We start from the raw sequence: 57671 nt of genomic DNA, 5'->3' as shown, positions 1-57671 counted from the left end.
TCCACCAATTGGGGAAAATAAATATCATTTTGTCAGATTTTTTTATCGCTTGCTGATATCTAAGAATTAATGGATCAAGTACTTTTCCTTTGTTATATACAGACAATTCATCTTCTGTAAACACCGGATTAAAGCTATCTTTATGAAGATCTAATACCTCATAAGCCACATTATTATTATCATACTCGTCAATAATTGCATCCAATATTGCTTTATTAAAACTACCATGCCAAGGATGAGCAAAAACGATTGTTACCATATCTTTTTATTTATATAATTCAAATTTATGCCGTAACCAAAACTTCAATACCAAGACCAAGCCCCTCCACACGGTCTCCTATCTTTCTTAAATCTTCCACAGGCACTTTTTCAAGGTTTTTTTCAGGGGTTTCTCTATCGATAGTATAAATCATTACCTCACGAGGCTTTGTGGCTCTAACAGCCTCTAACCAAGCCGAAACTTCATCTTCCGTCGTATTATCCACCACCCTACCCTTATGACTACCTCTTACAAACATTGTTTGTATAATAAAATTGCCTTCGAAGCGTTTAAAAAGCTCTATCTGCTTTTCTATACTATACTCAGGCGAATTAGGACGATCTATCAACCGCACTGTATCAATACATGCCGAGTCAAGCTTAAGTATGTTATTATCTACCTTCTTGAGTGCATTAAATACCTTCTCCTTTCCGGCATGCATAGCATTCGAAAGGACACTGATTTTAGTTTGAGGGTAATACTTGTCCCGAAGTTCGATTGTATCATCAATAATTTCAGCAAATTGAGGATGTATCGTTGGTTCTCCATTTCCGGCAAAAGTGATTACGTCCAATGCTATTCCATCTTTTTGGAGATGCACCAATTTGTCTTCCAGAGCAGCTTTAACATTCTCACGACTAGGCAATTTAGTCTTTGTCCTGAAATTTTCATTATACCCACATTCACAATAGATACAATCGAATGAGCACAACTTACCATCGTACGGAAGTAAATTCATACCCAAAGATGATCCCAAACGGCGGCTATGTATAGGACCAAACACTATTTCATGAAACAGTATAGTTGACATATTATTATATTTCTAAACTCTAATTTTTAATAATATACAAAGTTACTGCTTTATCACTTTCTGCAATATAAACACATCTATTTTCGGTTCTACAATCTCAGAGTTTTAACAGAAATAGAATATACAGCGAGAATAAAGACCTAAAAATTAACAAATTCCATTTTTTGTTCCACATGAAACGAAGCACAACAATATTTTACTTCAAAAGGTGACAAACAGAAACATACATAACAAACAGATTTAATAGATATTAAATATAAAAAGGTGACAAAAGTGACACTTATTTGGCTATTTTATTTTGTCACTTTACATTCTCCTTCATATAATTTATAATAATTGATCTCTCCTTCGTCAGCATGACAAGAAGATCGAGATAAATAGATAATTTTTTGAGAATAAAACAGAAGAGAAACTTTGTTTTACTTAGCGGGGCATTTTATTCAACATGAAAAAACAGGAATCTACAGAATTAGATAATCCAATTTACGCCATACATTATCAGTACATAGCGCACAAACTTACCGGCAAACATGGTTGCATTTACGATATAGACATTGGCACGCATAAAGCCTAAGGCAAGGGCTATAATATCACCTACAACGGGCAGAAAACTAAAAAATGCCATTGCTGCACCTTTCCCTTCCAACCATCGCTGCATTTTATCTATTTTATCTTTCTTTACTTTCAGGTATTTCTCTATCCATTCTACCTTTCCGAGATGTCCTAAATAGTAATTAGTCATTCCTCCTAACCAGTTTCCCACAGAGGCGATAAGAACGCACGACCAACCGTTAAGACCGGCTGCAATCAGACCAACAAAAACGACTTCGGAACCGAAAGGTAATATAGTAGCCGCAAGAAAGGATGCTAAAAGCAGACCTATGTAGCCATACTCTACAAATCCGTCAAGCATATTTCAACTTATAGAATATGTATATTCCAAAACCAACAGCAAATACACACAGTCCTATCCCGAGTTTTTTTACCCACGACTCAGTTTTGAGGCTTTCTTCGTCGTATTTTGCTTTACGCATCAAAGAGCGTGGGCTCGATATCATTATAATACCGAAAATAAACATAAAGACAGGATATAAGAGATCTAGATAAATAAAATTACGCATATTCGTTATTATTTAAGATGTTTGTCCTTTCTTCTTTGAAGAAAAATATATGAACACAGCACAAATATACTTAGAATAGTAATATAAAAACTTAGTTTTTGTACCAAAGTTCCTTTATAGTAAGCCTCTACCCTACCCGACCGATCGATAGGGATCTGTACAAGACCTTGGCTACTTTCTGTAACAGGAATACTTACTCCGTCGAGAGACACAGCATATCCTTTATAGTAAATGAGAGGTAATTCGATACTATCTTTTACATTGGTTTTTATATCAAACCGGGTAATATAATCAAATCGTTCAAAGTTATATACTTCTATTTCCTTTAGCTGAGACGTCACGCTATCTCCACGTTGTAGGATAAATGGATCAGGATACGGCATTCTTGAAGGATAATATTCCATTCCCGCCATTGTATAATGAGTGGTTTCGTTCAAATAATCTTTATCGGATAAACGAGCCTCTACCTTTATTTCTTTATACGTTGAAGCATCAATTACAATAACAACCGAAGTTAAAACGACCAATAATGAAAACGCCACAAGCTGAATATTCTTTTTTTTACACAGCAAGTATATGTAATAAGCTCCTGCCACAGAAAAGAAGAAAACAACAAACTCGTATAGCCTCCACGGGAACTGTATCAGACTCAGATAAGACAAAGGGAAGCGTGTCCAGGGTGTTAAAGTGGATGTGAGAACAATATAAAACAACCCGATAAGAACCCCTATATCGATACTTCTTATATATTTATTTTGTTCCTTATTTACTCTCACAAAAAAGCGCAAGCATAACGGAGCAAGGAGCAACAACCCTATCCCTGTAGATTTCTGACCGAGCGTAAAACCTTCAAGTGAACCTTTCAAGATCGTCAACCAATCGAGCCTGCTCTGAGCTGTAGTGTAAGGCGAGTATTTAAACTTCTGAAAGTAAAACGTATCGGATAAGAGTTGTTCAAAAAACGGAAACAAATAATAGCTCGTCAAAACGATTGTAACCACGCCTGCCAAAATCAAATAGTATATACGCTTGGGCTCTTTTATCATATCTCTATAATAAACAACAAGTATGATACTTACTGTAATAAACAACAGCAAAGAGGAAAGGACATGCGTAAAAATCATCAGAGAAAATCCAATGGTAATAACGTACCACTTCCGATAATCACCCTTAATGATATAAAAAAGTCCTAGAAAAACAATCGGCAGAAAAGTAAATGAAAAGGCTTCGCCCCATGCTCCTCTATAATATAAATCGAGCAAACGATATAAGCAAAAAGTATACAGTATCGAGCTCACAGATGCCACATACACACCCTTATAAACTCTAAGAACAAAAATGTACATAAAAGTTCCGCACATCATTGTCATAGAAAAATAAAGGAACCAATAGGCAAAATCCTTACTCGTCAAATTAGCTAATAGAGCGTATGGAATGAGAATAAAATCGGAATAAAATGTTTTTACAAGGTAGCCATAGCCATAAAGCCCCTGATAGTCTATATAGGAAGGAAATGTTCCATCTTTCAATCCTTGCATTAAGGCCTCGAAGCGAGCATTGTGAAAGTAATAGTCATCACCACCCAAAAACTGAGTTCCGTATGCAAAAGAACAGAAAACAGAAAGAAATAATAAAACAGAGAAGAAAATCCAAAAGTGATATTTCTTATCTGCTATAAGGCTATCCAGCTTCATTTTCTCTTCTTTTCTGTAAAAATATAAAAATACACAAGCTCAATATGCTCAAAACTGTTATACACAGGCTTATTCTCTGTATAATAGTTCCCCCATAATATACTTCTACCCTACCCGATTGATTACCCGATAATTGAACTAATCCATTATCACTTTCCGAAACAGGAATAGCCTTCCCATCAAAGCTGGCGGTATAACCTTTATAGTAAATCAAAGGCAATTCCAGAGCTTCACCATTGGTTGCATTCAGGTTAAAAGCCGTTACTCTTCCTAACCGTTTAAAGTCAGATATCTGCATCCCTCCATAATCTGACTTCACACTGTCCCCTCTCTGATAAAGATATTCTACAGAAGGTACTCTATCGGGAATATATTCCAGTCCTCCTAGATGATAATCATTCGAAATATCTGCACTCTGAGTAACAGGTCGCCCACAACGGTAGTTTTTGTATGATTGCGCATCGTTTACAAGCACCAAAGCTATTCCGGCGACAACCATTATCCCCCCAGCCAAAAATCGCTTATTCGTCTTTAAAATTCGCGACAAGTAATATCCCCCTGCCACTGCAAAAAAGAAACACGAAAACTCAAGCAAACGCCATGGCAGCTGAATAAAGTTCAACAAGCTGAAAGGAAATACCGACCATGGAAATATCGGCAGACAAGCGATAATATAGATAAAGCCTACAATAACGCCGATATCAAGACTCCTTAATTCTTTCGATTTTTCATATACAAACAACCGCAAAATGATACCAAATGTAAGCAAGAGACCTACACCGGGAATAAGAGCTTGCTCCGGGATAATAATCCCGACAAACATTCCCCAAATAATCCAATGCAGTCCGAGTGCAGAATCCTGAGCTTTAGACATCAATCCCCTGCTCTCATAATAAAACGTATTGGAAAGCATTTGCTCCATCATCGGGAAAATATAGTAAGCGGTTACAATCAAAGTTGCAACACCAGCCAAAACAAGATATTTTATACGTTTAGGCTCTCTTAGCAATGATTTATAGTAAATCCCTAAAAAGATAAGTATAGTCACAAACATCAGAACCGATGATATAAGGTGCGTAAATATCATCAGGCTAAAACCTATAGCCAAAACGTACCATTTCTTATAATCACCCCTGATAATATGATACAATCCCAAAAAGACAATAGGCACAAAAGTAAAAGACAAGGCCTCTCCTATTGCAGCCCTGTGATATATATCAAGCAACCTATAAGCAGCAAACGTGTACAACAGTCCTGCTATTGCAGCAGCGTACGAACTTTTATAAATGGTATTGACTGTTATGTAAGTGAATACACCACACAAAATAGTCATGGTAAATATCATAAACTGATATGCAAACGCAGCATCGGTAAGATTACCAATCAAAGCAAAAGGTATAAGTATAAAGTCGGGGTAGAAAGCCTTTGTAAGATAGCCATAACCATCGATGGCACTATAGTCGAGATAAATAAGCCACGGACTATCTTTCAGACCATCCATCAATGCCTGTAGCCTTCTGTAGTGAAAAAAGAAATCCTGCCCCGGACATAAGGGCTGATAAAAATACATCATCAACAAAGACAGAAAAACCAACAAAGCAAAAAATACCAAAAACTGATACCTTTTGCTTTGTATTATTTTGTCTAAAAGATTATTCATAAACCAAGTAAATTTGGGTAAAGATAATCAGAAAGATTTATTTCACTATTTTATATATCTAAATTGTCATTGTGAGTAAAAACGAAGAACCTCTTTATTCTTAAACTTTAATGTGCCTCCAACCAGTTCTTCCCTTTTCCGCAATCGGCTCTTAGTGGAACAGCCAGTTTATATGCATTTTCCATTTCTTCAATTACTATCTTCTGAACTTTATCAAGTTCATTTTCAAGAACATTAAAATTCAACTCGTCATGTACTTGAAGAATCATCTTCGATTTGATATTCTCTTTTTCGAAACGCTTAAAAATATTATTCATCGCCACTTTTATGATGTCAGCCGCACTTCCCTGTATGGGTGCATTTATAGCATTTCGCTCGGCATAACCACGTACAGTAGCATTACGAGAGTTGATATCAGGCAAGTATCTTTTTCGTCCAAAAACAGTTTCTACATAAGTTTTCTCACGTGCATCGGTTATACATTTATCCATATATTCTTTCACCTTCGGATAGGTCTCAAAATAACCGTCAATAAGTTCTTTGGCTTCTCCTCTTGGAATAGTAAGACGTTCGGCCAATCCAAAAACAGAAATACCGTATATGATACCAAAGTTGGCTGTCTTTGCCTTGCGACGCATGTCGCTTGTCACTTCATCTATCTTCAATTTATAAATCTTAGCGGCTGTAGCAGCGTGTATGTCTTCCCCACTATTGAAAGCTTCTACCATCGATGGGTCTTGGCTAAGATGTGCCATAATACGAAGCTCGATCTGAGAGTAGTCGGCAGAGAAAAACAAGCATCCCTCGTCGGCAATAAATGATTTTCGAATCTCTCTTCCCTGTGCATCGCGTATAGGAATATTCTGAAGATTGGGATTCGTAGAGCTCAGTCTTCCGGTAGCTGTAACTGTCTGGTTAAATGATGTGTGTATCTTTCCATCTTTGGGGTCAACAAGCAGCGGAAGTGCATCAATATAAGTACTCAGAAGTTTTTTAAGACCTCTGTATTCTAATATTTTATTTACAATCGGATGCGTATCTTTGATACTCTCCAATGTTTCTTCACTAGTTACATATTGTCCCGTTTTAGTCTTTTTGGGCTTGTCTACAATCTTTAATTTGTCGAAAAGCACCTCTCCTACCTGCTTAGCCGAATTTATATTAAATTCTGTTTCTCCAAGCTTATATATCTCCGATTCGATATTCTGCAATTCTATGGTAAGAGTCTTTGAATACTCTCCTAAAGCAACCGTATCCAGTCTTACACCGATAAATTCCATGTCTGCAAGAACATAGATAAGAGGTAACTCTATTTCGTAAAATAATTTACTTAAATCCTGTTTCTCAATCGCCTTTTCGAGTATGCTTTTCAGTTTCAATGTAACATCCGCATCCTCACATGCATAATCACTAATCTGATTAGGACGTAGAGAACGCATATTCAACTGATTTTTACCCTTAGCCCCTATCAGCTCATCAATATGTATTGTTCTGTATTTCAGATATGTTTCTGCCATATAATCCATATTGTGTCTCAACTCAGGATTGATAAGGTAATGAGCAATCATTGTATCAAACAATTTGCCTCGTACATGAATATCATATTTTTTGAGAACAATAATATCGTATTTTATATTCTGTCCTATTTTCAGTATCTTCTCATTTTCAAAAAACGGACGGAATTTATCTATCAGTTTCTTCGCTTCGTCAAAGTCGGCAGGAACGGGAACATAATAAGCTTCTCCCTCTTTGAAGGCAAAGGACATCCCTACCAGTTCGCTCACTATAGGGTCGAGACCTGTAGTCTCGGTATCGAAACAGCAAGATTCTTGATTAGAAAGAGTACTTATCAGTTCTAAAATCTCTTTCTCTTCCTCCACAAGATGATAAGAGTGAGGTATATCTTTCAGCTCCTGTAAGGCGGAGTAGTTAACGGTTGCATTATCTGAAGAAGAGTCTACAGGCGGCAATAATTCGGCAAATAAATCGCCCTGTATAGCTTCATGCGTTGTAGTATTCCTCACAGGGTGTGATGGGATACCATCAGTCTTTAGAACCCTGCTGATAAGTGTTCTGAACTCAAGCTCTTCAAAAATAGCACTTATTTTTTCAGCGTTTATTTCTCTACGAGCAAATTCATCTTTGTTGAAATCGACAGGTACATCGGTCTTGATAGTAGCCAGAAATTTTGAAAATATAATTTGCTCTTTATTATCTTCCAATCGTTGTTTTAATGCTCCTTTAATCTCCGATGTATGTTCAAGGAGGTTTTCGATAGTTCCGTATTCCTCTAACAGCTTCTGAGCAGTTTTAGGACCTACACCGGGACATCCGGGTATATTATCGGAAGCATCACCCATAAGACCGAGTAAATCGATCATCTGGTCGGGAGAAGATAGCTCATATTTCTCCATGATGGCTTTAGCATCTAACACATCAAATCCCGATCCTGCAAACTTTGGTTTGTACATGAATATATGATCGGATGTAAGCTGACCATAATCCTTATCGGGAGTCATCATATAAACATCTATATTCTCCTTTTCTGCTTTCTTCGCAATAGTACCAATTACATCATCAGCCTCATAATAAGGAACTTCCAACTCTTTGATATTATAAGCTGCAATAATCTCCTTGATAATAGGAACAGCTGCCCTTATATCTTCAGGAGTCTCCTGACGCTGCGCTTTATATTTCTCATAAGCATCATGACGGAACGTTCCTCCCGGAGGATCGAATGCGACGGCAATATGTGTCGGGTTTTCTTTGCGAAGAAGTTCCTCTAATGTATTTACAAAACCAAACACAGCAGATGTGTTCTGACCCTTAGAGTTAACCCTCGGATTCTTTATAAATGCATAGTAAGAACGGTATATGAGCGCATATGCGTCTAATAGGAATAATTTCATTGGGGAATATATTTATATTATAAAACAGTGGAAAGTTAAGGAAAAACTGATGAACTACAAAAGAGACAAATTAAAATAGATAATCAATCTTCACCGTAAGATCCTCTATCCGTAACCGAGCGGAAAGAAAAAAATAAACAGCTTTACTTATTCATATTCTTATTTACAAAAAAGTAAAAAAACAGAGTAATAGAACCAAATATCAAGGACTATTTGAGGATACTAACTATTAAAAAAGAATTCAAAAACATTAAAATGCAATTATTCTTTAAAAAATTCCTTATATGTATGTAAAGTTACGCATATATAATGCTTAAAGCCGAAATATTCTTAAATTTGCAACTCAACAAAACAAGATATGGATAAAAAGCTTTTAATAGCTAAACCTGTAGCGGAGGAATTAAAAATATTCAATACTTATTACAAAGATTCTGTTTTTTGCAATAATGTAAGGATTCAGGAAATTATAGATCACATTATGAAATCGGATGGTAAAAGAATCCGTCCCATTTTACTGCTTTTGGCTGCTAAAGCCTGTGGCGAGATCAATAATATTACTTACAATGCTGCTATCACTGTAGAACTTTTGCATACAGCTTCGCTTATACACGATGATGTTGTAGATGAATCAAAAATAAGAAGGGGAAAGGCTTCATTGAACGCTATTTATGATAATAAAATGGCTGTTCTGGCAGGTGATTACTTCTTGTCTACTGCTCTTATCAAGAGTGTGTTGACAGGAAACATAGAAATCATATCCAACATATCTGATTTAGGGCGCGATTTGGCCGAAGGAGAACTTAATCAGCTTTCGCTGGTGAAAGAACTGATCATTGACGAAGATGAGTATTTTCAGGTAATAAAGAAAAAGACCGCCTCTCTGATGTCGGTATGCATGCGTATAGGCACAATATCTGTAAGTGCTTCGGAAGAAGAAATAGAAAAATTTACCCGCTTGGGAGAATTATTTGGATTGTGTTTTCAATTACGTGATGATATTTTCGATTATTTTACCGATGCTATTGGCAAGCCAACAGGAAATGATATCCGTGAAGGGAAAATAACTTTACCTCTTCTGTATGCTATTAAAAATGCTTCGGAAGAAGAAAAAAAGGAAATACTATCTATCGTATATTCTTATAACTATACGGACGAAAATATTCAGCATCTGATCAACTATGCCAAAGAGCATGGAGGAATAGATTATGCATACAGGAAGATAGAAGAGTTTAAGGAACAAGCCGAGAAAATTATAGAAACTATTCCTGATTCTGATGTGCGTGAAGCACTCGAAGCTACAGTAGATTATATTATAAAAAGAGTATATTAATAAAAGAGCAACTTTAAGGAAGTTGCTCTTTTACTTATTGGATAGGAATATAAATCTCCGTTTTCAATTTATCCGGAGTTGTACGATCCGGATTATTTAAATATTTCTCAAACCCCTGATCGATCCGTAGTTCATATCCATTATCAGGAACCCATCTAAATATAGTGTCAAACACAGAGGACAAATTATTATAAGGTCCAATATAAGTAAAGACTAAAAATTTACCCCCTAAAACGTTTTTTACGCCTATTTCTCCTTTTGGTGACACTTCCTTATGGATTACAAGACAAACGTCTGTTATGAGCTTATCCGAATCCGTTACATGAGGGTCGTCATGAGACATAGTAAGATGTTCGATGCCTGCGGTAAACAGTTTATTTTCTTTTACAAAAGACCATAGTTTACTATATGCACTTCCGTAATCAAGAGTACGATAATCACCCTGAAGACGCACGTATATAGCTTTTTTGGAGTCAAGCTCTACTCTTTTTGGATTTTTGAGTTGTATATCAGAAGATACTTGCAATGGTTTCATAATTTTATAACTTTTGTTATTTCTATAATCTGATGGTGAAATATTATAGTACTGGCGAAAAACTTTTGTAAGAGAAGAAGGGGTATTATATCCTACATTATATGCAATATCTTGTACCGAAAGATTGGAATATCTTAATAAACGAGCTGCAGTCTCGATGCGCATTCTTACAACAAATGCTCCTACAGATTCTCCAATTATAGCTTTAAAAATACGATGAAAATGAAATTCCGAAAAATTTGATATCTCTGCTAATTCTTTCAAATCCATTTCATCATTCAAATGATTGCCTATGTATTCGATAATGATATTAATACGTTTCGCATAATCTTCTCTGGTTGATATTTTCTGCTTCATACTTATAACTTTCTGTTACAAAATTATATATAGTGCAATATAGTTACTTTTCCAAACTTGCTATTTATTGAAAACTAACAAAAAGAGAGCATCATTCAGATGCTCTCTCTTCTTTATTATATTTTTATAGACTATTTAAGCCATTAAACTTTTTAGCTTTTCTGTATCAGTAAAATCAGCTATCACACCGTATGTATAGTCTTTCAGGAAATCGACAGATAAGGTTGTGGATACACCTATTACACGCATAAATGCATAAGTAGCAGCTTTGATACCGGTAAATGCATCTTCGAATACGATACACTCCCCCGATTGTACTCCAAGATTTGTCTTAGCCAATACATATCCCATCGGGTCTGGTTTCCCTTTCTTTATACTATCTGATGTAATTATTGTATCGAAAGTATCGCCTAAAGACAACTGGTCTAATACAACCTTTACTTTACTGGAAGGAGAACTGGTAACAAGACCTATTTTATAACCTTCATCTTTAAGGTATTTGATAAAATCAAGAACGCCTGGAATAACCGTTTCTTTATAATCGATGGCTTGTTCCATTTTCGAACATGCATCTCTTATAGCTTGTTTTTCTTCGAGAGTTGAAATCGTAAAATAAAGTTCAATGATAGAACTCAATGTCATTCCCTTTATTACGTCGGAAAAGTTATTAATTTTCAACTCATTCTCTTGTGCTATCTTACTCCAAAACTCATCATAAGCGTGCTCTGTGTCTACGACAACACCATCTAAACCAAACAGTACGGTTGTTATTTTACTTTTTGCCATTTTATTTTATTAATACTATTAGCTAATAATAAAAACTGAACAAAGTAAGATAATTTTATTGGGAATCCTGCTATATATCATCATAAAATAAAAACGGAAACATGATGATGTCCCCGTTTTTAAGATATCGTAGCCTATAATTTCTTATTTATATTCCTTCTTATATTTGGCTTCAAGTTTGTCTGCTCTTTTGCCACTTTCGGGATGAGTAGAAAACAATTGTTTAGCCTTGCTTTTGTCTACACCTGCATCGTCAGACAATTTTTGAATAATGCGTAAAGCTGTTACCATTCCCATCGGATCTTTACCACTCTTTTTCAAGAATTCATAACCATAATCGTCAGCGGCATACTCTGCCTTTTGAGAAAATTGAGCACCGGCAAGAGCTTCTCCAAGTTCTCCCAACTGAGAATCGGTCAGTGCAGCTGCTACATCGCCAGTAGATCCTACTGCATCTTTGAGTGCAGAAGTAAGTAATGCTTTTTTGAATGCTTCCTTAGAATCCTTATTAACGATATGACCTACTTCATGACCTATTATTCCCAATATTTCGTCATCTGTCATCAATTCCATTAAGCCCGCAAATACACGTATACTTCCGTTTGCACAAGCAAAAGCATTCTGATCTACAACATAATAAGCCTGAATATCAAGCTTTACATCTGAAGGCATTGTTGCTTTTATTTTTTCGAGACGGTCTGCTACAGCTTTCATCCCGGGATCAGAATCGGTTGTTTTACAAACCGGGTTATGAGCATCCATCCAGTCAATATATTCCTGGCAATAGGTAGCTATTTGTTCGTCGGTAAGTGTTAATGCCTTTGCTGTTTTAGTAGCTGCGTCAAGATGCTTTTTATTAATCTTTAGTCCTCCCAGCTGCGCATTTGCAGTATGAGAACATATTAAAATTAGTGTTAAGGCAATTAGTAGTTTTTTCATAAAAATAAATGTTAATGATTAGTATTTTAAAATATTAGCTTTTCTCTAAATGTAATATGGGATAACCTTTTCCCTCTCCATCATATTCGTCTCTGCCCACTTCTTTAAATCCTAAATGATAATAAAAATCCAAGGCTTGTGTATTTTGTTCGTTTACATCCACTTTTCGTGCATTCAATGTGTTTACAGCATAATCCATCAAGATTTTGCCTATACCCTCTCCCCTACTTTCATTCTCTACAAAAAGCATTTCTATGCTATTATCACTTATACCTAAAAATCCTTTTATAATGCCCTTCTGATTTCTATAAACATATAGAGAAACATGATGAAAATAGATAGGAATATGAGTTTTATAAAATTCAAAATCTTCGTCTGATAAAAAATCATGAGTAGCCTTTACAGCACTCTCCCAAATATCTATTAATACAGGGTAATCTTTTTTGTCAGCTGAACTAATCATAGTGTAAATTATTTAGGTTAAACTTTAGTCTATATCAAGAATATTTCCGTTTTCAAAGGTATTAAAAGATATGATTCTAGAAAAATCAGAAAGTTTTAATTCTTTATTTTCACACATCATATAACACACCGGTACTTTTCCATAAAATGAAGCCCATTGCGAGAATGAACTTGGAGGACCTATTATATAATCACTTTTAGACAAAGCATATAGATCTTTTTCTGAGGATGATTGGGGTATGACAAAACAATCTAATTCCGGAAAATTATGAAGGTTTATCTTTTCATTAGAACAAATCAAAAATTTAACCTTCTCTCCTTTCTCTAAAAGCTGTTTTTCTAAATTTCTCATCGCTTGAGAATAAGCTTCGTCAGAGAAATAGTATATCCCATCGAGCCACTCTTTATAATCTCCTCTACGTATATGTACGCCAACTATGGTAGCTTTTTCTTGAGAAGATAGAAAGTCGTTTACAGCAATCACTACATCTTTTTTGAAATCAAATAAAGGACGTATATTATCCGACTGCTCTATTACTATTTCTCTATTTCCAAGACGATTAGACCAGCCCTCTATCAAATTAAGATTAAATAATTTTCTGAATATATTAGATCTTCCGTTTTGTATATATCCTCTTGCTTTAAGCGAAAGGAATACTCTTTGTAGAAGTTTTTTGGACTTAAAACGTATAAGTTTATTTCTGTTCAGATTGGAAAAAGCAGGTAAATATTCATCGAAATTTATAACCAATACTTTCTCTTCGTACTTCAATCCATAAGCTATAGATGGAATAAGAGACCATATTCTGTTACACAACTGACCCGGAGAATCGTAGTTAATAATCATAAGAATATTAGTGAGAATTTGTAAAGTTATAAATTAAAGAAATATAGAGGCGATTATAAAATAAAATTGTTGCTAATATCAATCATGACACTATATCACATAAGTAGTATAATAGCATGAATATTAGCAACAATGATAAAAATATTATAAATGCCTAAGATTTATACATTAAATCTGAAATGCATTATATCACCATCCTGAACGATGTATTCTTTTCCTTCTACATTCATTTTACCGGCTTCCTTCACGGCAGCTTCCGAACCCAATGTTATAAAATCATTGTATTTTATAACTTCGGCACGAATAAATCCTTTTTCAAAGTCGGTATGTATAACGCCTGCACACTGAGGAGCTTTCCATCCTGAAGTGAATGTCCAAGCACGTACTTCCTGAACTCCGGCTGTAAAATATGTTTGTAATCCGAGAAGCTTGTAAGCCGATTTAATCAGTCTTGCTACTCCCGATTCTTTAAGTCCAATTTCTTCAAGAAACATTTGACGCTCTTCGTAAGATTCAAATTCAGCTATTTCAGACTCTATTTTCGCAGCTACAATAAGAATTTCAGCATCTTCATCCTTTACAGATTCACGTATTTGCTCTACATAGTTGTTTCCCGAAACAGCACTGGCTTCATCTACATTGCATACATAAAGCACAGGTTTGTATGTAAGAAGATAAAGCTCTTTCGCTATTTTTTCATCCTCTTTATTATCAAATTTAACAGTACGGGCCGACTTACCTTGCTCAAGCGCTTCTTTGAACTGAACCAAGATATCATAAGCACGTTTAGCTTCTTTATCCCCTCCTGTTTTCGCTTGTTTCTCTACTTTCTGAATACGGGATTGTACTGTTTCCAAATCTTTGAGTTGGAGCTCTATATCTATAATTTCTTTATCTCTCACAGGATTTATACTTCCATCCACATGAGTGATATTATCATCATCGAAACAACGAAGCACATGAATAATAGCATCTGTTTCACGTATATTAGCAAGGAATTTATTACCAAGCCCCTCCCCTTTGCTAGCTCCTTTAACGAGCCCGGCTATATCTACTATTTCTACTGTTGTAGGCAAAATACGATTGGGTTTAACCAATTCCGCTAATTTATTTAATCTTTCGTCCGGAACGGTTATTACTCCTACATTTGGTTCTATTGTACAAAAAGGAAAATTTGCCGATTGTGCTTTTGCGTTCGATAAACAGTTGAAAAGAGTAGACTTACCCACATTAGGAAGTCCTACAATACCACATTGTAATGCCATTATTTTATATAAATTATTTTTTCAGGGTACAAAGGTAGTGAAAAATCAATGACATACAGTTTTTTGATTTTACGAAGTAAAGATCTCCGTAAATAATTATATAAATAACATATGATAAGGATCTTTATCCAATATTTTCTTATAATAATTCCTGAGATTATTTATCTGGGTATCATTGGCCGATTCAGTTACATTTATATCCCTAAGTCGGATTCTATTTTTAAATTTAATAGGTAGATAGTGTGACGAATATTCAGTTTTAACATATTTGGTTCCTTTCAGATGTGCCATAACATTCAACCAAACATCATCTGCATAAAAACATAATTCTCTTAATAAATCAATATTAAAGACATCCTTATGCAAAGAATGAGGAGGATAAAGTACTCCTCCTACACCTGTAGGGAATATATCAATAGAAGGTGACTTCGCATCATTTATCATTTTCCATTCATTATACTTTGCCAGATTTCTATCATTAATCTTTACTTCCCATCCGCGACAACAACAAATAGTTTGAGGATATTTTTCAGATAACTCGATGAGATGTTGTGTTATATATGAATTATATAAAATGTCATCATCAACAGTTATAATAATATCATCAGGAAATTCCTGCATAGCATAATAATATTTTGTATGTGCCTTCAGGTTTTCATCACAAAACCTTATTTCGAGTCCTCTATCCTGTAGACGAAGTAAGTTTTTTGGTAATTCTGATAACGAGGAAAACTGTTCTTTAGATAACCATAATAAAATTTTGTCAGGTTTTAATTCCTGTCTCATGATAGATTCTATCACAAGCCATACTCTATTTATACGTGGAGGAAAAGAAGTCAACGAAACTATAATACGATTACTTGCTTTATCCGATTTTTTCAATTTATATTCATCCTTATTTGCTGTTATTCTGAAATAGATTGGGACAAACAAATTGACAAAATAGAGGGTCGGAATACGTAGAAACGGATATAAGAAATATCTGGATAAAGGATTATGTTTTATATGTATAAATGTATATAAAGTATCAAAGAAATTAATCATTTTTGGTTTCCTTTTATTTTTAAAAACCAAGTTTATAATAATTGTACTGATCATTAAAACAATATCTACATATAGGCATATTTAATCGATAAATACTTCTATACAAACAAAAAAGAGCATCCTTTATAGGGATACTCTCCAGATAATTAAGAATAAAAATACCTTATTTTATTACTCTATCTATTACCTTTTTAGCTGTAGCTTCCATTATCTTATAACCTTCTTCATTAGGATGTACTCCATCAGTACCTAAATTGCTTTTCAAAGCATTATTTTCGTCACACATCACCGAAAAATAATCTATATATGAAAATCCTTTTTCCTTAGCATAAGCTTTTATTTTCGCATTAAGAGACATTATTTTTTGAGGCACATCTTTTATCTCTTTTCTCCAAGGATATTCGCCTGCAGGTGTTACAGATGATAATATCACTTTTATGCCGTTAGCATCAGCCAGTTCAGCCATCGACATGATATTTCCTAAAGTAAATTCTTCATTATATGGTCCTGTATTTTGAGCAACATCATTTGTACCTATATTTATCAATACTGCAACCGGCTTAAGATTAAGTACATCCTGACGAAAACGGGATAACAATTGCGGGCTGGTTTGTCCACTTATTCCACGACCTACATAATTGTTTGATTTAAAAAAATCAGGGTGTGCATTANNTTCACCTTTGGCAGGTGCAGGCAATGCAGCATTCGCTTCGGCATACCTATCGAGATTTATAAGTTTATTAAATTCCTGTGCGCGAGAGAATAATCCAAAAAAGGAAAAAAAGGACATAATTAAAATTACTTTTTTCATGATAAATAAGTATTTATATTTCAAAAATTGAATGAATATCCTATGCTATAGAAAAGATTATTACCATAAGGTGAATACTCGTCCTGTACTACATCGTATTGTATCATGGCTATCATATTCATGTACCGCAAACCTCCTCCTATAAGAACAGACGTCACAAATTTATTAGTTTTATATTTATTTCCACTATTTTCTATAGTTTCCCATACACGGCTGGCTTCAGGCTGAAGGCTTATCACAAGAAAATCAACAGGATAAAAACGTCCAAAAACATTAAAACTTACATAATGCCTGCTCCATTTAACATCGTAATTTTTCTCTCTGAAATAGTTATATCCTAATCCTACCCCGGCAGTAAAATATTTAGAAAAATTATAACCAACCTGAGGAGAAATACCCACAGCTGTATAATTCCCGAATTGTAAATTCATATTACCTCCGAAAGTAAGTTTAGAAGGATCAAAACCGGAACCGGATTTATAACTTCCTCCATATTGCGAATAAGCAAGACCGGTACTTAATATTAAAGACAGAATCAAAATTAATTTTTTCATATCATTCGTTTTTATCATTTTTATTCAGAATATTATCAATAGCCTTTTGTACCAAAGGTTCCATTATTTTTTTATACCCTTCTTCGTTAGGATGCAATCCATCAAGCGAATAACTATTTATCATTCCGTTTTCACTATCGCGCATAGGAGTATTCAAATCTAAATAGTAATAACCTTTCTCTGCAGCATAAATTTTTATATGTTCATTCAGTTTATCTATTTTCTCTGGTACATCTTTAATTGGTTCCCATCCATGACCTTTGCATGGCAGAAGAGAAACCAATATTACTTTTATGCCATTCATATCAGCTAATTCGACCATCGATTTTATATTATCCATCGTAAACACAGGATCGTACTCACCTGTTTTCTCGGCTATATCATTTATACCTGCATTTATAACAACAACTTTAGGATACAATTCTATAACATCTTGCCTAAAACGTAAAAGCATCAATGAACTTGTTTGTCCACCCTTTCCCCTGCATACATAATTATTATCTACAAAGAATTTGTATCGTAGATGTACCCAATTTTCGGTGATAGAATTCCCTATAAACACGACCCTATTTTCATTAACTTCAGGTATTTTCAATTGACTATTAGCCCACGCATAAGCATTTAGTTTAAAAATATCGTTATTCAATCTGTCTTTGTATAAGCGATATCCTACGTATGGTATCAATATCAAATTTAGTAATACAGATATTACAAAAATGGTATAAATAAATTTCTTTTTCATATCAATTATAAATGATCTGATTATTTTCCCGATTGCACCAATTGGAGGAGGTAACAAAACAACATGCTATTATAAAAAGGATATATTTAAAAACTAAAAGGAGTTTATTAAACATTATATATATTATTAATTTTTAATTTAAACTTAACAAAAAATCATTGTGTTTGTAATAGACTGTTAATTGTGTTTATTCTTTTTTTGAAGAATACTTGTAAATATCGATATTAAAAGTTCATTCACGTATAAAAGTGAGTTATTAAACAGAGTAAAATTATACAAATTATTTATATAAAGCGTATTATGAACTTTATTAAAACAATGTTAATAACTATGATTGTTGATAAATTTTCATTTTTTAATCTATTAATAATTGTTGATAAACCTTTCATAGCAGAATGATAAAAGCCTGTGATTTTTAATTGTTATCTGCGACTTATTTCATATATGTTGTTTAGTTTCATAAAACAATTGATTTTGTTTTAAAAATCTATTAACAGTTATCAACAGTTTATCAACAATCTTTTTTGATAATCTAAATATGTAAATAAAGAATAGGAAACAATTGATAAGAAATACTAATTTAAGTAGCATATTCACAGATAAATATATAATTTTGTTATTCATTAATATAATAATGTAAAAGATGAAAGGTTTTCTTAAGAGTTTATTAGCCTCTATAGTAGGCTGTTCTATCGTTATAGGTATTTTTATTTTTATATTTATTCTTATAATAGCCGCTATGTCTTTCGGCTCATCTGATAAATATAATTTGAAAGATAATACTGTATTGACATTGAAACTTGAAGGTACTCTGTCTGAAAGAGTAGAACCAAATTCGTTTTTAGACTTGATAGGTCAAAATACGGATTTAGAAATAGGATTGGATGATATTCTTTCATCTATAAAGAAAGCAAAGGAGAATGATAATATAAAGGGAATTTATATTAATGCCGGTGCATTTGCTGCTTCTAATGCTTCGTTGAAAGAAATACGCGATCAGTTAGCAGACTTTAAAGAAAGCGGAAAGTTTATTATTGCTTACGCCGATGTTTATTCACAAGGATGCTATTACTTATCGTCAGTAGCAGACAAAGTAATAATGAACCCTCAGGGTAATCTCGATTTGCATGGACTTTCATCTTCACCTACTTTCTACAAAGGGCTACTTGATAAAATAGGTATCGAGATGCAGATATTTAAAGTAGGTACATTCAAATCTGCGGTTGAGCCTTTTATGCTTGATAAAATGAGTGATGCAAATAGAGAGCAGGTTACAGCATATATAAACGATATATGGTCTACTATTACATCCGAAATATCAGACTCCAGAAAAATATCGGTAGATAAAATAAACCAACTGACAGATTCTTTGCAAACATTCAAATTAGCCAATGTTTCAGTTAGTGATGGGCTTGTAGATACGTTGATGTATGAGACAGAAGTAAAAGAATATCTGAAAGATTTGCTCAAAGTAGAAAAAGCAAAAGATGTGAGAATGGCATCCATCAAGGATATGACTTCCGTACCATTTGTAAAAGAAAGTAATTCTAAAGATGTTATTGCCATACTTTATGCCGAAGGATCTATCAACAATGGATCCGGTAAAGATGGTATAACTGATAAGAGATATGTGAAGGAAATTGAAAAACTGAAAGATAACGATAAAGTAAAAGCTGTAGTTTTCCGTGTCAATTCGCCCGGAGGAAGTGCTTATGCTTCGGAACAAATATGGAAAGCCATTACCGACCTGAAAGCAAAGAAACCGGTGGTGGTATCTATGGGAGACTATGCGGCATCGGGAGGCTATTATATTGCATGTAATGCCTCTAAAATTATTGCTCAACCAAATACATTGACAGGATCAATAGGTATTTTTGGTATGTTCCCAAATTTTGAGGGATTGACTAAAAAAGTAGGATTATCGTTTGATAATGTGAAAACAAATAAATTTGCTGATTTTGGTGACGCTACCCGTCCGATGAGACCTGAGGAAAAAGTAATATTGCAGCAATATATTGAACATGGTTACGATCTGTTTTTAACTCGTTGTTCAGAAGGACGTAATATCCCAAAAGATTCGCTGGATCATATTGCTCAGGGTAGGGTATGGACAGGTAATCAAGCCTTGAAGATAGGATTGGTAGATGCTCTTGGAAATATAGATACTGCGATACAAGAAGCAGCGAAACTTGCCAAACTTGATGATTATTCTTTGCAGGATTATCCTAAAAAAGTTGACTTTTTAGAAAGTTTATTATCCAACCAGAAAGAAGAATTTGCGACAAAGGCAATGAAAGAATATCTTGGTAAGGATTATGAATTATTCAAGACTATAAAAGAGATAAAGGAACAAGATTTTGTTCAAGCTCGCATGCCTTATGACATAAGCATAAGATAAAGATTCTAACTATATAATGATAAAACAACAGCCCGTGCATATCAACAAATGGCTGCTACCATTTTCATGGTTGTACGGGATGATTGTATTTTTTAGAAATAAGTTTTTCGATTGGGGAATACTCAAACAGGAAGAGTTCGATATCCCTGTTATCTGTATAGGAAATATCACTGTAGGAGGTACGGGAAAAACTCCGCATACCGAGTACGTTATCCGTTTGTTGAAGGATAAATATAGGGTAGGGGTACTAAGCAGGGGGTATAAGCGTAGAACAAAAGGATTTATTCTTGCAGATGACAACACGACCAGTAAAGACATTGGGGACGAATCGTTCCAAATAAAAAACAAATTTCCGGATGTTATCGTTGCTGTGGATGGAGACAGGCGTAGAGGTATAAAAAAGCTTTTATCGCTAAAGAACCCACCTCAAATAATCTTATTGGATGATGCCTTTCAGCATCGTTATGTAAAACCATCTTTTACAATTATCCTCTCTGATTTTAATCGTCCTATATATGCAGATACCTTGCTTCCTGCAGGACGTTTGCGCGAACCTTTTTCAAAGATAGATGATGCAAATATGATAATCGTAACTAAATGTCCTTTGGACTTGCAGCCTATCGATTATCGCATTATTTTGCATGATGTGAATCCTTTCCCATATCAAAGTCTCTATTTTACTACTTTCGATTATTTAGAATTAAAACCTGTATTTCGCAATAGCGGAGAAAGCAGGTCGTTAGAATTCTTACGAAACAAAACTGTTCTATTGGCTACAGGTATAGCTTCACCTAAAGTGATAATAAAAAAACTATCGGAGTATACCCGTAAGATAGATACAATAACATATCCTGACCATTATAATTTTAAGACAAAGGACATAAAGTATATTTCCGATAAGTTTAGAAATATAAGTTCAGAGAAAAAAATAATTATGGTAACAGAAAAAGATGCAAGCCGATTAGTTTTGAAAGATATAGATGAAGAAATAAGAAAGTATCTCTATTATCTTCCTATCGAAGTTGCATTTATGGACAAAGGAGACGATTTTGAAGATAAAATATTAAAGCACGTAGAAGACAGTAGATTTAAACTTAACTAAACTGTTTTAAGAGTAACAAATAGAATATATGCTAGAAAAAATATACGAAACAGCATCGTTTATAAAAAATGTTGTGGGCACTGTACCCAATATAGCTATTATTTTGGGCACAGGTTTGGGAGAATTAGTACACGAAATAAGCGATAAGAAAGAAATGCCATACGAAAAAATTCCTAATTTTCCACTTTCTACAGTAGAAGGACATAGCGGAAAACTTATTTTTGGAAAGCTTGGCGGAAAGCCCGTATTGGCTATGCAAGGAAGATTTCACTACTACGAAGGCTATACTATGCAGGAGGTAACATTCCCTATTCGTGTTTTTCAGGCATTGGGTATTCAGTACTTGTTTGTATCAAATGCAGCGGGAGGAATGAATGGAAGCTTCGATATAGGCGATATCATGCTTATCGATGATCATATAAATTTATTTCCCGAACATCCATTAAGGGGTAAGAATTACAAAGAGCTTGGCACTCGCTTTCCGGATATGAGCGAAGCGTATAACAAAGAACTTCGCCTGATGGCTATGAATATTGCTAAAGAAAATAATATTAAGTTGCAGCACGGAGTTTATATAGGTACACAAGGCCCTACATTCGAAACTCCAGCTGAATATAATTGGTTTAAGATTATCGGTGGCGATGCCGTTGGTATGTCTACAGTACCTGAAGTAATTGTTGGCAATCATGCAAAAATGAAAGTACTGGCATTTTCTATAATCACTGATATAGGTATCATTGGAAAGATTGTAGAGGTGACGCACGAAGATGTGCAGGAAGCCGCTAAAATAGCACAGCCCAAGATGGCCTATATTATGCAGGAGGTGATAAAGAGACTGAATTAACAAATTGAAAATATTAGAAATATAAAGGATGCTGATTTTCTGTATCCTTTTTTATTTATCTTTATAGATAGGTTTTATTCAAATCCATTTCTTATGAAAGCATACATTCTATCTATTATCATCCTATATTTTTGTGTTTCCTCTGTATCTTATGCGCAGCAGCAAGTAACAATCAATCAGATAAATGCTGAGATATCGAAGGGAAATTTCGATAAATCGAAAAAAATGATAGACCTGTACATTGCTCAAAACAGTTTATCGTCGGAGGAAATTTATAATCTGAATTTTAAGAAAGATGTGCTTGATAGAATAGCGATAGATTTTTCGAAAAACAAATCAGATGTTGTTGAGTTCATTAAAAAATATTATCCCGATGTAAATGACAAGATGCTCTCCGAGTGGGAAAATGAGAAATCTCTCGAATCGATGATTATCAATGGAGAAAAAAAGTATATGAGCAGAGCTGCTCCAAATCTATTCAGAATAAATAAACAAGCGATAAAACGCAAATTGGAAGTAGAGGGAAACCAAAAAGATGAATTACAGAATGTACTGAAAACACATTTACCATCTGTTGTAGATGGTTTGAAAAATACAGGAAGCACTCAAATGCCTCCTGTGAAAATGAAAGTAAAATATACTGTAACCCTTAAGCCGAATGTTGTTCCAGCCGGAGAAATGGTACGATGTTGGCTGCCTTATCCGCGCGAAGATAATCGTCGTCAGACAGACGTAAAGTTACTTTCTGTAAATGATAATAATTATGTTATATCCCCATCCGATTATGCTCAGCGGACATTGTATATGCAAAAAATAGCAGAAAAAGATAAGCCGTTAACTTTTTCATTCGAGTTTTCTTATGCTTCGGCTGCCGAATGGTTCAATATAAAACCTGAAAGTATAAAGGATTATGATACGAATTCAGATTTGTATAAAGAATATACTGCGGAGAGGGAGGCTCATATAATTTTTACTGATCAGATAAAACGATTGTCTGACCGGATCATAGGGAATGAAAAGAATCCATACCTGAAGGTCAGGAAGATATTCGACTTCATCAGTGATAACTATCCTTGGGCAGGTGCTCGTGAATATTCGACGATACCAAATATACCTGAGTATGTGATTGAAAATCATCATGGCGATTGTGGACAAGTATCCTTACTTTTCATTACGCTTGCCCGTTATAATGGTATTCCGGCAAAATGGCAAAGCGGATTTATGATGCATCCCAATGAGCTCAATTTACATGACTGGGCGGAGGTTTATTTTGAGGGTGTAGGCTGGGTGCCTGTCGACCAGTCTTTTGGTAGAAGAGACTTAGAAATGAGTGACGATATCAAATATTTCTATGCCAATGGTATCGATGCATATCGTTGGATCGTAAATGATGATTATTCACAGCCTCTTTTCCCTGAAAAAATATATCCTCGAAGTGAAACTGTCGATTTTCAGCGAGGTGAACTCGAATGGCGGGGAGGAAATATTTATTTCAACCAATGGAATTGGGATATTGATGTAGAATATTTGAACTAAGCTTTTTCCTTCTTCGTATTGGGTAAAAATGCTGCTACCAATCCGATTAGTGGCAAATAAGCACAAATATCATATACATGCTGTATGCTGGTTTCGTCCGCTATTTTTCCCAGTATGGCAGATGCTATACCGGCTATGCCAAATGCCAGTCCGAAAAATAAACCGCCAATCAACCCTACTTTTCCGGGAACAAGTTCTTGTGCATATACCAGGATTGCTGAAAAGGCGGAAGAAAGTATAAATCCTATAAAGATGCTCAAGACGCATGTCCATACAAGCCCTACATGAGGCATGATGAGAGCGAATGGAGCCGTACCCAATATAGATACCCAAATCACATACTTTCGTCCGATACGGTCTCCTATAGGACCTCCTATAATTGTACCAAGTGCCACAGCAAATAAGAATGCAAACAAAAATAGCTGTGCATCTTTTACCGAAACACCAAACTTATCGATCAAATAAAACATGTAATAACTATTCAGGCTCGCCATATATACATATTTTGAAAATATGAGTATAAGCAGAATCGTGATGGCAAAAGCTACTTTACCCGAAGAATATACAGACTGTTTTTCTATAGAACTATCATCTTTTTTGGTAGGTTTGAGTCTATACAGATTGCTCTTATACCATTTGCTTATAACAAGCATAATACCAATACATACAAGAGCTATAAGCGACAGCCACTTTATATTCTGTTGACCGTATGGCGTAATTATCCATAAGGCCAATAACGGACCAACGGATGATCCGAAATTTCCCCCTACCTGAAAGATAGATTGTGCCAATCCTGTTTTTCCTCCCGAAGCCATATAGGCCAAGCGGGATGCTTCAGGATGGAAGATGGATGATCCAAGTCCCGTAAGAAATACGGCGATCAACACATGAATGAAATTTCCTGCAAAAGAAAGAGAAAGGATCCCTATCATCGAAAATGCCATTCCTATCGGCAAAGAATAGGGTTGAGGTCGTTTATCTGTGATAAGCCCCACTACAGGCTGGAATATGGACGAAGATAACTGAAAGACGAGTGTGATAAGCCCTATTTGGGTAAAGTTGAGCAATAACGAATCTTTCAGCAAGGGATATACCGCCGAAATGATCGATTGCAGCATATCGTTCAACATATGGCATGCGGCCAACATGGAGAGTATGGCGAAAGCTGTTCCTGTTTGACTAGTTGTTTTCATTGTGAATGAAGAAATAAAAAGTCTGCAAATGTAGACTTAAATATTGATATATAAAAAAGGGAGGTTTGTTTTACTGCCATTGTAGGATAGAATCACTATTTTTGTATTCAATTAATTTTTAGATAAATGAAAAGAACAGAAATTGCCAGTCTAGGAGAATTTGGTCTAATAGATCATCTGACAAAAAATATAGAACTAAAAAATTCAAGTTCAGAAAAAGGAGTAGGGGACGACGCTGCTGTTTTGTCGTATGGAAATAAGAAGACACTTGTAACAACCGATCTGCTGCTCGAAGGTATTCACTTCGATCTGATGTATGTTCCCCTGAAACACTTGGGATATAAATCGGCGATAGTAAATTTTTCAGACATCTATGCAATGAACGGACAACCAAAGCAAGTGACCGTATCGTTGGGTATTTCAAAGCGATTTTCTGTTGAAGATTTAGAATTATTTTATGATGGTCTTGCCCTTGCCTGTCAGGAATATGGCGTAGATCTTGTTGGTGGCGATACTTCGGCTTCGCTTACCGGCTTGGCTATCAGTATTACTTGCCTTGGCGAAGGAGAAGAAGGTAAAATCGTATATCGTAAAGGAGCAAAAGAAACAGATCTTGTTTGTGTTTCAGGAGATTTGGGTGCTGCATTTATGGGGCTTCAATTATTAGAACGCGAAAAGGCCATATACGACAGGAAAAGCGATTTTCAACCCGATTTTACAGGAAAAGAGTATCTTTTAGAACGCCAATTGAAACCCGAAGCCCGGAAAGATATTGTGAAATTTCTTGCTGAAGAAGGGATTGTACCAACTTCGATGATCGATATTTCAGACGGATTATCTTCCGAGCTGAAACATATCTGCAAACAAAGTAATGTAGGATGTCATATCTATGAAGAAAGACTACCTATCGATTATCAGACAGCCATGATGGCCGAACAGTTCAATATGAATGTAACTACTGTGGCAATGAATGGGGGAGAGGATTATGAATTGTTGTTTACTGTTCCTCTGTTTATGCACGACAAAGTATCGAAGATAAAGGGAGTACATATTATCGGTCATATCACCAAAGATGGGAATGGCTTTATTCTTGAAACCCGAGATGGGGCAGAAATAGAAATAAAAGCGCAAGGCTGGGATTCGATAGGAGAGAAATAAGCTCATAATTTTTGTAGGACGCAACAAATCATGCATGTTATTCATCTATCTTATTAGATGATTAACTTTAATTACAATATTATGAAAAAGATATTTTTTCTTTCTTCTTTTTTCCTGATATTTTTTGCAGGATGTGATACTTCTGAGCCTATAGAAAGTGATAATAGTTTATTGCCAAAAACAATAAAAACAGAGCAGTCTTATGATGCCGAGCCTCAGTATGATTATACGCATATTACAACTTTTGAATATGATAATTCTGACCGTCCGGTAAATATACTAAAGGAAACTTATCGTAGATTGAATAACGAAAAAGCAGATAAAAATGTATTAGTATACAGCATCTCCCGAAAATTGGAATATTCTGTGTATTCTAAATCGGAGAAGTCTCTTAGCTCAAGAGATCTAGTAGGTGTTACGCAAACAGATGTGATAAAAAGCTGGATTAAGGATAATGACTATTCTACACATACCGAAACTCGAGTATATGATCTAAAAAGCGAAAAAAATAATCTTATTGAAATTACCCTGAACGGAAAATTCAAAGAAACTATCGAGTTATCCAAGGGCTTAGCCGTAAAATATAATAAAGTGAGGTTTTCTAACCCTCCTGAAGAAAATACGATTAATTATACAGAGGAATATAAGTATAATAGTAAAGGCGATGTTTCGCAGTACAACTATATCTCACTATTGGATGATAGGTATGCCAGTGAAGAAAAATATTTATATGATAGCTTTAATGGAGTATATAAGCATATGAATATCCCTCAATGGTTGTTTATCGCTCTTTTCGGAAACGAAGGACGTATTCATAATATAAGAGAAATATATGTTGTGCATGGTGGCAAAGAAACACCTTTCGCAGAAAATATATATAGATACAACTCCGAATACTATCCTAAAGAGTCTGTATATCGTCCCAATTCTGAACTGGTTGGCATATGGGGCAGTAAAACAACTTATGACTATGTAAAAGCAAAAGTATCACAGATGAGACCATATTAATTATAACTTTTCTACATTTACAGTTCGCCTCAGGTATTCATCTTCGATTATCTGAGGCTTTTTATAAAAAGGAAAATACAAATATATAAGCAACTATTTTGTATTTTTGTATCTCAAAATATATATTAACCACATAATATGGAAATTGCAAGTAAGTATAATCCTGCCGAAGTAGAGGATAAATGGTATAAATACTGGTTAGAGAATAAGTTCTTTCATTCAGAACCTGATAGTCGCGAACCTTATACAATCGTTATTCCTCCACCAAACGTCACAGGTGTCCTTCATATGGGGCATATGCTGAATAATACGATACAGGATATACTTGTACGCCGTGCCCGTATGATGGGTAAGAATGCCTGCTGGGTACCGGGAACAGACCATGCATCTATCGCTACAGAAGCAAAGGTAGTGGGTAAACTTGCTGCCGAAGGAATAAGCAAAAACGACCTGAGCCGTGAAGCATTCCTTGAACATGCTTGGGAGTGGACTCACAAGCACGGGGGTATTATCCTCGAACAGTTGAAAAAACTAGGAGCGTCTTGCGACTGGGATCGTACCTGTTTTACGATGGATGAGAAACGCTCCGAAAGCGTATTGAAAGTTTTTGTAGATTTATATAATAAGGGTCTTATCTATCGTGGAATACGTATGGTAAACTGGGATCCGTCAGCTAAAACTGCTGTTTCGGATGAGGAAGTTATACATCACGAAGTAAATGGTAAATTATATTATTTAAGATATAAAGTGGAAGGTGAAGATGGCTATGCGGTAATAGCTACCACTCGTCCCGAAACAATATTTGGAGATATTGCGGTATGTATCAATCCGAATGATCCGAAGACTGCACACATGAAAGGCAAGAAAGTGATCGTGCCGATTGCTAATCGTGTAGTACCAATTATCGAAGACGAATATGTGGATATGGAATTCGGTACAGGATTCTTGAAAGTAACACCTGCCCATGATGTAAATGACTATATGCTGGGCGAAAAATATAATCTTGAGGTTATTGATATCTTCAACGATAATGGAACGTTAAATTCTCATGGACTTCAATACGAAGGGATGGATCGTTTCGATGTACGTAAGAAAATCGAAAAAGATCTTGAAGAATTGGGCTTGATGGAAAAAACAGAGGCTTATACAAATAGTGTGGGTTATTCTGAACGTACAAATGTACCTATCGAGCCGAAGCTTTCTATGCAATGGTTCCTCAAGATGGAGGATCTGGCAAAGCCTGCATTGGAAGCTGTGGAAAATGACACAATCAAATTCCACCCTGCGAAGTTTAAGAATACTTACCGTCACTGGATGGAAAATATAAAGGACTGGAATATCAGCCGCCAGTTGTGGTGGGGACATCAGATTCCGGCTTACTATCTGCCCGAAGGTGGATTTGTAGTAGGAGAGACCCCTGAGAAAGCCTTGGCGGAGGCTCAAAAGCAAAATCCAAACCTCAAGATGGAAGATCTGCGTCAGGATGAAGATTGTCTCGACACATGGTTCTCTTCATGGTTGTGGCCTATTTCGGTATTCGATGGTATAAATAATCCGGACAATAAGGATATTAAATATTATTATCCAACGAATGATCTTGTTACTGGCCCGGATATTATTTTCTTCTGGGTGGCACGTATGATCATGTCAGGATACGAGTATCGTGGCAAAGCATGCTTTAACAATGTATACTTTACGGGTATCGTTCGCGACAAATTGGGGCGCAAGATGTCTAAACAACTTGGCAACTCGCCCGATCCTATCGAACTGATGGAAAAATACGGAGCTGACGGTGTTCGTATGGGCTTGTTACTTACAGCTCCGGCGGGTAACGACTTGCCATTTGACGAAAGTCTTTGCGAACAGGGACGTAATTTCAATAACAAAATATGGAATGCTTTCCGCCTGGTAAAAGGGTGGGAGGTAAGCGACTCTATCGAACAGCCTGAGTCGTCGAGAATAGCAATAGAATGGTTCCAGAATGTGCTGGCTAAGACTGCTTCGGAGCTTGATGATTTGTTTGGAAAATATCGCCTTTCTGAGGCTTTAATGTCTCTCTATAAGCTTTTCTGGGACGAGTTCTCTTCTTGGTATCTTGAGATGGCAAAACCGGCTTATCAGCAACCTATCGATAAGAAGACTTATGAAGCAACGTTAGGCTTCTTCGATTCCCTGCTTCGTTTGCTTCATCCATTTATGCCGTTTATTACAGAGGAACTATGGCAGGCTCTTGCCGAACGCAAAGCGGGTGAGAGTATCATGGTATCTGAAATGCCGAAAGAGGTTTCTTTCAGCAATGATCTGATTGATACTTTCGAGAAAGTGAAAGAGGTGATTGCAGGTGTGCGTACTATCCGCTTACAAAAGAACATTCCGAATAAAGAGGAATTATCGCTAGAAGTAATAGGACAATATAATACAGATTTCGACAGTGTGATCTCTAAGATGGGTAACCTTACTTCGATCAATACTGTTGCCGAAAAAGATCCTACTTCGGTTTCTTTCCTTGTTGGCACTACAGAGTTTTCTGTTCCACTTGGGAATAATATAGATATAGAAGCCGAATTGAAAAGACTGAATGATGAGCTTAAGTATCTTGAAGGCTTCTTAAAATCAGTTGCAGCGAAACTAAGCAACGAGAAGTTTGTTGCTAATGCTAAGCCCGAAATTGTGGAAAACGAGCGTAAAAAGCAAGCGGATGCCGAAAGCAAGATAAAGACGATTAAGGAAAGTATTGCAAATCTAAAAAAATGATATTAAGTAGGAGAGGAGCTATGTTCAGATAGCTCCTTTTTACACAGAATATAGTTTCAAATAAAATTATTCAAATTTAAACGAATGCTAAAGATTCTCTACCTCTTATACCAATGGATCATATTTGTTCCGCTATTAATATTAGCTACCATTTGGTGTACCCTTACTATTATTATCGGATCGACCTTAGGAAACAATAAGTTTTGGGGATACTATCCAGGAGTGATATGGGGGCGTTTTGTTTGTATGGCTGCTCTGTTGAAGATCAAAGTGAATAGAAATTCAAAATTGGATAAAAACCAATCGTATGTGTTTGTCGCTAATCATCAGGGAGCGTTCGATATATTTCTTATATATGGTTATCTCGATCACAACTTTAAGTGGCTGATGAAACAGGCTCTCAAAAAAATGCCTTTAGTAGGCTTTGCGTCAGCAAAAGCGGGACATGTTTTTGTAGATTCTACTACAAGAAAGGGGATTGTAGATACAATGAGAAATACGAAGAATACACTCAAAGACGGAATGTCTACCGTAGTTTTCCCCGAAGGGCATCGCTCACCGGACGGACGGATGGCAGAATTTAAGAAAGGGGCTTTTCAGACAGCAGTGAGCTTGAAATTACCGATTGTCCCTCTTACCATTGATGGAGCATATAAAGTTTTACCAATACACTCGTGGAAAATGAGTCCGGCAAAGATAAAATTGACATTTCATGACCCTATAGAAACTAAGGATCTTAAAGCGGATGATATTGCAGAATTGATGGATAAAGTGTATTCAACTATTCAATCTGCTTTGCCAGAGGAGAACAAATAAAGGTTTCTCACACTTGTGTATGAGAAAGAGTATCTGTATTTTCCTTATCTTCATTGATGTTTATTAGATACTCTTCTCTTATTGTTCTCATTACTTCAATAGGAACTTCCCTTTCAGAATAAATAATATTTTCTCCTTCATCCATGTAAAATATGATAGAGAAGTTTCCCTCTATATTTTGTAAATCTGTATATACCTTTATCTCGTAGTCATTGTTATTATCAAACTCAATTTCAATATTATATGCAATCATCATTGTCGTAAAGTGATGAATCTTCCTTTGAGTACGGAAAGGTTTATTTTCTATTATATATTCAAGTTTATCGGGATGCAAAATAAATATCTCTTTGCCTTTTCTTTTCCATTTCAAGGTGTAGAAAGCAAAAAGAAGTACTAGGAACATGAATACCAAAAGACAGCATACGACAAAATAATCTTTTATAGTATAACTATCATTTATGAAAAAAGAGAAAGTGAGACCAATCACAGAAACTATAGCCAAAAAGAAAACGAATATATGCAAGAATATATAAAACTTTCCTCCGGATATCTCTAGTTTAATCATTTTATCTTTTTTCTCCAGAGTATATGGATATACAATTCTTCTCTTCATAGTATCAGTGTCGTAAATTGAATTAGTATTTTCAGAACCGAAAGTTATAGAATTATTGACAAATATTAATAAGCGAGTATATTTTATTGAAAAAGGTTGCCTCTATCGATAGAAGCAACCTTAAGTATATAAATTATTTGTGTAAGAATTATCAATCTATATTCGAAGGGCCTTTTGGAGCCTGATCGATAAGTTCCATAAACTGATTCAGTTCCGGAGTGATAATTATCTGAGTTCTGCGGTTGAGAGCTTTTCCCTCGGCAGTGCTGTTTGTTGCTACCGGATTATATTCTCCACGTCCTGCTGCTGTCAGACGTTTAGGATCGACACCATAATTGTTTTGAAGTGCCTGAACCACAGAAGAAGCACGCAAAGCACTCAAGTCCCAGTTGTTTCGGATATTAGGACGCGAAATAGGGTCTGTATCGGTATTTCCTTCCACCAACACGCTATAATCCTTATAATCCATAATGATTTTAGCGATCTTGCTAAGAATTTCTCCCGCCTTGGTGCTTATCTCGTAACCACCCGAACGGTATAGCATTCTGTCATCCAAAGAAATATATACAACGCCTTTCAATACCTTGATATCCAAATCCTGCATTTCGTCGCGTGTAAGCGAACGTGTAAGGTTATTTATCATTACGATATTCAAAGAGTCGGAGCGGTTTTTGGCCTGTACCAAATGCTGTATAAAGCGGTTAGACGAATTGATCTCATCTACCAACTTCGTGATGTTTACATTGCCTTGCGTGTTTTGCAAAAGGCTCTTGTTCAACAAACCTTGCATCTCGGCATAGGCAGCACGCAAATCTTCATTGTTTTTTCGGGCTTCTGCCAATCGATCTTCAAGGCTTGCTACCCGGGTACGGCTTTCGGCTAATTGCAATTGGCTTTCCTGATAATTTCTTTGTAAATCTTTCTGTTCTGTTTGCAGGCGATTATAGTCTGTTTCTAAATTCGTAAACTGCTTTTTACTAACACAGCTAGTAAAAATGATGCTCGCAGTTAATACCAGCAAGGAAAAAGAATACTTCATAGCTAGTCTGATTTTAATTATGTTTATAACTCACATCTAAACAATGAGCCTCGCCATTTGGTTGTTAAAAAAAAGATTTATTAAGAGATAGATTGTTAGAAGCTGAACTTTTAGTGTAAAATGATAAGATATTTAACTATTATGTAAGGTTTTGTGAGAGTGGGGAGTTTCATATTCTTAATTCTTGGTATTCGGATACACTTTCAATATTATAAATAGGATAGAAATTAATTTAATTATTCATATAAATTTATCTTTGTACCAACAGATACAAAATATGATATATGAAAAAGTCATTTATTATAACATTCTTAGTCCTTTTTTATAATGCATCACTATTAGCACAAGATAGTCTTGCTATTAAGTTAGATTCTATTTCCGAATATCAGCAAAATATACAGAGTCCAAAATATAAAGCATTTTTCAATCTCGGATTGTGGAATACAATAAGCACCAATGGCTACAAAACAAAATATTACACCAATAATATATCTTTAAATCTAGTATATGGGCGATCTGAAAATGTATCAGGTTTTGCATTTAGTGGATTATATACTGAACTAACCAAAGCAAAGGGTGTGGCTATTTCTCCATTTAACAATATAGAAAATATCAGTGGTGTGCAGATAGGAGGAATGCAAATGGGAGATTGCGTAAATGGTGTACAGATAGGGGGAATCCATGTTGCGCGAGATATAAAGGGTATACAAATTGGCGGACTCAATAATGTGATATGGAATATGCAAGGTACGCAGATAGGGATAATTAATCTTGCATACAAAAATATAAGAGGAGCACAAATAGGCTTTTTAAATAACAGTGATAAAATAAAGGGCTTACAAATAGCTATGGGCAATGAGGCTGATACGCTCGTTGGTGTACAGATTGGAGGGTTCAATTACGCCAAGATAATGAAAGGTCTACAAATTGGAATTATCAATATCTCGGATAATAATAAATATCCCATTGGGTTGGTAAATATTGTAAAATCTGGTGGAGATATGAATCTTGCATTGACATTTGATGATATGCAAAATATGGTAGTTAGTTTTCGCTCGGGAGGACAATCTTTGTATGGAATTGTAGGATTCGGGTATAATATCTATTCTCCACATACTCATTTTGTCTTAGAGGGAGGTTTGGGTGCACATATACAATTAAGTGATAAATTTAGAATAGATACAGAAATTATAGCTGGCATATTGACCAAAATAAGGACAAGTATAAGAGTTGGAGAACAAAGTAAAGAAGAAGAGGAAAGAGAGAAGGAAATACTAAGAAACTATGATCACAAAACTCTTTATCGTTTTGTTTACCGAGTTCTACCGGCATACAATATTAATAGTAATATAAATATTTTTGCAGGACCTACACTTAACTTTCTACAAACATCCAAACTAGACAATCTAAAATTATTTTCCTCTCATAGTTTGTGGAAAGATTATAGTCCCAATAGCTTCAAACAATTATATATAGGATGGATGATTGGTGTGGGTTACAGATTTTGATATTCTAAATAAGAAACGAAATAGAGCGCTATAAGATAATATATTACCTTTGTGGGATGAATACAGAAAATCAACATATAGCCATATTATCCAATCTGGGGATTGACAATCTGAATAAAATGCAGTTTGCAGCCCAAAAGGCGATAACCGATAGTCAAAATACATTGTTATTATCTCCTACAGGTTCGGGCAAAACACTTGCTTTCTTACTGCCTATCTTCCGATTACTGAAAGAGGATATAAAGAAAGTACAATGCCTTGTAATTGTTCCATCAAGGGAGTTGGCTCTTCAGATAGAGCAGGTTTGGAAAAAGATGGGTACACAATTCAAAGTAAATGTTTGTTATGGCGGGCACTCTATTGATACCGAGTTGAAAAACCTAAGCAATCCTCCCGCTTTGCTTATCGGCACTCCGGGCAGGTTGACCGACCATCTTGAACGCAAATCTTTTGATACAGATTCCATTCGTATTCTGGTTCTCGATGAATTTGATAAATCGTTACAATTAGGTTTTCAGGAGGAAGTGGATACGATCATCAGCCAACTGCCCAATCTTCAAAAAAGAGTTCTGCTGTCAGCTACATCCGATGTGGAAATTCCGGACTTTGTAAAAATGGAATCTCCCGTAACGCTTGATTATATAGAAGAAGAGAAAAGCGAAAGCCTTTCGATCAAGCTTGTTTTATCTCCCGAAAAAGATAAAATAGAATCTCTGTTCCATCTTATCTGTTCACTCAATTCCGAACCTGCCCTTATTTTTTGTAATCACAGAGAAGTAACCGAACGTATCAGCGACTTATTGAATAAGAAAGGAATACAGACCGGATATTATCATGGTGGAATGGATCAGGATGATAGAGAGAGAGTTTTGGTTCAATTCAGAAATGGAAGCTTAAATTATCTCGTCACCACCGATTTGGCAGCCAGAGGATTGGATATTCCCGAAATGAATCACGTAATACATTATCATCTTCCTTCTAAGGAAAGTGAATTTGTGCATCGCAATGGACGTACAGCCCGTATGCATGCTTCGGGAACAGCATATATTATACAATTCAAGGAGGATAAAACTCCGGATTATATTTCTGACAATTTAGATGTGTTGCGAGTGGCAACAGGAAAGCCATTACCCAACCGCCCAGAATATCAGACAATTTATGTAAGCGGAGGTAAGAAAAACAAGTTGAATAAAAGTGATATTGTCGGCTTCTTTTTACAAAAGGGAAAACTGGATAAATCTGATTTGGGACTGATTGAAGTCAAAGATTTTATTTCTTTTGTTGCTGTTCGTTTTTCTGCCATAAAAACTCTTCTTAGCAATATCAGAGATGAAAAAATGAAGGGTAAGAAGTATAAGATAGAAGTGGCAAGAAATGTTATTAAAAGAGTCGATTGACAAATTGTCGATTAGGCTAAATTTGCAGGTATTTAATATTAGATTTATAGCCCAGTAATACTTTAAGCATGGACAGTGTCCAAGATATTGTGTAAATGAAAACTACAGGTTGGAAAACTTGTAGTTTTTTCATTTATGTATAATTTTATCAAAAGAGTTTATTATGGATATCCCAAAAGATTTTTTAAGTAAGGAGTTCCTGAGTCAATTTAAGACACAAGATGATGTAGAAGCTTTCATGAGTGACCTCCATGTGAAAGTTTATGAGCAGATGCTTCAATCAGAGATGGATTCTCATTTAGGTTATGAGAAAGGCTCAAAAGAAGGTATTAATACGGGTAATTCTCGTAATGGCAGTTATGCGAAGAAGATTCAGGGCAAACATGGAGAAGCTGTAATAGAAGTACCTCGTGATCGTGAAGGGGAGTTTGAACCAGTTGTTGTTCCGAAACATCAAAGTAGAGGCTTATCTATAGAGCGTTTGGTTATCTCATTATATGCCAAGGGTATGAGCGTATCAGATATTGAAAGTGAAATGCATGAGATTTATGGAGTTAACCTATCCACATCAGCAATCTCGCATATTACCAATAAAGTAACAGGGCAGGCCATTGAGTGGCAGAACCGTCCCTTGGATAATCTGTATCTGATCGTTTGGATGGATGGTATTGTCTTCAAAGTCAGAGACAATGGCAAGGTTATCAATAAGACTGTTTATCTTTGCGTAGGACTCAACAAAAACGGTTTTAAGGAGGTCTTGGGTATGTGGGTTGGCAAGACAGAATCGTCTTCTTTTTGGATGGGCGTATTAACTGATTTAAAAGCTCGTGGAGTAGAAGATATACTTGTGACAGTGACCGATAATCTGAATGGATTTACAGATACCATCAAGGCTGTTTTCCCTGAGTCAACCACTCAGATATGCGTCGTACATCAGATCCGCAACTCCTGTCGTTATGTGGTATGGAAAGAGAAGAAAGAGTTTACTTCCGATTTGAAGCTCATTTACAACGCTCCAACAAAAGAATCCGCCAGTCGGGAACTTGGTGTATTTGAACAAAAATGGGGTTCTAAATATCCCTATGCCATCCGCTCATGGAGAAACAATTGGGACGAATTGACTTCCTTCTTTGATTTTCCACTTGAAATCAGGAAGATAATCTATACCACGAACCTAATTGAAAACCTGAATGGTAAAATAAGAAAATACACTAAAAACAAACTTTCATTCCCAACGGATGATGCCTTGAAAAAGTCGGTATATCTGTCTATTGCTGAGATTGAGAAAAAGTGGACAATGCCAATCCATAATTGGGGGCTGATACTCAATCAATTTTTGGTTATCTTTGGAGAAAGAGTGAACCTGTAAAAAGAGAAATTCTTTCAAACTCCCCCGTCTTTTTAGGGGGGAGAATTTGAAAGAATTTATATGATAAATCTTCAACCTTGTAGTTGACGCTTACACAAAGCTATGGACAGTCCCATTTTATCCTTTTATCACATTTTCCATCATCCACTCATACATTTCAACATTCGATTTGCGAGCTGTAGGATGAAAACTATTTATTAATACTATGTTATTTTCTTTATTATAATATACCCAACTATTCTTCTGAATGAATGTAAGTTCTTTATAGATTATATCTGTAGCAACATTAAATACTACTTGCCCCCCACAAACAATAATATTGGGAGATAAAATATCCAATTCTTGACGTAAATAATGTGCATACCGCTTACCAAAATCATATACAATACTATCGTCAGCAGTAGCACCACCCGATTTCTTCTTCACGTTCACATAAGCATAGGAGTATTCAGATAATGCTTTCATCTGATTCTTCGCATCAAAAGCTTCTTCAATAGCAGGATAGCTAGTGTCTGTATAATTGGTCAACCCATATAGCCAAGCCGATAATCGATTATAAAATAACCCATTGGGAGAATACCCATTGATAGAACCTGTCCATTCTCGAACATCTTGTCCATCGTTGTCGTTGTTTTCTTTGAGCAGAAACAATATTTTTCTTTTAGAGTTCTGCCACAATAAACTTTCTTTTCCATTACGGTAAATCAGTCCATCTTCACAAAATCCATGATCACCATTCTGCATCATTCCATCTTTCCAGTATTGAAAAAGAGCATTTAGTTTTGTATTTATCATATCTATTATTTTAGTTACAAATAAGTTCCAAACTAAAGAAAAAGCGTGGCACTGTATGCCTATTTTGTTTAGAGGTATCGCCAAACACCTTGTAGCAAATAAACAACAGCCCACGCCTGATATGCTGTACAAAAGGTACAATCATCAAACAGGAACATCATGTTTATCCTTGCTACATTAGTCAATTGGCGATTTTCTAAACAAAGGACGAAACTTTACGCTTCTTCAAATATACATTAGCAAAACCTATCGTTTCCGATGGCAAATATATGTAAATATTTTCGGAGGCGAGTAAAAGGGCTGTTGCTATTATTTGCTCCGACAAAAATAAAATTGATAACTGCCAAATACTGTCATGTTCTTAATGTTTTACATTTTCATTCCTTTATCCTTCTTTATTATAGGTGTTATGATTTGCTTCCTCTTTTCCTCCTCTTTAGCTTCTACTACTCTCGGATCGCCCCATGACTCTTTATATTCCGTATCAGTTTTCTTCTCTTTCCACAGATATGGATGAGCGAATCTACCATCATACCATTTCACTTTAGCTTTAGTTATAAAGCCCTTTTCTATCAAAATCTTATCTCTGAGTCGCATCTCATATTTACCATATTTTATGGACTTTTCTGGGTTTTTATTGCTAAATGAGATATTGTCCTTATCATCATTGGCAAATGCATATGCAGAAAATTTAGTGTTGTCATTGGGATGAATCATGTTTTCAACAAAGATAATACCGCCTTCTCTCAATACTTTTTCCTGTTCGTCTGATAGCTCAACACCCAAAACAACAAGATTTCGTTTAACGGATATAGGTTGGATTTCTGTCTTTTTCTGTACTTCGTGTTTAGCTTTTTGTTCGGCCTGTTCTCGCAGAAATTCCTCTCGACCTCGTTTCTTCGCTTCTTCAATATTCTTATCAAACTCTTTTTTTAGATTTCCGAAACTAAATTTCCGATCAATATCCGAGCCTTTGAAAGCAATATTGTCGTATCGAAACGATACTCCTTCAATCTCTCTGGTCGTTCGTTTGAATTTGTAATCAATCTCAATATTGAATTTTTGAAGAGCGAATCGTAAATCTGCCGGATTCTTACAACTGGATAAAACAGATTTTATAGCATCATAGATATGATATTTTGTCTTGTCGGGATTGTCTAATTTCTGCCGTTTTACATTGTCTTTACCCTTACCATAAGTCAGATTATACTTGTCTTTTAGCTTCTTACAAGCCTTGATGTTTCGTTTGTAATCGTTGTTGACGGAGATAAGTTTTAAGTTGTTGTCAATACGGTTATAGACAATATGCAGGTGGGCATTATCCGTATTGTGATGTCGGACAATGATATATTGCGTATTTTTGATTCCCATTTCCTGCATATATTCTTTGGCTAGTTGGAGCATAAAATCATTGGTCATTTTTCCTTTATCTTCGGGAGAAAAGGATATTGGAATATGGCCAACAGGTTGCTTTATCTCTTTTCGTCCCGAACGTTGTATGGCAAAACTGCGGATCATATCTTTCGCACTATCCGCCCATACTCCTTCGGCCTCGAGCAATTCGGCTGTGTCATTGATCACATAATTCACACAGCCTTTAAATGATTTCCCTTTGATGTTTTTAGCGATCATCCAACAATTGTTTGATTTGAAGTGCAATATTTACGATCTCTACACTAACTTGAGCGAATCCCGATTTGTTAGCCTGTTTGGCTATCTGATTCAGATTATTCCCCATACCACCGAGCTTCCGTATGAGGTCAAGTTCTTCCAAAGTAAAACGAGATTTGACACCTCCTTTCAAGGTCATCTCCCGAGCATATTGAGTTGCTTTCATTCCCAATTTCTCTGCTTTTTCCTTCACGGTTTTAAAATCTTCTTCGGTCAATTTCAGATTAATCGAAGTAGAAAGTTTTACTTTTTCTTTCTTTGGACGACCTCTTTTAGCGCTGTCACTCTTCTTATTTTCCATAACTACTTTGTTTAAGGTTATGGAAAACTGAGTGTCTCCAAACACTCAGGCGAGCCGAAACGAAAGTGACCATCGGGAGATGAAGTGCAGGATTGCTCCACAGCCACGACAGTCAAGTGACCATCGGGAGCAGACTGTTCGGGGCTGAGCCCCCTGCAAGGGCAAGGTATGCACGGAAGTAGCCCAAAGAGACGTTAGTCGAATTTTGGGTTACCCGTGCGATTACCTTGCTCCTTTGACGACGAGAAAAAAATAAAGAGGCGGTAGTCTCTTTGTTTTTTGAATCGGTGGCAACATTTGCACTCAGGTCTGAGCATAAAGTCAAAACGCCCGGACTTAGCAATACGGTCAGTGTATTGCCTATTGCTCTTCAAGGGTAGGCAGAGCAAATGAATAGTAGAAAGTGGATTGGATTTCTCATATAGCAGTATAATTTAGATGTATCCGACATGGACACTGTAGCAAAGATAGATTGTTAATTCGATAGTTATATCATTGACAATATGACGTGTATAGCTTTGCTTGAACATGCTTTTATTTGCCATATTGCCAGACAAAATTGAGTCACTGTTATTGCTCTTATTGGTAATATTACTATCTTTAGTACATGTATAATGGTGAGCAAGACATAGATTATGATAGTAATGTTCCTGAAGTATTTCGGGCTGTGCAGCAGAGTCTCAATGACTTTGTAGCAATCAACTATGAAACGGCACTTGGTTTGGTCTCACAGCCACAACTCACTGAGGCGGAACTACTCCACTATAAAAGCAAAGTGCTGGATATCATCCGTAACAATCCTCCTTTGGCAAGCTTGCCCAAATACCTTCGTGACGATAGAGAGGATTATCTATGGTACAGTGACTTTTGCGACGAGATAAGCAAAGATGTTTATCATCAGTATCGTACATTTATAAAACCAACAAATACAATAACTCCAAGCAACTATACCGCAGAGCTAATCAAAATTGATTTGCCCTATTTCCGAGAATTGGTAGACCTCGTAAGTTTAGAACGATTATGTATAAAATATGAGAAACTTCTTCCAAAACCTAAAGTAGAGATCATTAAGGAAGAGACACCCATACAAGAAACTACCATTGCCAAAGAGACTAAAGCTACAGCTAAATCTACCAAACGTTCTTACCAATCCAAACTAAGCAAAGAGCAATACGCTTTATTAGCCAACTGCATAGAAACTATCAAATTGTTTCGCTCAAAAATTAAAGTAGCTGAACTAAAGAAACTACTTTCAGGAAAACTACCTGAACCGCTACAAGTAACCAACCAAAAGACATTGGTCTATCTCCTTGACCAACTGAGCGAACACAAGTACATTAAAGCCCAATGGGTTTCGGTTGCCGATGGGAATAAAGACTTTATTTCTTTTCGCACAGAAGGCAACAAAGAAAGATATGGTGATAATAAACACTATATTGGTATGCAACAACTACTCAACTGCCGTAACCGCAACAAACGGGAACAGATATTTGGGCTTGAAGATATAGATACCTTGATAGAGAAATTGGGGGAATATAGCCGTCAATAGTTAAAAAATCTTACCATCCTGTATTTCCTATAAATATTTATGTCCCAACCTGAACTAATATTATCTACTCAAATAGAGCATGTTAACATAAAATAGTTGATTGCCTACTATTCTCAGATTATTCCTTTCCAAGTACACACCTAAATCATAACAGGCTTATAATAAACACTATACAACCCCAACCTGTTAGGTAAGGCTATTATGCTCACAGCGCAGGGCTTGAGAATGTGCTATACTTGCACCTGAGTTCGGAAACAGCAATATAAAAAGTCGTATACTGCTTATCCTTTCGGAAAATGTAGAATCATGGGCAAGACCAATCGTATCAGAGATGTTTGAATGAATATTATCATTCTAATTTAATGAATCCTATTTATAAACATTAAAAAACAAGTATCGTATGAAAGATGAGTCTGAAAATAAAGAACAGCCTTTGGATAATAAAGAACTTATATCTCAATTTATAGGGGAGGACAGCACATGAGTAGCTAGCTCAGCCAGAGGCAAGCTTTCTCGCAAAAAAGACGAGGAAGAGTATACCAACCGATTTTTGGCAACACGGAAAATCAAGGATTATACTCCGGTTTATATTGATGTTCGGATGAAAGAGAAACTCCAGATGCTAGTTGCCTCGTTGCAACATATTGTACCCGAGATCACTCCGACTATGCTGTTGTCGAATATTCTTGCCGATCACTTGTTCCAAAACAAAGAGCTGATAACTCGTGCTGCCAATGAAGGGTTAAAACGTTCTCTGGCAAGTACATTTAATAACGATAAAGAGTAAATAACAACTAAACTGAATCATTATGGAGATTGTTTGTATCGATTTACATACATGGGAACTGTTGAAACGACAGATCAATAGATTAACTTCCGATATGGCTGCGTTAAGAGCCGTCTATTGTTCCAATCCCAGAGACGGATGAATGGATTCGGCAGATGTCTGCCGTGCTTTGAGTATCTCGAAACGTACTTTACAAACTTGGCGGAATAATGGGAAGATACCATTTACAATGTTGGGTGGCAAGGTCTATTATAAAGAAGAGGATATTCATTGCCTACTTCAAACAGAAATTAAACTAGCCAAGAAGTAACTTATGGATAAATTTATCAATTACGAGACCGAAGAGTTCAAGGAACTTTTGGAGCAGATAGAACAATCCATTGAGGGTGTGCAGGATGTTAGAGACAAGCATCGCCCAACATTGGCAGACGAACGTTATCTGAGCGGAGAGGAACTAATGGAATATCTCCATATCTCGCCTCGAACGCTTCAAAATCTGCGAGATAAGCGAATGATCTGTTATACAATGATTGGAGGGAAAATACTTTATCCCGAGAAAGAACTTCAAGAGGTATTGTGTAATAACTACCAATCGCCAGAATTACCCTTTTAATATGCAGATTCTAAGGAGAGGGAGTTGAAGTTGCTACTTACGCATAAAATGAAAACAAGCATTCTTGATATTAATCAGGGATGCTTGTTTTAGTTTGAAGATATGCGTCATCGTCAGGTCAGTCGTTTTCGTTGCAGGATATTCTTTTACACTTCGAGCAGGGAAACAGGCAAGCCTCGGAGCGAAAATACTATCCGTAGGATGGAGATTTTTGTTTCCGACCTGTAGGGCTTCGGGCTTGACTAGTTTGCCTTGTAAGAAGTGACTTTCTCCTGCAACAAAAGGACTGAGCTGACCATCATTGTTCTTATTCTATTCCACCTTAGCCCATTTGGGGATGATATAAGTTGATGGATTAACGGGGTTATTTTCTCTCTTTTTTCGGGGCAACATTTCTTTTTGCTTTTTAGTGATTCGTTTGATGTTTCTGAAATCGGATTCAGGTCGATCTGTTTCCAATTTATACTTATCCCCGATTTTATCTGTCAATACCGCCATATCTTTACTTATCTTGTCGTTGGTGATTTTGGCATAAATTTGAGTCGTAGTTATGCAGCTGTGCCCGAGCATTTGAGAGACTGTTTCGATGGGTACACCTTGCGAGAGGCACACTGTTGTAGCCATTGTATGGCGCCCCATATGCGACGTAACTCGCTTATTCACACCGCATAATTTAGCTATACGTTGAAGGCAACGATTCATATTATCGCTATGGCTTGGTACAGGAAATACAAAATTATTTTTAGCCACAAGACGATATTGTTCAATCAGTTGCTTTGCTATTGGCAATAATTTGACATAGAACGTAGCATTGGTTTTCTTGCGTTTAGCTATCAGCCACAATTCGCCATCAAAAGAAGTTTGAATATCATCAAAGGTCAATTTTTTGACATCTGCATAAGCCAAACCCGTAAATGCTTGAAAAACGAAGATATCCCGAATCTGACGTTGTTTGTATCTTCTGAGTTCTACAGTCATAAACCTTCGAAGTTCATCTTCGGTCAAATAACCTCTATCCCGAGTTTGTGCTTTGAATCGGAAGCTGGCAAAAGGATTGATATGGATATACCCCTTGCGTTGAGCGATCAACATAATTTGTTTCAGTTTGGTCACGGATGTAAGCAAAGTACTGCCCGCCAGCTTGCGTTCTTCCAATAAATAGGCATAATAGTCCTCTATAAATTGTGGCTCTATTTCCTTAATCGGAATATCGGAAAGATTATATCTATCTCGAAGAAACATCTCTACTCTCCTGCGATTAATAATTAGTTGCTCGTATGAACCTTCCGTTCTATCCTTACCTACACGTCTGCTGTATTGCTCGTAGAACTCATCGGCGATAGAGAAGAAAGTTCGGAACTCATCGCCAAAGCCGAGATAAGCGTTTTTAACTTTTTCAGCAGAAACAAAATTATCCTTGTCACAGATGCTTTGATATTGCTTGCCGATTTGGGTTTTGATGTTGTCTAACTTCTGATTGATTTTCTGTGCTTCAAGACTTTTGCCTAATGCTCGGTTTGCTTTGGTATCCCACAACTCGGGCTTTATGTTTAGCTTACAGCTAAACTGCGAGATGGTACTGTTTACAGTGATTCTTCCCATTATAGGAGCTTTACCATCTTTTAAATTGTTCTTTTTTAGGTAAAACAAAACCTTGAATGTACTTCTTGCCATAACTCTAATTTTTTAATTACAAATTTAGTTTACTTAGAGTTATCCGGTGCTATGCAAAATTACGCAAACTATTGAATAAGTGACGAATAAACTCCAGTTGAACAAAGTTACTCAGGTAACGATTTAGTAACTGAATTCACCGTCATCTTTGCTTTTTTGTGCATTTATTCTCTTTTGGCTAAAAGAACCGTTTTGCTTAATCCGTTGATTAAGTTTTAATTACATTCTTTTGCTCTCCCTTTTCTAAATGGCTGCTGTTTCTTTGAGGTACGCATTCATCTTTTGATTAGTCGGCACAGGTAAAATTTGTCCTTTCAATTCGCAACTTTTATCAGAGCTATATTTTTCTAATAATTCTCGTGGGACTCTCAATAATGGAATATTACACATATTATTCGTTTTAATACGAGGTTTACGAATCCACATTTCGCCCTTATTCCCATGGATAATATGTTCTGCTTTCAGGCTCTTAACATCAACGAATGCTAAACCTGTGAATGCACAGAACACAAATACATCTCTCACTTGCTCCAAACGTTTACATGGCATTTCCTTCTCCATCAAAGTGTTCAGTTCGTACATAGTCAAGAATTCCACATGTACCTCGTCTTGTCTGAACTTAATAGGAGCAAAAGGATCTTTTTGTAGCCAATCATTTATTAAAGCGATACGAATGATCTTTTTGAAAATCTTTAGATGTTTGATAGCTGAATTATTCGCACAACCCTTTTCTGTTTTCAGATACAGTTCATATTTGCGGATATAATCTTCATTGATGTCTTTTAGTGGAATATCTTCGATACTCATTTCTATTGACATAAATTCTTTCAAATATTTTAGAGAGGTATCGAATTTATAGATTGTAGACTGTGAATATTCTACACCGAGAAGTTTGCGACATCGTTCGTTATGGTCGGAATGAACTTCTACTAATGTTTTTCCTTTTTCTTCATCTTCATGATTTCCGAGATACATATCTTTCAGAAGTTGGGCAGTAATGGGTTTACCATCTAGCTCCAATTCTCGGTACATGGTAGTAATTTTAGCCTTTGCCGAATTGATGTAGTTGTTTAATTCGATTGCAGATTTGTCTTTAGCCCTTGATCTTTCTTTCGTTTGATCCCATAAATTCGGGGAGACTGTCCCTTGTAAACTAACTGCTGCGATCTGTTTATTTACTGTAATTCGTAGATAGATAGGTGCTTCCCCTGTTTTTAGTGCGTTTGACTTTTTTAAATAACACGATAGAAAAAATGTGTTCTTCTTTTTACTCATTTTTTGTTCCATAATCTTGAATTTTTTTGGTTATAAAGTTATAAATTCAAGCTCTTAGACACACTATGCAAAACATTGTAATACAGCGAAATAAAACCATTCGCGTTACCAAACTGTAGCCTGTTTTTTATTTTTCAAAATAGGTAACGTTTAGGTAACGGCAAACCTGCTTTAAACCGCATTTTTTTGCTTTTTGACCAAATTTCAGGGAATAAAAAAACTCTGAAAATCGCCTGATTTTCAGAGTTTTGCTTTGTTTTGGAAGATCTTCCAGTGCGGATGAAGGGACTCGAACCCCCACGCCTCTCGGCACCAGATCCTAAGTCTGGCGCGGCTACCAATTACGCCACATCCGCGGCTAAATTGCGTTAGCGGGTACAAAGATATAATAAAATGTGTTTCATCCAACACTTAATCATAAAAAAATAAGGGCATTTAAACTAATATTTTAATTTAGATGCTCTTATCCCGTAAATAAATTCTTATAAATTAGCCTTTAAAGCCAATTTTAGCATGTGTACCGTCACAATACGGTTTGTTTTGCGATCCGCCACAACGGCAAAGATGCGGTTTGTCTTTAATCACTGAGGTTCCGTCTGCTAAAATTAGTTCTACAGTTCCTTCCACCAATAGCGGCGCATTAGGAATCACTTTGATTTTCAATAATGTTTCATTCTTTTCCATAATAGATGATAGTTTTAAAAACGTTGATATCAATATAACATTTTAGATGCTAAAAAGGTCACCATCTCGCTTTCTTTTACATTTTATCTTTCCATTTTTTTTCATAGCTTTGTGATACCAAAGAAGAAAAATCAAGAATGGATAATTATATAGTTTCGGCAAGGAAATACCGTCCTATGACTTTCAACTCGGTTGTGGGGCAAAGGGCATTAACCACTACACTAAAGAATGCGATAATGTCGGGCAAGCTGGCTCATGCATATCTTTTTTGTGGACCTAGAGGTGTTGGTAAAACAACATGTGCCCGTATTTTTGCGAAAACGATAAATTGCCTATCTCCAACTCCCGATGGCGAAACTTGTAACCGGTGCGAATCGTGCGTTGCCTTTAACGAACAGCGGTCTTTCAATATACACGAATTGGATGCTGCGTCCAACAACTCGGTAGACGATATACGATCTTTGATCGAGCAAGTGCGCATCCCTCCGCAGATAGGAAAATATAAGGTATATATAATAGATGAGGTGCACATGCTTTCACAGGCTGCATTCAACGCTTTCCTGAAAACATTGGAAGAGCCGCCTCACCATGCTATTTTTATTCTGGCTACAACCGAAAAGCATAAAATACTGCCAACAATACTTTCTCGTTGCCAGATATACGATTTCAGCCGTATTACAATCAAAGATACAGTAGAGCACCTTCAGTATGTGGCCGATCAGGAGCATGTACAGGCCGAGCCTGAAGCCTTGAATGTTTTGGCTCAAAAGGCAGACGGAGGGATGCGTGATGCCTTGTCTATCTTCGATCAGGTAGTAAGTTTTACAGGAGGTAATGTAACGTACAAGGCTGTTATCGAGAATCTGAATGTTCTGGATTATGAATATTATTTCCGATTGACAGATTCTATTTTAACCAACAACGTAGTAGAGGGTTTGTTGATCCTGAATGAGATCCTTAGCAAAGGCTTTGATGGTAATAATGTGATAACAGGTATTGCCTCGCACTTTAGGGATTTATTGCTCTGCAAAGATGCAAAGACCGCAGAACTGTTTGAAGTAGGGGCTTCCATCAGAGATCGCTACATAGAAACAGCTAAGAAGTGCACCAACGAATTTTTGTATAAAGCCATCGAGTTGGTCAACGAAAGTGACCTTAATTATAAATATAGCCGAAATAAGCGATTACTCTCCGACTTGACAATAATTAGGCTTTGCCAATTATCTTCACCTCAAGTAGGAATTGAAGATCAAAAAAAAAAGCAGGTAATTGATCCGATCTTCTCAAAGCAGGAACAACCTGTGCAAGCGGCTACACCGGCTACAAATCAGAGGCCCGCGGCGCAGAGCCCGCAACCTGCTCAACAACCTCCCATTCAGCAAAGGGTAACACCTTCTGTAGCAGCCAAAGAACCAACAGTCAGTGTAGAGCCCGCTAAAACAACACCGAATGCCGGAGGTTTTGGTGTTTCTATTTCAGCGTTCGGAAAGAAAAAAGACGAAGAAACAACAAAAGCTGATATAACGATAGAAGTCCTTAACGACAGATTTACTCCACTCCAACTCATCAATGAATGGAAGGCATATGCTGAGAGCTTGACCGAAGAGCTCCATCTGAGAAATACAATGCTCAATTGCCTCCCTAATCTTACTGCCAATACAGTGTTTGAGGTGATTGTAAATAATCCCGTTCAAGAACAACGTCTTCTTGAATATCAGATGGATATATTGTCAAGGCTGCGAGCACAACTTCGTAATACTCATCTGAGGATGGAGGTTAGGATAAGTGAAAATAATGAGAAAAAATTGGCTTTCACGCCTGCCGAGAAGTTTAATCTGATGATGGAAGAAAACGAAAGTTTGCGAAGGTTGAAAGATGAGTTTGGCCTGGAGTTATCCTGATGAGAAAATCACAAAAAGAGTTATCCTGAGAAGGTAGAACAAAATAAAAATTTTAGATAAAAACCTCGAAGGTTTAAAATAAATATATTTCTAGGACGAGAGGAAAAATCGTGCTATCTTTGTAGCCTCAAAAAAAATTATTCTCACAATTCCAACAAAGGAGATCTTTTTATGACAGAGCCATTAAAGCATGAATGCGGTATCGTCATGATACGCTTATTAAAACCGCTCGAATATTACCAACAAAAATATGGTACATGGCAATATGGGTTGAATAAACTCTATCTGCTAATGGAAAAACAACACAATCGAGGTCAAGAGGGCGCAGGCTTGGCTGTTGTAAAGTTAGAGTCACCTCCCGGTAATGAATTTATATTCAGAGAAAGAGCAGTGGGATCAAGTGCCATCTCAGAGATTTTCACAAACGTTTATCAGAACTATGAAAAAATATCGGAAGATAAACTCAATGATGCTGAGTATGCCAGTAAATATCTCCCCTTTGCCGGAGAATTGTTTTTAGGGCATTTGCGTTATAGCACTACCGGAAAAAGCGGAATATCATACGTCCATCCATTTATGCGTCGTAACAACTGGCGGTCAAGAAACTTGGCTTTAGCCGGCAATTTCAATATGACAAATGTAGATGAATTGTTTGCTGAGTTGTTGGCACAAGGTCAACATCCTCGCGACTATACAGATACATTTGTACTTCTCGAATCGGTTGGTCATTACCTAGACAGAGAGGTTCAATATCAGTTTGATAAATATAACAAGAGTACCGGTGCAAAAGGAGAGGAGCTGAACACACTGATAGAGAAAAATCTTGATATCCATTTTATGCTCAACAAGGCAAGTGAGAAATGGGATGGAGGTTATACTATAGGAGGGCTTATCGGATGTGGCGATGGATTTGTTTACAGAGATCCTTCGGGTATTCGTCCGGCTTTTTATTACAACGACGACGAGATTGTTATTGTTGCATCAGAAAGACCTGTTATACAGACAGCTCTAGGACTTGATGTTGCCGATATAAAAGAGTTAAACCCGGGGCAGGCCATTATCGTAAAGAAAGATGGGACAGTTATGTTTTCTCAGATACAAGAGCCTAGAAATGTTTCTCCGTGCTCATTCGAACGCATTTACTTTTCGCGAGGATCAGATTCTGATATATATAACGAACGCAAGAAATTGGGGAAACTTCTTTTGCCTCAAATTCTGAAAGCTATAGATTCGGATATTCAACATACCGTATTTTCTTTTATTCCCAATACGGCAGAAGTTGCTTTCTTCGGGATGACCGACGCATTCAATAAACATATGAATGATGTTAAACTTAGAAAGATAAAAGAAAAAGGGGCATCTATCACCGAAGAGGAATTGCAAAAAATTCTATCTATGCGGGTTCGTACCGAAAAAGTTGTGATAAAAGATATAAAGCTAAGAACCTTTATTGCACAAGATAAGAGCCGCGACGACTTGGCTGCACACGTGTATGATGTTACTTATGATTCGGTAAAGCCGTATGAAGATAATCTGGTTGTTATCGATGATAGTATAGTGAGAGGTACTACGCTGAAACAGAGTATAATAAAAATACTCGATCGTATTCATCCGAAGAAAATCGTTATCGTATCTTCTTCTCCTCAGATACGTTATCCTGACTGTTATGGTATCGATATGTCGAGAATGAATGAATTTGCTGCATTCAGGGCTGCCATCGAATTGCTGAAAGAAAGAGGAATGCAATCGGTGATAGATGAAGTGTATCGTAAATCTTTGGCTCAGAAGGATAAGCCAAAAGAGGAAATAGTAAACTATGTGAAAGAAATTTATGCTCCTTTTACGGACGAAGATATTTCGAAAAAGATGGCTGAAATGCTAACACCAAAAGGAACAAAGGCCGAAATAGAAATTGTTTTCCAAAGCATTGAAAACCTTCATAAAGCGACACCTAATCACAAGGGAGACTGGTATTTTTCGGGAAATTATCCGACTCCGGGTGGAAACAGAATGGTAAACACCGCTTTCTTGAATTATATAGAAGGAAAAAATAACCGCTCTTATTAAGGGTAATATATAAGAGAGCTGATTTTATATCAGCTCTTTTTTTATTCACTTTTCATGTAACCATGTCACTCTTAGAATAGTCTTATTATAAAAGATGTAAACCATTAAATATATAATATGAAAAGGATTCGGCTATTTCTGTTAATTTTATTCGTAGTAGGTATCAGCAACATTTATTCTCAAGAATTTGTAACAATATCAGGACGGGTTACAGATTTCGACGGAAATCCTATCGACAGTTGCTGGATAGGGCTTAATTATTCGGATTTTTCACCTGCTTATCAAACGTATTCAGATAAAGACGGCTATTACTCTTTGGAAAATGTAAAGAAAGGGAAATATAAGTCTTTTTATGCACTTCGCCCCAAAGAGTATCCTCGAAGAGATGCAGTGGCGGACGACGACAAACGTCTTGAGTTTTGGGCATGGAATGTAATCGCAGATAGAGATCTGACGATAAATCCTCGTTATCACCGTCTGGAGCTTTATGGCACAAACGCACTCAAAGTCGAGGGTGGGTATAATGGCCTCTTTATATACACACGTCCTATGAGTGTGGGAAAACTACTTACATACTCTAAAGAATTGCAGCTAAATAAAGCTAAGGCAGAAAAAGAAATGGATGTATCAGTTAAACCTGAATTTTTCAGGGTGAAGGTATATATTGATGATAAAGAGGCTGTGATCAACTCTGTACAGCGTGTGCAGGAATATGTAGGAAAAGACAATCCCAGTATGGGTGCTTATATTATCCAGACAGAGTTACCCAAAGAAAAATCAGATAAACCGTATCGTATAATAAGAGTAGTGGGAGAAAATCTGGAGCATAATGAGATGGGTGAGAATGTATATTTCTATGAAGTAAAGAATTACGAGGAAACCCCGAAAAACTGAGGAAGCTATATTTCATAATCAATTTATTATGTTCTTGAAAGTCGGATAATTTCAGAACCAACCAACAATTTAATATCTTTGTTTTATTAATTTGCAATAGTTATTTGATCTGTATAATTTTATCTATTTAAGGTGATACTGAAAACCGAGCTTTGCAAGCAGAAAGGTTACAGTAAAAAGAATGTAAAACATGTTACTTTTGTCACCTTTGTCACTTTTTAGGACTTAACATATTGCTGATTCGTATTAATAATTGATTATGAAAGAAAACAATATAATAGCAGCTATATCTACACCTGCAGGTATAGGAGGAATAGCCATTATACGTCTGTCGGGAAATGGATGTATAGAATTAGTTGACGCTGTTTTTAAATCCTTTAAGGCGAAAAAACTTGCAGAAGCAAAAGCGTATACAGTTCATTTCGGATCTATCATCAAAGAGAATGTGGTGTTAGATGACGTACTGGTTAGTGTATTCCGAAATCCACATTCGTTTACCGGCGAAGATATAATAGAGATATCCTGCCATGGTTCTATTTATATTCAACAAAATATATTACAGCTGCTTATATCGAAAGGTGCGTCTTTGGCTCAACCAGGGGAGTTTACTCAACGAGCTTTTTTAAATGGTAAGATGGATTTGTCTCAGGCTGAATCGGTGGCGGACTTAATAGCATCATCTTCAGCCGCAACACATCGCTTGGCAATGAATCAGATGCGTGGAGGTTTTAGCAATAAGCTGATTAAATTGCGGACTGAACTGTTGAATTTTACATCTTTGATAGAGCTTGAACTAGACTTTTCGGAAGAAGATGTTGAATTCGCAAATAGAGACCACCTAAAAGAAGCAGCACATCAGATAGAATCGCATATAAAGAAACTGGCAGATTCTTTTAGTATAGGTAATGCCGTTAAATCCGGTATTCCGGTTGCAATTATAGGCGAAACAAATGCCGGGAAGTCTACCTTACTTAACCTTCTTTTGCATGAGGAAAAAGCAATTGTATCCGATATTCATGGTACAACGAGGGATGTTATTGAGGATACGATTAATATACAAGGACTGACCTTCAGACTTATTGATACTGCCGGAATACGGGATACTCATGACGAGATAGAAAGCCTTGGCATTGAGCGTACATTTAAGAAGATAGAACAAGCGAATATTGTTTTGTGGGTCGCGGATTGTGAAACTATAAATGAGCATATTGAGGAGTTGTCTCAAAAAATACTACCTGTAGTTGGCGATAGAAAATTGGTTCTTGTTTTCAATAAGGTTGATATTATTTCTGCAGAAAGGAAAGCAGAAAAAGAAAAGCTTCTATTAGATAAAATTCCTGAACGGGTTTTCATCTCGGCTAAATATGAGCAAGGGACTAATCAGCTCGAGGACTTATTAGTAAAAACGGCAAATATCCCCGAAATTAGTGAACAGGATATTATTGTTACGAATGTTCGTCACTATGAGGCTCTCCAAAATGCATTGACTGCAATAAAACGTGTCTCTGAGGGGTTAGAACTAAAAATATCGGGAGATTTTCTGTCGCAAGATATTCGTGAATGTATGTATTATCTGGGCGAAATTACGGGTCAAATTTCTACCGATGAGATATTGGGTAATATTTTTAGTAAGTTCTGTATCGGCAAATGATAACTAATAAATATTAATAGATATTACCTATAACATATAACTAAGTCGCTATTTTATAGCGACTTTTTATTTTCTATTTTTATCTTTGGAGATCAATATTAATGAGTAATGTGACAGTTTTCGTGTCATAATTGTACCGTTTTTGTCAAAATACAAAATAGGTATAATTTTTGTTCATAGATAATATATGATTACAACACTGTGCAACGCCATGCAACATAGTGCAACAAAAATAGGGAGAAATAAAGGTGAAATTATGAGTAGTAAAATGCAAATAAAAAAGAAATGTGAGTGCTGTGGAAAAACTTTCACTGCACAAAAAACGACTACACGTTATTGTTCGCATAAGTGCAACTCCAAAGCATACAAGCAAGGTAAGAGACAGTTCAAGATGGTAGGAATAAATTATTCTACCATGCAGGAGATAGAAAAAATAAGTGATAAATACGATAAAATAAAAGATAAGGAATACCTCTCGGTATCAGAGACCGCTTTTCTTCTTGGTATTGAGCGAACAACCGTTTACCGTTATTTGCACAGAGGTAATCTTAAAGCTGTACAGATGGATGGTAAAACATTTATCCGTAAAGCGGACATAGATAATATGTTTGACAATATTGAGGAGTATGAATATAGAGCAAAGCCAAGTAAAGAGCCAAAACCATTAACCGAATTATATACAGTAGCCGAGATTAAAGAAAAATTCAACATCAAAGAATCATGGCTCTACAAGATTGCCCGAGAAAACAATATCCCTAAAACATTGATCCGAGGTAAATCTTATTTCAGTAAAGATCATATCGATAAATATTTTGAAAAGAAAGGCTTTAACGAAAGTCTGGATATTAAAGAATGGTACTCAGTAGAAGATATTCAAAAGAAATATAATCTATCTACGGCAGCCATATATAGTTTTGTATCTGAGCAGAATATCCCACGAAAGAAAGACGGTCGCAAAGTGCTATACTCTAAGAAAGACTTTGATATAGCCAAAGGCTATGAACAACCCATAGAAGCCGAATATTATTCGACTGAAGAAGCCATGCAAAAATACAACCTCACTCGTGATGCATTATATCACTATGTGAAGTATCATAATATACCAAAGATAAAAGAAGGTAGATATGTGAAAATATCAAAACCCGACTTAGATAAGTTATTCAACCCTCAAATAATCTTATAACTATGGGAATAAGTAAAGTAGCACTTCGACGACGACCTATAACAGGAGCTAGAGAGAGTCTTTATCTGGACTTTTATCCTGCTATTCGTGATCCGTATTCAATGAAAATGATACGGCGTGAGTATTTGGGTATTTATATCTATGCCAAACCTAGAAACGAAGTTGAAAAGGAGTACAATAATGAAATGCTGATGAAAGCTGAAGTTATCCGCAGCATGAGAGTACAAGCTATTATCAATGAGGAATACGGTTTCTTAGATAAGAATAAAAAGAAAGCTGACTTTTTGGTTTATTACAAACTGAAAGCCGAAAAGAAAGACCAGAAGTGGATGAAGGTATATCAGCACTTTTCCAATTTTGTCAAAGGCAAATGTACCTTTGGTGACATAAACGTAGACTTGTGTAACCGCTTTCGAGATTATCTGATGGATGCAAAGCAATTGAAACATAAAGATCTTCGTATATCTCAAAATTCAGCATCAGGGTATTTCTCTACATTTAGAGCCTTATTGAAGATTGCATATAAAGAAAAATTCTTCAGAGAGAATCTCAATGAATATCTGGACTCGATCGACACTACAGATGTAAAGAAAGAATATTTGACATTGGATGAATTGAAAACACTAGCGAATACACCTTGCGACTTCCCTGTGTTGAAATCAGCATCTATCTTCTCATGCATGACAGGCTTACGGATAAGTGATGTTCTGAAATTGGATTGGAATGAAATACTTCCTGCTTCTGATGGTGGTTACTGCATGAGACTAAGAACCGAGAAGACAGAAACAGAAACGACCTTACCCATTAGCGATGAAGCATTAGAATTATGTGGAGAGAGGGGAAACGGTAAAGTATTTAAAGGTTTAACAAAGGCCATGACACAACAACCTCTAAAGGATTGGGTAGCCAGTGCCGGAATAACAAAACACATCACATTCCATTGTTTTCGCCACACTTTTGCTACCTTGCAGGTAGCTTTAGGAACTGATATCTATACTGTAAGTAAAATGCTTACACATAAAAATGTTTCGACAACTCAGATCTATGCTGATCTGGTAAATGCGAAGAAAAGAGAGTCAGCTAATAAAATAAGCTTAAAATGAAATACGATGAATAAAGGAGAAATTATAATATATCAAACACCTGATGGTAATACCCAATTAGATGTAAAGCTCGACAATGAAAATGTGTGGATCAATCGACAACAAATGTCTGAGTTATTTGACAGGGATATAAAAACAATTGGTAAACATATTAACAATGCATTAAAGGAGGAACTAAACAATATTCCAACTGTCGCAAATTTTGCGACAGTTCAATCAGAAGGAAATAGAAAGGTTGAAAGAAATATTGACTATTACAACCTAGATATGGTTATCTCAGTAGGTTACAGAGTAAAATCGAATAGAGGTATTCAATTCCGTATTTGGGCGAATAGTGTTCTGAAAGAATATCTAATCAAAGGTTATGCTATTAATCAAAATGCAAAGACGGAGCAATTGGAAAATTTAAAGAAAACAGTCAAACTGCTTTCCAATGTAATAAATGCCAAGACTCTGTCGGCTGATGAAGCAACTGGACTATTACGTGTGATAACAGATTACACTTATGCTCTTGACACTTTAGATAGATACGATTATCAGAAACTTGAAATCGAAAGGACTACTACGGAAGAACCTTTTAAAGCTAACTATGACAATGCTATGGAAGCTATTTATGTGTTGAGAGATAAATTTGGGAGTGGAGGTTTGTTCGGTAATGAGAAAGACCAATCATTCAAAAGTTCGATTAGCACTATTTACCAAACTTTTGGAGGAGAGGAATTATACCCTAGCATAGAAGAAAAAGCAGCGATGCTACTGTATTTGGTGACTAAAAACCATTCGTTCAGTGATGGAAACAAACGTATCGCTGCGTTTCTCTTTCTTTGGCTTTTGGAGCAGAATGGCATTTTATATAGAAGCGATAGTACTAGACTTATCGAGAATAATACATTGGTTGCACTCACATTGATGATTGCCGAAAGCCGTACTGAAGAAAAAGATATTATGGTAAAAGTTGTTGTTAATCTGATAAATAAGAATAACTAATAATGAATTTCAATACCAAACTCTCTGAGCGTATAGGGATGGACGATATCAATGAGATACTTCGTTTAACACATGATAGTGATACCCAAAAGCAAGAACTATATGACTTGGTTATTGGTGAAGATGAAACTATTGGATATCATGCAGCTTGGATTTTTACTCATTTTTCGTCACAGGATAACGAGTGGTTATATAGCAAACAAGATCAATTGATTAATGAAGTTCTTGTCTGCAAGCATGGAGGGAAACGAAGAGTAATGCTCAACTTGTTATATAGACAGCCTTTTCCGAATCCGCCAAGAGTAGATTTTCTGGATTTCTGTTTAGAACGAATGATGTCTAGCGAGGAATTGCCCGGAGTAAAATCTCTTTGCATGAAGATCGCTTATGAATTATGCCGCTCCATTCCTGAGTTGATACAAGAATTGAAAACAATGCTTGCAATGATGGAGGGCGATTTAGTGCCATCTATACGAGCCGTTAGAAAGAATATTCTAAAGGCAATACAAAAAGGAAAGAGTTTACAAAAACTTTAATCATAATAATATGAATTATAAAGATTCTGAAAATATACTGCTAATTATATGTGGAGCAATGGGTATTGCTTTATTGTCTCTAATTTTCCGTTATTTGTTTTTAGAGTTAGGATTTGATGCTTTTGGAGCTAATCTAGTATTCATCGTTATATTTGTGATTGGTCTGATCTTTTATGTATCTTATCTGGAAGTCATTCAGAAAGTTATCCCAGCTCTCTTTAAAAGACGAAAACAAATAATAGAAAATCAAGATATAGTACTCGAATCTAATACAGTTGAAAATATTGAACCAGAGCTAAAAGAGCCTATTGAAAATAAAACTCCTCTTATCAATGATCTGGATGTAATAAGAGAAAAGCATCAACAAGATGAAATTATAAGAAAACAAGAAGCACTAGAAGTTGCTATTCAATATACCAGAACAACCTTTGCACCTTTTACGGATGACCAGAATATAAATCGCTTATGTGAATACGTTATTCAATATTCTACAGGAGCAGAGCTAAACGAGATGGAACCAGTCAGAGTAAAAAATTTACAAAACATCGATTTATACCATTTCGGATGGAATATTTGGAATCATTTTCGGATAAATACACAAGAAGATATAGCTTTATTCCTTAAAATTGTTTTTGCTCGAAATCTAAAAGATGTGGACGCTGGTACTATAAGAAAAAAACTTACCCTTAATGAAGGCAAGTTTTCTCTAAATATTACAAAACAATTAATTAAATAAAANNTAACGAAAGGCTTTATCTGGCTTTCAGGTAGATCTCTAATTATTTTATTGCAGACATCTAATCCTGCATCCCATTTATTTAATCGAATAGAAATATTTAAATAATGCATTAGACCATTAATAACAAAATGTCTACAAGATGGAGATAAATCCATTAAATTAATATCTTTAATTTTATGATATAAATTCTTTCCTTGCTTATGAAATAGTTCATTAAATATTTTTCTAATATTTGATGATTCTGATTTGAATTCTTCCTGATCTATTTCTCCCCATGTTAATCTATCCTTTAAATTATCTTTTGAATTAACTGCTAGTATAGACATGTATATGACAAGTGTACCTAATAACTCTAAATATTCATTTTGGTTTAATATTGGTTTTGTTTCAAAAAAATCTT

At 35.9% G+C, this 57671-nt stretch carries 51 protein-coding genes, 1 tRNA gene and 1 pseudogene (1 of these 53 running past the window's edge); 26 read left to right on the top strand and 27 right to left on the bottom strand.

The genetic code is table 11. The annotated features are described in order from the left end of the window. The 7 genes from B3P17_RS07420 to polA all read right to left on the bottom strand — a co-directional run. Positions 1–259, bottom strand: the start of a protein-coding gene (locus B3P17_RS07420; RefSeq protein ID WP_252637846.1) for an NAD(P)H-dependent oxidoreductase. It extends 296 nt beyond the left edge of the window; 259 of the gene's 555 nt are visible here — the first part of the coding sequence; it begins with the start codon at positions 257–259; its stop codon lies beyond the left edge, outside the window. A gap of 25 nt (positions 260–284) precedes the next feature. Then, positions 285–1070, bottom strand: coding sequence for a radical SAM protein (locus B3P17_RS07415; RefSeq protein WP_252637847.1), 786 nt, complete (start codon positions 1068–1070; stop codon positions 285–287). A 469-nt stretch (positions 1071–1539) separates the two neighbouring features. Next, complete coding sequence (locus tag B3P17_RS07410; RefSeq protein WP_252637848.1) at positions 1540–1983, bottom strand: YqaA family protein; 444 nt, start codon at positions 1981–1983, stop codon at positions 1540–1542. Then, positions 1976–2191 (bottom strand): hypothetical protein, encoded by a 216-nt coding sequence (locus tag B3P17_RS07405; RefSeq protein WP_135105345.1) that lies wholly within the window; start codon positions 2189–2191, stop codon positions 1976–1978. The genes B3P17_RS07410 and B3P17_RS07405 overlap by 8 nt, the downstream gene beginning before the upstream one ends. Positions 2192–2199: 8 nt before the next feature. Next, the gene (locus B3P17_RS07400) at positions 2200–3885 is read right to left on the bottom strand and encodes a hypothetical protein (RefSeq protein WP_252637849.1); all 1686 of its coding nucleotides are present in this window, start codon (positions 3883–3885) and stop codon (positions 2200–2202) included. Continuing rightward, positions 3872–5545: a hypothetical protein gene (locus tag B3P17_RS07395; RefSeq protein ID WP_252637850.1), complete on the bottom strand. Its 1674-nt coding sequence runs from the start codon at positions 5543–5545 to the stop codon at positions 3872–3874. Before B3P17_RS07395 ends, B3P17_RS07400 begins: the two co-directional genes overlap by 14 nt. Before the next feature lie 107 nt (positions 5546–5652). Continuing rightward, a complete protein-coding gene (gene polA / locus B3P17_RS07390) occupies positions 5653–8454 on the bottom strand; it encodes a DNA polymerase I (protein WP_252637851.1) in 2802 nt (933 codons plus the stop codon). Positions 8455–8812: 358 nt separating this feature from the next. Between polA and B3P17_RS07385 the strand changes: the two genes are divergently transcribed. Continuing rightward, positions 8813–9784: a polyprenyl synthetase family protein gene (locus B3P17_RS07385; RefSeq protein ID WP_252637852.1), complete on the top strand. Its 972-nt coding sequence runs from the start codon at positions 8813–8815 to the stop codon at positions 9782–9784. Positions 9785–9818: 34 nt separating this feature from the next. Here the strand turns inward: B3P17_RS07385 and B3P17_RS07380 are convergent, their stop codons facing one another. The 7 genes from B3P17_RS07380 to B3P17_RS07350 all read right to left on the bottom strand — a co-directional run bounded on the left by B3P17_RS07380 (position 9819) and on the right by B3P17_RS07350 (position 16019). Next, complete coding sequence (locus B3P17_RS07380; RefSeq protein WP_252637853.1) at positions 9819–10676, bottom strand: AraC family transcriptional regulator; 858 nt, start codon at positions 10674–10676, stop codon at positions 9819–9821. A gap of 135 nt (positions 10677–10811) precedes the next feature. Then, positions 10812–11462, bottom strand: a complete 651-nt coding sequence (locus tag B3P17_RS07375) for an HAD family hydrolase (RefSeq protein ID WP_252637854.1) — start codon at positions 11460–11462, stop codon at positions 10812–10814. A gap of 144 nt (positions 11463–11606) precedes the next feature. After that, positions 11607–12401 (bottom strand): M48 family metallopeptidase, encoded by a 795-nt coding sequence (locus tag B3P17_RS07370; protein WP_252637855.1) that lies wholly within the window; start codon positions 12399–12401, stop codon positions 11607–11609. 34 nt (positions 12402–12435) lie between these two features. Beyond that, complete coding sequence (locus B3P17_RS07365; protein ID WP_006841599.1) at positions 12436–12864, bottom strand: GNAT family N-acetyltransferase; 429 nt, start codon at positions 12862–12864, stop codon at positions 12436–12438. A gap of 24 nt (positions 12865–12888) precedes the next feature. Next, complete coding sequence (locus tag B3P17_RS07360; protein ID WP_252637856.1) at positions 12889–13710, bottom strand: alpha-1,2-fucosyltransferase; 822 nt, start codon at positions 13708–13710, stop codon at positions 12889–12891. Positions 13711–13871: 161 nt separating this feature from the next. After that, positions 13872–14975, bottom strand: a complete 1104-nt coding sequence (gene ychF / locus B3P17_RS07355) for a redox-regulated ATPase YchF (RefSeq protein WP_135105335.1) — start codon at positions 14973–14975, stop codon at positions 13872–13874. Positions 14976–15071: 96 nt separating this feature from the next. Continuing rightward, positions 15072–16019: a hypothetical protein gene (locus B3P17_RS07350; RefSeq protein WP_291104782.1), complete on the bottom strand. Its 948-nt coding sequence runs from the start codon at positions 16017–16019 to the stop codon at positions 15072–15074. Between B3P17_RS07350 and B3P17_RS15885 the strand changes: the two genes are divergently transcribed. Further along, positions 16002–16076: a fibronectin type II domain-containing protein gene (locus B3P17_RS15885; protein WP_409517022.1), complete on the top strand. Its 75-nt coding sequence runs from the start codon at positions 16002–16004 to the stop codon at positions 16074–16076. The genes B3P17_RS07350 and B3P17_RS15885 overlap by 18 nt on opposite strands. A 106-nt stretch (positions 16077–16182) precedes the next feature. On the opposite strand, the gene B3P17_RS07345 is transcribed toward B3P17_RS15885, so the two are convergent. Genes B3P17_RS07345 through B3P17_RS07335 form a run of 3 tightly spaced genes read right to left on the bottom strand, consistent with a single transcriptional unit; the run spans position 16183 to position 18126 of the window. Next, the gene (locus B3P17_RS07345) at positions 16183–16830 is read right to left on the bottom strand and encodes a GDSL-type esterase/lipase family protein (protein WP_291104779.1); all 648 of its coding nucleotides are present in this window, start codon (positions 16828–16830) and stop codon (positions 16183–16185) included. Positions 16831–16850: 20 nt separating this feature from the next. Beyond that, positions 16851–17384, bottom strand: a complete 534-nt coding sequence (locus B3P17_RS07340; protein WP_291104776.1) for a hypothetical protein — start codon at positions 17382–17384, stop codon at positions 16851–16853. 1 nt (position 17385) lies between these two features. After that, positions 17386–18126 carry a GDSL-type esterase/lipase family protein gene (locus B3P17_RS07335; RefSeq protein ID WP_252637860.1) on the bottom strand — a complete coding sequence of 247 codons (741 nt, stop codon included), beginning with the start codon at positions 18124–18126 and terminating at the stop codon, positions 17386–17388. A gap of 643 nt (positions 18127–18769) precedes the next feature. Here B3P17_RS07335 and sppA point away from each other — a divergent pair. The 4 genes from sppA (at position 18770) to B3P17_RS07315 (ending at position 24006) form a co-directional block, all read left to right on the top strand. Then, positions 18770–20524: a signal peptide peptidase SppA gene (gene sppA, locus B3P17_RS07330; protein WP_252637861.1), complete on the top strand. Its 1755-nt coding sequence runs from the start codon at positions 18770–18772 to the stop codon at positions 20522–20524. 16 nt (positions 20525–20540) lie between these two features. Next, positions 20541–21626, top strand: coding sequence for a tetraacyldisaccharide 4'-kinase (gene lpxK, locus B3P17_RS07325; RefSeq protein WP_252637862.1), 1086 nt, complete (start codon positions 20541–20543; stop codon positions 21624–21626). A gap of 28 nt (positions 21627–21654) precedes the next feature. Beyond that, positions 21655–22470 carry a purine-nucleoside phosphorylase gene (locus tag B3P17_RS07320; RefSeq protein ID WP_291104771.1) on the top strand — a complete coding sequence of 272 codons (816 nt, stop codon included), beginning with the start codon at positions 21655–21657 and terminating at the stop codon, positions 22468–22470. Between the two features lie 93 nt (positions 22471–22563). Further along, complete coding sequence (locus tag B3P17_RS07315; RefSeq protein ID WP_252637864.1) at positions 22564–24006, top strand: transglutaminase-like domain-containing protein; 1443 nt, start codon at positions 22564–22566, stop codon at positions 24004–24006. Here B3P17_RS07315 and B3P17_RS07310 read toward each other — a convergent pair. Beyond that, positions 24003–25199: an MFS transporter gene (locus B3P17_RS07310; protein ID WP_252637865.1), complete on the bottom strand. Its 1197-nt coding sequence runs from the start codon at positions 25197–25199 to the stop codon at positions 24003–24005. The genes B3P17_RS07315 and B3P17_RS07310 overlap by 4 nt on opposite strands. 126 nt (positions 25200–25325) lie before the next feature. Between B3P17_RS07310 and thiL the strand changes: the two genes are divergently transcribed. The 4 genes from thiL to B3P17_RS07290 all read left to right on the top strand — a co-directional run bounded on the left by thiL (position 25326) and on the right by B3P17_RS07290 (position 30935). Further along, positions 25326–26357: a thiamine-phosphate kinase gene (thiL, locus tag B3P17_RS07305; RefSeq protein WP_252637866.1), complete on the top strand. Its 1032-nt coding sequence runs from the start codon at positions 25326–25328 to the stop codon at positions 26355–26357. 81 nt (positions 26358–26438) lie between these two features. Next, positions 26439–27365 (top strand): hypothetical protein, encoded by a 927-nt coding sequence (locus tag B3P17_RS07300; protein ID WP_252637867.1) that lies wholly within the window; start codon positions 26439–26441, stop codon positions 27363–27365. A 138-nt stretch (positions 27366–27503) separates the two neighbouring features. Continuing rightward, the gene (locus tag B3P17_RS07295) at positions 27504–30119 is read left to right on the top strand and encodes a valine--tRNA ligase (RefSeq protein ID WP_252637868.1); all 2616 of its coding nucleotides are present in this window, start codon (positions 27504–27506) and stop codon (positions 30117–30119) included. Positions 30120–30203: 84 nt separating this feature from the next. After that, entirely contained in the window at positions 30204–30935 is a 732-nt protein-coding gene (locus B3P17_RS07290) for a lysophospholipid acyltransferase family protein (protein ID WP_252637869.1), read from the top strand. A 7-nt stretch (positions 30936–30942) separates the two neighbouring features. Here B3P17_RS07290 and B3P17_RS07285 read toward each other — a convergent pair whose 3' ends face one another. Then, the gene (locus tag B3P17_RS07285) at positions 30943–31548 is read right to left on the bottom strand and encodes a hypothetical protein (protein WP_252637870.1); all 606 of its coding nucleotides are present in this window, start codon (positions 31546–31548) and stop codon (positions 30943–30945) included. Between the two features lie 151 nt (positions 31549–31699). Beyond that, positions 31700–32587, bottom strand: coding sequence for an OmpA family protein (locus B3P17_RS07280; RefSeq protein ID WP_252637871.1), 888 nt, complete (start codon positions 32585–32587; stop codon positions 31700–31702). Between the two features lie 284 nt (positions 32588–32871). Here B3P17_RS07280 and B3P17_RS07275 point away from each other — a divergent pair, with 284 nt between their 5' ends. The 3 genes from B3P17_RS07275 (at position 32872) to B3P17_RS07265 (ending at position 36861) form a co-directional block, all read left to right on the top strand. Continuing rightward, positions 32872–34095: an LA_2272 family surface repeat-containing protein gene (locus B3P17_RS07275; RefSeq protein WP_252637872.1), complete on the top strand. Its 1224-nt coding sequence runs from the start codon at positions 32872–32874 to the stop codon at positions 34093–34095. A gap of 56 nt (positions 34096–34151) precedes the next feature. After that, entirely contained in the window at positions 34152–35492 is a 1341-nt protein-coding gene (locus B3P17_RS07270) for a DEAD/DEAH box helicase (protein WP_291104760.1), read from the top strand. Positions 35493–35655: 163 nt separating this feature from the next. Further along, on the top strand, positions 35656–36861 hold the full coding sequence (locus B3P17_RS07265) for an IS256 family transposase (RefSeq protein WP_252639290.1): 1206 nt from the start codon (positions 35656–35658) through the stop codon (positions 36859–36861). 117 nt (positions 36862–36978) lie between these two features. Here the strand turns inward: B3P17_RS07265 and B3P17_RS07260 are convergent, their stop codons facing one another. From B3P17_RS07260 to B3P17_RS07250, 3 genes are all read right to left on the bottom strand, one after another. Continuing rightward, on the bottom strand, positions 36979–37656 hold the full coding sequence (locus B3P17_RS07260) for a hypothetical protein (RefSeq protein ID WP_252639291.1): 678 nt from the start codon (positions 37654–37656) through the stop codon (positions 36979–36981). Positions 37657–38025: 369 nt separating this feature from the next. Then, positions 38026–39288 (bottom strand): relaxase/mobilization nuclease domain-containing protein, encoded by a 1263-nt coding sequence (locus B3P17_RS07255; RefSeq protein WP_252639292.1) that lies wholly within the window; start codon positions 39286–39288, stop codon positions 38026–38028. After that, the gene (locus tag B3P17_RS07250) at positions 39278–39628 is read right to left on the bottom strand and encodes a MobC family plasmid mobilization relaxosome protein (protein WP_252639293.1); all 351 of its coding nucleotides are present in this window, start codon (positions 39626–39628) and stop codon (positions 39278–39280) included. The genes B3P17_RS07255 and B3P17_RS07250 overlap by 11 nt, the downstream gene beginning before the upstream one ends. Positions 39629–40235: 607 nt before the next feature. Between B3P17_RS07250 and B3P17_RS07245 the strand changes: the two genes are divergently transcribed. From B3P17_RS07245 to B3P17_RS07230, 4 genes and pseudogenes are all read left to right on the top strand, one after another. After that, on the top strand, positions 40236–41177 hold the full coding sequence (locus B3P17_RS07245) for a hypothetical protein (protein ID WP_252639294.1): 942 nt from the start codon (positions 40236–40238) through the stop codon (positions 41175–41177). A 523-nt stretch (positions 41178–41700) separates the two neighbouring features. Continuing rightward, positions 41701–41964: pseudogene (locus tag B3P17_RS07240) on the top strand (DUF3408 domain-containing protein); the annotation flags it as partial. Positions 41965–42106: 142 nt separating this feature from the next. Next, on the top strand, positions 42107–42274 hold the full coding sequence (locus B3P17_RS07235; RefSeq protein ID WP_252639296.1) for a helix-turn-helix domain-containing protein: 168 nt from the start codon (positions 42107–42109) through the stop codon (positions 42272–42274). A gap of 3 nt (positions 42275–42277) precedes the next feature. Beyond that, entirely contained in the window at positions 42278–42577 is a 300-nt protein-coding gene (locus B3P17_RS07230; RefSeq protein ID WP_252639297.1) for a helix-turn-helix domain-containing protein, read from the top strand. Between the two features lie 312 nt (positions 42578–42889). Here the strand turns inward: B3P17_RS07230 and B3P17_RS07225 are convergent, their stop codons facing one another. From B3P17_RS07225 to B3P17_RS07210, 4 genes are all read right to left on the bottom strand, one after another. Beyond that, the gene (locus tag B3P17_RS07225) at positions 42890–44251 is read right to left on the bottom strand and encodes a site-specific integrase (protein ID WP_252639298.1); all 1362 of its coding nucleotides are present in this window, start codon (positions 44249–44251) and stop codon (positions 42890–42892) included. Positions 44252–44494: 243 nt separating this feature from the next. Beyond that, the gene (locus tag B3P17_RS07220) at positions 44495–45538 is read right to left on the bottom strand and encodes a site-specific integrase (protein WP_291104757.1); all 1044 of its coding nucleotides are present in this window, start codon (positions 45536–45538) and stop codon (positions 44495–44497) included. A 262-nt stretch (positions 45539–45800) separates the two neighbouring features. Then, positions 45801–45882 (bottom strand) — tRNA-Leu (locus B3P17_RS07215). A gap of 133 nt (positions 45883–46015) precedes the next feature. Then, the gene (locus B3P17_RS07210; RefSeq protein ID WP_291030553.1) at positions 46016–46243 is read right to left on the bottom strand and encodes a CDGSH iron-sulfur domain-containing protein; all 228 of its coding nucleotides are present in this window, start codon (positions 46241–46243) and stop codon (positions 46016–46018) included. Positions 46244–46347: 104 nt separating this feature from the next. Here B3P17_RS07210 and B3P17_RS07205 point away from each other — a divergent pair, with 104 nt between their 5' ends. The 9 genes from B3P17_RS07205 to B3P17_RS07165 all read left to right on the top strand — a co-directional run bounded on the left by B3P17_RS07205 (position 46348) and on the right by B3P17_RS07165 (position 57268). Next, complete coding sequence (locus B3P17_RS07205) at positions 46348–48111, top strand: DNA polymerase III subunit gamma/tau (protein ID WP_252639609.1); 1764 nt, start codon at positions 46348–46350, stop codon at positions 48109–48111. A gap of 171 nt (positions 48112–48282) precedes the next feature. Beyond that, complete coding sequence (locus tag B3P17_RS07200) at positions 48283–50178, top strand: amidophosphoribosyltransferase (protein WP_252639612.1); 1896 nt, start codon at positions 48283–48285, stop codon at positions 50176–50178. Between the two features lie 117 nt (positions 50179–50295). Further along, positions 50296–51072: a carboxypeptidase-like regulatory domain-containing protein gene (locus B3P17_RS07195; protein ID WP_291104751.1), complete on the top strand. Its 777-nt coding sequence runs from the start codon at positions 50296–50298 to the stop codon at positions 51070–51072. Between the two features lie 259 nt (positions 51073–51331). Beyond that, entirely contained in the window at positions 51332–52723 is a 1392-nt protein-coding gene (gene mnmE / locus B3P17_RS07190; protein WP_252639614.1) for a tRNA uridine-5-carboxymethylaminomethyl(34) synthesis GTPase MnmE, read from the top strand. A gap of 256 nt (positions 52724–52979) precedes the next feature. Then, positions 52980–53906 carry a helix-turn-helix domain-containing protein gene (locus tag B3P17_RS07185; RefSeq protein ID WP_291104966.1) on the top strand — a complete coding sequence of 309 codons (927 nt, stop codon included), beginning with the start codon at positions 52980–52982 and terminating at the stop codon, positions 53904–53906. A 2-nt stretch (positions 53907–53908) separates the two neighbouring features. Further along, positions 53909–55009, top strand: coding sequence for a site-specific integrase (locus B3P17_RS07180; protein ID WP_409517021.1), 1101 nt, complete (start codon positions 53909–53911; stop codon positions 55007–55009). A gap of 6 nt (positions 55010–55015) precedes the next feature. After that, positions 55016–55996: a RhuM family protein gene (rhuM, locus tag B3P17_RS07175; protein ID WP_291104748.1), complete on the top strand. Its 981-nt coding sequence runs from the start codon at positions 55016–55018 to the stop codon at positions 55994–55996. Between the two features lie 2 nt (positions 55997–55998). Next, entirely contained in the window at positions 55999–56532 is a 534-nt protein-coding gene (locus tag B3P17_RS07170; RefSeq protein WP_291104745.1) for a hypothetical protein, read from the top strand. Between the two features lie 10 nt (positions 56533–56542). Further along, positions 56543–57268 carry a hypothetical protein gene (locus tag B3P17_RS07165; protein ID WP_291104741.1) on the top strand — a complete coding sequence of 242 codons (726 nt, stop codon included), beginning with the start codon at positions 56543–56545 and terminating at the stop codon, positions 57266–57268. Positions 57269–57671 lie beyond the last annotated feature (403 nt).

It is taken from the genome of Dysgonomonas sp. UBA7630 (genome assembly GCF_002483985.1).
GTDB lineage: Bacteria > Bacteroidota > Bacteroidia > Bacteroidales > Dysgonomonadaceae > Dysgonomonas.
The sequence above is the reverse complement of the archived record's forward strand: the minus strand, read 5'-3'. Positions and strand labels throughout refer to the sequence as shown.

Bases quoted from the DNA above. Each gene is read 5' to 3' on its own strand.
- B3P17_RS07380 (WP_252637853.1), bottom strand. From the start codon at position 10,676: ATGAAGCAGAAAATATCAACCAGAGAAGATTATGCGAAACGTATTAAT.
- B3P17_RS07310 (WP_252637865.1), bottom strand. From the start codon at position 25,199: ATGAAAACAACTAGTCAAACAGGAACAGCTTTCGCCATACTCTCCATG.
- B3P17_RS07295 (WP_252637868.1), top strand. From the start codon at position 27,504: ATGGAAATTGCAAGTAAGTATAATCCTGCCGAAGTAGAGGATAAATGG.
- B3P17_RS07225 (WP_252639298.1), bottom strand. From the start codon at position 44,251: ATGGCAAGAAGTACATTCAAGGTTTTGTTTTACCTAAAAAAGAACAAT.
- B3P17_RS07340 (WP_291104776.1), bottom strand. From the start codon at position 17,384: ATGAAAAAATTAATTTTGATTCTGTCTTTAATATTAAGTACCGGTCTT.
- ychF (WP_135105335.1), bottom strand. From the start codon at position 14,975: ATGGCATTACAATGTGGTATTGTAGGACTTCCTAATGTGGGTAAGTCT.
- B3P17_RS07365 (WP_006841599.1), bottom strand. From the start codon at position 12,864: ATGATTAGTTCAGCTGACAAAAAAGATTACCCTGTATTAATAGATATT.
- B3P17_RS07300 (WP_252637867.1), top strand. From the start codon at position 26,439: ATGAAAAAGATATTTTTTCTTTCTTCTTTTTTCCTGATATTTTTTGCA.
- polA (WP_252637851.1), bottom strand. From the start codon at position 8,454: ATGAAATTATTCCTATTAGACGCATATGCGCTCATATACCGTTCTTAC.
- B3P17_RS07315 (WP_252637864.1), top strand. From the start codon at position 22,564: ATGAAAGCATACATTCTATCTATTATCATCCTATATTTTTGTGTTTCC.
- B3P17_RS07370 (WP_252637855.1), bottom strand. From the start codon at position 12,401: ATGAAAAAACTACTAATTGCCTTAACACTAATTTTAATATGTTCTCAT.
- rhuM (WP_291104748.1), top strand. From the start codon at position 55,016: ATGAATAAAGGAGAAATTATAATATATCAAACACCTGATGGTAATACC.
- B3P17_RS07205 (WP_252639609.1), top strand. From the start codon at position 46,348: ATGGATAATTATATAGTTTCGGCAAGGAAATACCGTCCTATGACTTTC.
- B3P17_RS07165 (WP_291104741.1), top strand. From the start codon at position 56,543: ATGAATTATAAAGATTCTGAAAATATACTGCTAATTATATGTGGAGCA.
- thiL (WP_252637866.1), top strand. From the start codon at position 25,326: ATGAAAAGAACAGAAATTGCCAGTCTAGGAGAATTTGGTCTAATAGAT.
- B3P17_RS07230 (WP_252639297.1), top strand. From the start codon at position 42,278: ATGGATAAATTTATCAATTACGAGACCGAAGAGTTCAAGGAACTTTTG.
- B3P17_RS07290 (WP_252637869.1), top strand. From the start codon at position 30,204: ATGCTAAAGATTCTCTACCTCTTATACCAATGGATCATATTTGTTCCG.
- B3P17_RS07395 (WP_252637850.1), bottom strand. From the start codon at position 5,545: ATGAATAATCTTTTAGACAAAATAATACAAAGCAAAAGGTATCAGTTT.
- B3P17_RS07285 (WP_252637870.1), bottom strand. From the start codon at position 31,548: ATGAAGAGAAGAATTGTATATCCATATACTCTGGAGAAAAAAGATAAA.
- B3P17_RS07260 (WP_252639291.1), bottom strand. From the start codon at position 37,656: ATGATAAATACAAAACTAAATGCTCTTTTTCAATACTGGAAAGATGGA.
- B3P17_RS07270 (WP_291104760.1), top strand. From the start codon at position 34,152: ATGAATACAGAAAATCAACATATAGCCATATTATCCAATCTGGGGATT.
- B3P17_RS07385 (WP_252637852.1), top strand. From the start codon at position 8,813: ATGGATAAAAAGCTTTTAATAGCTAAACCTGTAGCGGAGGAATTAAAA.
- B3P17_RS07335 (WP_252637860.1), bottom strand. From the start codon at position 18,126: ATGAAAAAGAAATTTATTTATACCATTTTTGTAATATCTGTATTACTA.
- B3P17_RS07280 (WP_252637871.1), bottom strand. From the start codon at position 32,587: ATGAAGTATTCTTTTTCCTTGCTGGTATTAACTGCGAGCATCATTTTT.
- B3P17_RS07320 (WP_291104771.1), top strand. From the start codon at position 21,655: ATGCTAGAAAAAATATACGAAACAGCATCGTTTATAAAAAATGTTGTG.
- B3P17_RS07375 (WP_252637854.1), bottom strand. From the start codon at position 11,462: ATGGCAAAAAGTAAAATAACAACCGTACTGTTTGGTTTAGATGGTGTT.
- B3P17_RS07170 (WP_291104745.1), top strand. From the start codon at position 55,999: ATGAATTTCAATACCAAACTCTCTGAGCGTATAGGGATGGACGATATC.
- B3P17_RS07245 (WP_252639294.1), top strand. From the start codon at position 40,236: ATGTATAATGGTGAGCAAGACATAGATTATGATAGTAATGTTCCTGAA.
- B3P17_RS07180 (WP_409517021.1), top strand. From the start codon at position 53,909: ATGGGAATAAGTAAAGTAGCACTTCGACGACGACCTATAACAGGAGCT.
- B3P17_RS07195 (WP_291104751.1), top strand. From the start codon at position 50,296: ATGAAAAGGATTCGGCTATTTCTGTTAATTTTATTCGTAGTAGGTATC.
- B3P17_RS07405 (WP_135105345.1), bottom strand. From the start codon at position 2,191: ATGCGTAATTTTATTTATCTAGATCTCTTATATCCTGTCTTTATGTTT.
- B3P17_RS07185 (WP_291104966.1), top strand. From the start codon at position 52,980: ATGAGTAGTAAAATGCAAATAAAAAAGAAATGTGAGTGCTGTGGAAAA.
- lpxK (WP_252637862.1), top strand. From the start codon at position 20,541: ATGATAAAACAACAGCCCGTGCATATCAACAAATGGCTGCTACCATTT.
- B3P17_RS07275 (WP_252637872.1), top strand. From the start codon at position 32,872: ATGAAAAAGTCATTTATTATAACATTCTTAGTCCTTTTTTATAATGCA.
- B3P17_RS07410 (WP_252637848.1), bottom strand. From the start codon at position 1,983: ATGCTTGACGGATTTGTAGAGTATGGCTACATAGGTCTGCTTTTAGCA.
- sppA (WP_252637861.1), top strand. From the start codon at position 18,770: ATGAAAGGTTTTCTTAAGAGTTTATTAGCCTCTATAGTAGGCTGTTCT.
- mnmE (WP_252639614.1), top strand. From the start codon at position 51,332: ATGAAAGAAAACAATATAATAGCAGCTATATCTACACCTGCAGGTATA.
- B3P17_RS07265 (WP_252639290.1), top strand. From the start codon at position 35,656: ATGGATATCCCAAAAGATTTTTTAAGTAAGGAGTTCCTGAGTCAATTT.
- B3P17_RS07200 (WP_252639612.1), top strand. From the start codon at position 48,283: ATGACAGAGCCATTAAAGCATGAATGCGGTATCGTCATGATACGCTTA.
- B3P17_RS07360 (WP_252637856.1), bottom strand. From the start codon at position 13,710: ATGATTATTAACTACGATTCTCCGGGTCAGTTGTGTAACAGAATATGG.
- B3P17_RS07235 (WP_252639296.1), top strand. From the start codon at position 42,107: ATGGATTCGGCAGATGTCTGCCGTGCTTTGAGTATCTCGAAACGTACT.
- B3P17_RS07255 (WP_252639292.1), bottom strand. From the start codon at position 39,288: ATGATCGCTAAAAACATCAAAGGGAAATCATTTAAAGGCTGTGTGAAT.
- B3P17_RS07250 (WP_252639293.1), bottom strand. From the start codon at position 39,628: ATGGAAAATAAGAAGAGTGACAGCGCTAAAAGAGGTCGTCCAAAGAAA.
- B3P17_RS07400 (WP_252637849.1), bottom strand. From the start codon at position 3,885: ATGAAGCTGGATAGCCTTATAGCAGATAAGAAATATCACTTTTGGATT.
- B3P17_RS07415 (WP_252637847.1), bottom strand. From the start codon at position 1,070: ATGTCAACTATACTGTTTCATGAAATAGTGTTTGGTCCTATACATAGC.
- B3P17_RS07220 (WP_291104757.1), bottom strand. From the start codon at position 45,538: ATGGAACAAAAAATGAGTAAAAAGAAGAACACATTTTTTCTATCGTGT.
- B3P17_RS07350 (WP_291104782.1), bottom strand. From the start codon at position 16,019: ATGATTAATTTCTTTGATACTTTATATACATTTATACATATAAAACAT.